The 52,217-nt window shown below is 46.2% G+C and carries 55 protein-coding genes, 1 other RNA gene, 1 pseudogene and 1 other annotated feature (1 of these 58 only partly in view); of the genes and pseudogenes, 28 read left to right on the top strand and 29 right to left on the bottom strand.

Annotated elements, in window-relative coordinates; all coding sequences use genetic code 11:
- Positions 1-345 (top strand): lysozyme inhibitor LprI family protein (locus MKR94_RS03290; RefSeq protein ID WP_241645444.1); only part of this gene is annotated, 345 nt, incomplete at its 5' end.
- A 1,318-nt stretch (positions 346-1,663) separates the two neighbouring features.
- Here the strand turns inward: MKR94_RS03290 and MKR94_RS03285 are convergent.
- The gene (locus MKR94_RS03285) at positions 1,664-2,098 is read right to left on the bottom strand and encodes a hypothetical protein (protein ID WP_241645612.1); all 435 of its coding nucleotides are present in this window, start codon (positions 2,096-2,098) and stop codon (positions 1,664-1,666) included.
- A 651-nt stretch (positions 2,099-2,749) separates the two neighbouring features.
- Here MKR94_RS03285 and MKR94_RS03280 point away from each other — a divergent pair.
- Both MKR94_RS03280 and MKR94_RS03275 read left to right on the top strand, forming a co-directional pair.
- Complete coding sequence (locus MKR94_RS03280; protein ID WP_241645443.1) at positions 2,750-2,971, top strand: hypothetical protein; 222 nt, start codon at positions 2,750-2,752, stop codon at positions 2,969-2,971.
- 12 nt (positions 2,972-2,983) lie between these two features.
- A pseudogene (locus MKR94_RS03275) lies at positions 2,984-3,160 on the top strand (PH domain-containing protein); the annotation flags it as partial.
- A 123-nt stretch (positions 3,161-3,283) separates the two neighbouring features.
- On the opposite strand, the gene MKR94_RS03270 reads toward MKR94_RS03275, so the two are convergent.
- Positions 3,284-3,544: a hypothetical protein gene (locus MKR94_RS03270; RefSeq protein ID WP_241596542.1), complete on the bottom strand. Its 261-nt coding sequence runs from the start codon at positions 3,542-3,544 to the stop codon at positions 3,284-3,286.
- A complete protein-coding gene (locus MKR94_RS03265) occupies positions 3,525-4,034 on the bottom strand; it encodes a DUF2778 domain-containing protein (protein ID WP_241645442.1) in 510 nt (169 codons plus the stop codon). Before MKR94_RS03265 ends, MKR94_RS03270 begins: the two co-directional genes overlap by 20 nt.
- A gap of 503 nt (positions 4,035-4,537) precedes the next feature.
- Between MKR94_RS03265 and MKR94_RS03260 the strand changes: the two genes are divergently transcribed.
- A complete protein-coding gene (locus tag MKR94_RS03260; protein ID WP_241645441.1) occupies positions 4,538-4,933 on the top strand; it encodes a DUF1203 domain-containing protein in 396 nt (131 codons plus the stop codon).
- Between the two features lie 170 nt (positions 4,934-5,103).
- On the opposite strand, the gene clcA is transcribed toward MKR94_RS03260, so the two are convergent.
- Entirely contained in the window at positions 5,104-6,513 is a 1,410-nt protein-coding gene (gene clcA, locus MKR94_RS03255; protein WP_241645440.1) for a H(+)/Cl(-) exchange transporter ClcA, read from the bottom strand.
- A gap of 358 nt (positions 6,514-6,871) precedes the next feature.
- On the opposite strand from clcA, the gene MKR94_RS03250 reads away from it, so the two are divergent.
- Both MKR94_RS03250 and MKR94_RS03245 read left to right on the top strand, forming a co-directional pair.
- On the top strand, positions 6,872-7,339 hold the full coding sequence (locus MKR94_RS03250) for a cupin domain-containing protein (protein WP_241645439.1): 468 nt from the start codon (positions 6,872-6,874) through the stop codon (positions 7,337-7,339).
- 176 nt (positions 7,340-7,515) lie between these two features.
- Entirely contained in the window at positions 7,516-7,803 is a 288-nt protein-coding gene (locus tag MKR94_RS03245; RefSeq protein WP_241645438.1) for a hypothetical protein, read from the top strand.
- A 43-nt stretch (positions 7,804-7,846) separates the two neighbouring features.
- On the opposite strand, the gene nhaA is transcribed toward MKR94_RS03245, so the two are convergent.
- Complete coding sequence (gene nhaA, locus MKR94_RS03240) at positions 7,847-8,992, bottom strand: Na+/H+ antiporter NhaA (RefSeq protein WP_241645437.1); 1,146 nt, start codon at positions 8,990-8,992, stop codon at positions 7,847-7,849.
- Between the two features lie 184 nt (positions 8,993-9,176).
- Here nhaA and MKR94_RS03235 point away from each other — a divergent pair, with 184 nt between their 5' ends.
- Together MKR94_RS03235 and MKR94_RS03230 are read left to right on the top strand one after the other, a co-directional pair.
- Positions 9,177-10,199: a S66 family peptidase gene (locus MKR94_RS03235; protein ID WP_241645436.1), complete on the top strand. Its 1,023-nt coding sequence runs from the start codon at positions 9,177-9,179 to the stop codon at positions 10,197-10,199.
- Between the two features lie 146 nt (positions 10,200-10,345).
- A complete protein-coding gene (locus MKR94_RS03230; protein WP_241645435.1) occupies positions 10,346-10,549 on the top strand; it encodes a lysozyme family protein in 204 nt (67 codons plus the stop codon).
- 886 nt (positions 10,550-11,435) lie between these two features.
- Here MKR94_RS03230 and MKR94_RS03225 read toward each other — a convergent pair.
- The 3 genes from MKR94_RS03225 to cysS form a co-directional block, all read right to left on the bottom strand.
- Positions 11,436-12,038 carry a YrbL family protein gene (locus MKR94_RS03225; RefSeq protein ID WP_241645434.1) on the bottom strand — a complete coding sequence of 201 codons (603 nt, stop codon included), beginning with the start codon at positions 12,036-12,038 and terminating at the stop codon, positions 11,436-11,438.
- A gap of 152 nt (positions 12,039-12,190) precedes the next feature.
- Entirely contained in the window at positions 12,191-13,921 is a 1,731-nt protein-coding gene (locus MKR94_RS03220) for a phosphoethanolamine transferase CptA (RefSeq protein ID WP_241645433.1), read from the bottom strand.
- A 278-nt stretch (positions 13,922-14,199) separates the two neighbouring features.
- Positions 14,200-15,579, bottom strand: a complete 1,380-nt coding sequence (cysS, locus tag MKR94_RS03215; RefSeq protein ID WP_241645432.1) for a cysteine--tRNA ligase — start codon at positions 15,577-15,579, stop codon at positions 14,200-14,202.
- Between the two features lie 207 nt (positions 15,580-15,786).
- Here cysS and ppiB point away from each other — a divergent pair, with 207 nt between their 5' ends.
- From ppiB to MKR94_RS03185, 6 genes are all read left to right on the top strand, one after another.
- On the top strand, positions 15,787-16,281 hold the full coding sequence (gene ppiB / locus MKR94_RS03210; protein WP_048911738.1) for a peptidylprolyl isomerase B: 495 nt from the start codon (positions 15,787-15,789) through the stop codon (positions 16,279-16,281).
- Positions 16,281-16,997 carry a UDP-2,3-diacylglucosamine diphosphatase gene (locus MKR94_RS03205; RefSeq protein WP_241645431.1) on the top strand — a complete coding sequence of 239 codons (717 nt, stop codon included), beginning with the start codon at positions 16,281-16,283 and terminating at the stop codon, positions 16,995-16,997. Before ppiB ends, MKR94_RS03205 begins: the two co-directional genes overlap by 1 nt.
- Positions 16,998-17,105: 108 nt before the next feature.
- A complete protein-coding gene (gene purE, locus MKR94_RS03200; RefSeq protein ID WP_241645430.1) occupies positions 17,106-17,615 on the top strand; it encodes a 5-(carboxyamino)imidazole ribonucleotide mutase in 510 nt (169 codons plus the stop codon).
- Positions 17,612-18,673, top strand: a complete 1,062-nt coding sequence (purK, locus tag MKR94_RS03195) for a 5-(carboxyamino)imidazole ribonucleotide synthase (RefSeq protein ID WP_241645429.1) — start codon at positions 17,612-17,614, stop codon at positions 18,671-18,673. Before purE ends, purK begins: the two co-directional genes overlap by 4 nt.
- Positions 18,674-18,768: 95 nt before the next feature.
- Positions 18,769-19,554: an SDR family oxidoreductase gene (locus tag MKR94_RS03190; protein ID WP_241645428.1), complete on the top strand. Its 786-nt coding sequence runs from the start codon at positions 18,769-18,771 to the stop codon at positions 19,552-19,554.
- Between the two features lie 75 nt (positions 19,555-19,629).
- Positions 19,630-20,487, top strand: coding sequence for a co-chaperone YbbN (locus MKR94_RS03185; protein WP_241645610.1), 858 nt, complete (start codon positions 19,630-19,632; stop codon positions 20,485-20,487).
- A gap of 4 nt (positions 20,488-20,491) precedes the next feature.
- Here MKR94_RS03185 and cueR read toward each other — a convergent pair whose 3' ends face one another.
- Positions 20,492-20,905 carry a Cu(I)-responsive transcriptional regulator gene (cueR, locus tag MKR94_RS03180; RefSeq protein ID WP_241645427.1) on the bottom strand — a complete coding sequence of 138 codons (414 nt, stop codon included), beginning with the start codon at positions 20,903-20,905 and terminating at the stop codon, positions 20,492-20,494.
- A gap of 91 nt (positions 20,906-20,996) precedes the next feature.
- On the opposite strand from cueR, the gene MKR94_RS03175 reads away from it, so the two are divergent.
- Genes MKR94_RS03175 through ybaK form a run of 3 tightly spaced genes read left to right on the top strand, consistent with a single transcriptional unit; the run spans position 20,997 to position 22,490 of the window.
- Complete coding sequence (locus MKR94_RS03175; RefSeq protein ID WP_241645426.1) at positions 20,997-21,200, top strand: cation transporter; 204 nt, start codon at positions 20,997-20,999, stop codon at positions 21,198-21,200.
- Positions 21,193-22,014: a TraB/GumN family protein gene (locus MKR94_RS03170; protein ID WP_241645425.1), complete on the top strand. Its 822-nt coding sequence runs from the start codon at positions 21,193-21,195 to the stop codon at positions 22,012-22,014. Before MKR94_RS03175 ends, MKR94_RS03170 begins: the two co-directional genes overlap by 8 nt.
- Complete coding sequence (ybaK, locus tag MKR94_RS03165; RefSeq protein ID WP_241645424.1) at positions 22,011-22,490, top strand: Cys-tRNA(Pro)/Cys-tRNA(Cys) deacylase YbaK; 480 nt, start codon at positions 22,011-22,013, stop codon at positions 22,488-22,490. The genes MKR94_RS03170 and ybaK overlap by 4 nt, the downstream gene beginning before the upstream one ends.
- Here ybaK and MKR94_RS03160 read toward each other — a convergent pair.
- Complete coding sequence (locus MKR94_RS03160; RefSeq protein ID WP_241645423.1) at positions 22,487-23,353, bottom strand: LysR family transcriptional regulator; 867 nt, start codon at positions 23,351-23,353, stop codon at positions 22,487-22,489. The genes ybaK and MKR94_RS03160 overlap by 4 nt on opposite strands.
- Positions 23,354-23,441: 88 nt before the next feature.
- Here MKR94_RS03160 and MKR94_RS03155 point away from each other — a divergent pair, with 88 nt between their 5' ends.
- Positions 23,442-23,876, top strand: a complete 435-nt coding sequence (locus MKR94_RS03155; RefSeq protein WP_241645422.1) for a PACE efflux transporter — start codon at positions 23,442-23,444, stop codon at positions 23,874-23,876.
- A gap of 128 nt (positions 23,877-24,004) precedes the next feature.
- Positions 24,005-25,696 carry a YbaL family putative K(+) efflux transporter gene (gene ybaL / locus MKR94_RS03150; RefSeq protein ID WP_241645421.1) on the top strand — a complete coding sequence of 564 codons (1,692 nt, stop codon included), beginning with the start codon at positions 24,005-24,007 and terminating at the stop codon, positions 25,694-25,696.
- A gap of 31 nt (positions 25,697-25,727) precedes the next feature.
- Here the strand turns inward: ybaL and MKR94_RS03145 are convergent, their stop codons facing one another.
- The 8 genes from MKR94_RS03145 to apt form a co-directional block, all read right to left on the bottom strand.
- Positions 25,728-27,029 (bottom strand): inosine/guanosine kinase, encoded by a 1,302-nt coding sequence (locus tag MKR94_RS03145; RefSeq protein WP_241645420.1) that lies wholly within the window; start codon positions 27,027-27,029, stop codon positions 25,728-25,730.
- An 84-nt stretch (positions 27,030-27,113) separates the two neighbouring features.
- The gene (gene hemH, locus MKR94_RS03140; RefSeq protein WP_241645419.1) at positions 27,114-28,073 is read right to left on the bottom strand and encodes a ferrochelatase; all 960 of its coding nucleotides are present in this window, start codon (positions 28,071-28,073) and stop codon (positions 27,114-27,116) included.
- Between the two features lie 87 nt (positions 28,074-28,160).
- On the bottom strand, positions 28,161-28,805 hold the full coding sequence (gene adk / locus MKR94_RS03135; RefSeq protein WP_241645418.1) for an adenylate kinase: 645 nt from the start codon (positions 28,803-28,805) through the stop codon (positions 28,161-28,163).
- Between the two features lie 108 nt (positions 28,806-28,913).
- A complete protein-coding gene (gene htpG / locus MKR94_RS03130; RefSeq protein WP_241645417.1) occupies positions 28,914-30,782 on the bottom strand; it encodes a molecular chaperone HtpG in 1,869 nt (622 codons plus the stop codon).
- A gap of 106 nt (positions 30,783-30,888) precedes the next feature.
- Positions 30,889-31,494, bottom strand: coding sequence for a recombination mediator RecR (gene recR, locus MKR94_RS03125; protein ID WP_241645416.1), 606 nt, complete (start codon positions 31,492-31,494; stop codon positions 30,889-30,891).
- Positions 31,494-31,823, bottom strand: a complete 330-nt coding sequence (locus MKR94_RS03120; RefSeq protein ID WP_048911719.1) for a YbaB/EbfC family nucleoid-associated protein — start codon at positions 31,821-31,823, stop codon at positions 31,494-31,496. The genes recR and MKR94_RS03120 overlap by 1 nt, the downstream gene beginning before the upstream one ends.
- Before the next feature lie 53 nt (positions 31,824-31,876).
- Complete coding sequence (gene dnaX, locus MKR94_RS03115) at positions 31,877-33,781, bottom strand: DNA polymerase III subunit gamma/tau (protein WP_241645415.1); 1,905 nt, start codon at positions 33,779-33,781, stop codon at positions 31,877-31,879.
- Positions 32,477-32,538: a sequence feature (DnaX frameshifting element), on the bottom strand. Its footprint overlaps the gene before it by 62 nt.
- Before the next feature lie 150 nt (positions 33,782-33,931).
- Positions 33,932-34,486 (bottom strand): adenine phosphoribosyltransferase, encoded by a 555-nt coding sequence (gene apt / locus MKR94_RS03110; RefSeq protein ID WP_241645414.1) that lies wholly within the window; start codon positions 34,484-34,486, stop codon positions 33,932-33,934.
- A 127-nt stretch (positions 34,487-34,613) separates the two neighbouring features.
- On the opposite strand from apt, the gene priC reads away from it, so the two are divergent.
- Both priC and MKR94_RS03100 read left to right on the top strand, forming a co-directional pair.
- Positions 34,614-35,105, top strand: a complete 492-nt coding sequence (gene priC, locus MKR94_RS03105; protein ID WP_241645413.1) for a primosomal replication protein PriC — start codon at positions 34,614-34,616, stop codon at positions 35,103-35,105.
- Between the two features lie 61 nt (positions 35,106-35,166).
- The gene (locus tag MKR94_RS03100; protein WP_241645412.1) at positions 35,167-35,334 is read left to right on the top strand and encodes a DUF2496 domain-containing protein; all 168 of its coding nucleotides are present in this window, start codon (positions 35,167-35,169) and stop codon (positions 35,332-35,334) included.
- Here the strand turns inward: MKR94_RS03100 and acrR are convergent.
- Positions 35,325-35,969 carry a multidrug efflux transporter transcriptional repressor AcrR gene (gene acrR / locus MKR94_RS03095; RefSeq protein ID WP_241645411.1) on the bottom strand — a complete coding sequence of 215 codons (645 nt, stop codon included), beginning with the start codon at positions 35,967-35,969 and terminating at the stop codon, positions 35,325-35,327. The two genes, MKR94_RS03100 and acrR, sit on opposite strands and share 10 nt — an antisense overlap.
- A gap of 165 nt (positions 35,970-36,134) precedes the next feature.
- Here acrR and MKR94_RS03090 point away from each other — a divergent pair, with 165 nt between their 5' ends.
- The 4 genes from MKR94_RS03090 to MKR94_RS03075 all read left to right on the top strand — a co-directional run bounded on the left by MKR94_RS03090 (position 36,135) and on the right by MKR94_RS03075 (position 41,376).
- Positions 36,135-37,313: an efflux RND transporter periplasmic adaptor subunit gene (locus MKR94_RS03090; RefSeq protein ID WP_241645410.1), complete on the top strand. Its 1,179-nt coding sequence runs from the start codon at positions 36,135-36,137 to the stop codon at positions 37,311-37,313.
- A 28-nt stretch (positions 37,314-37,341) separates the two neighbouring features.
- Positions 37,342-40,458, top strand: coding sequence for an efflux RND transporter permease subunit (locus MKR94_RS03085; protein WP_241645409.1), 3,117 nt, complete (start codon positions 37,342-37,344; stop codon positions 40,456-40,458).
- A 320-nt stretch (positions 40,459-40,778) separates the two neighbouring features.
- A complete protein-coding gene (tomB, locus tag MKR94_RS03080; RefSeq protein WP_241645408.1) occupies positions 40,779-41,117 on the top strand; it encodes an Hha toxicity modulator TomB in 339 nt (112 codons plus the stop codon).
- Positions 41,118-41,151: 34 nt separating this feature from the next.
- Positions 41,152-41,376: an HHA domain-containing protein gene (locus tag MKR94_RS03075; RefSeq protein ID WP_048911711.1), complete on the top strand. Its 225-nt coding sequence runs from the start codon at positions 41,152-41,154 to the stop codon at positions 41,374-41,376.
- Positions 41,377-41,455: 79 nt separating this feature from the next.
- Here the strand turns inward: MKR94_RS03075 and ffs are convergent.
- Positions 41,456-41,552, bottom strand: an RNA gene (ffs, locus tag MKR94_RS03070) — signal recognition particle sRNA small type.
- A 128-nt stretch (positions 41,553-41,680) separates the two neighbouring features.
- Between ffs and MKR94_RS03065 the strand changes: the two genes are divergently transcribed.
- Complete coding sequence (locus MKR94_RS03065; protein WP_241625156.1) at positions 41,681-41,995, top strand: MGMT family protein; 315 nt, start codon at positions 41,681-41,683, stop codon at positions 41,993-41,995.
- A gap of 24 nt (positions 41,996-42,019) precedes the next feature.
- Here the strand turns inward: MKR94_RS03065 and MKR94_RS03060 are convergent, their stop codons facing one another.
- Positions 42,020-42,490: a YbaY family lipoprotein gene (locus MKR94_RS03060; protein ID WP_241645407.1), complete on the bottom strand. Its 471-nt coding sequence runs from the start codon at positions 42,488-42,490 to the stop codon at positions 42,020-42,022.
- Positions 42,491-42,663: 173 nt separating this feature from the next.
- On the opposite strand from MKR94_RS03060, the gene MKR94_RS03055 reads away from it, so the two are divergent.
- A complete protein-coding gene (locus MKR94_RS03055; RefSeq protein ID WP_241645406.1) occupies positions 42,664-43,536 on the top strand; it encodes an acyl-CoA thioesterase domain-containing protein in 873 nt (290 codons plus the stop codon).
- 52 nt (positions 43,537-43,588) lie between these two features.
- Here MKR94_RS03055 and amtB read toward each other — a convergent pair whose 3' ends face one another.
- The 3 genes from amtB to MKR94_RS03040 form a co-directional block, all read right to left on the bottom strand.
- Positions 43,589-44,878 (bottom strand): ammonium transporter AmtB, encoded by a 1,290-nt coding sequence (amtB, locus tag MKR94_RS03050; protein ID WP_241645405.1) that lies wholly within the window; start codon positions 44,876-44,878, stop codon positions 43,589-43,591.
- A gap of 25 nt (positions 44,879-44,903) precedes the next feature.
- Positions 44,904-45,242 (bottom strand): P-II family nitrogen regulator, encoded by a 339-nt coding sequence (gene glnK, locus MKR94_RS03045; protein ID WP_092675984.1) that lies wholly within the window; start codon positions 45,240-45,242, stop codon positions 44,904-44,906.
- A gap of 178 nt (positions 45,243-45,420) precedes the next feature.
- Positions 45,421-45,876, bottom strand: a complete 456-nt coding sequence (locus MKR94_RS03040; protein ID WP_099825917.1) for an Lrp/AsnC family transcriptional regulator — start codon at positions 45,874-45,876, stop codon at positions 45,421-45,423.
- A gap of 107 nt (positions 45,877-45,983) precedes the next feature.
- Between MKR94_RS03040 and queC the strand changes: the two genes are divergently transcribed.
- The gene (gene queC / locus MKR94_RS03035) at positions 45,984-46,679 is read left to right on the top strand and encodes a 7-cyano-7-deazaguanine synthase QueC (protein ID WP_241645404.1); all 696 of its coding nucleotides are present in this window, start codon (positions 45,984-45,986) and stop codon (positions 46,677-46,679) included.
- A gap of 32 nt (positions 46,680-46,711) precedes the next feature.
- Here queC and MKR94_RS03030 read toward each other — a convergent pair whose 3' ends face one another.
- From MKR94_RS03030 to clpX, 5 genes are all read right to left on the bottom strand, one after another.
- A complete protein-coding gene (locus tag MKR94_RS03030) occupies positions 46,712-47,026 on the bottom strand; it encodes a ComEA family DNA-binding protein (protein ID WP_241645403.1) in 315 nt (104 codons plus the stop codon).
- Between the two features lie 133 nt (positions 47,027-47,159).
- Positions 47,160-49,028, bottom strand: a complete 1,869-nt coding sequence (gene ppiD, locus MKR94_RS03025; RefSeq protein ID WP_241645402.1) for a peptidylprolyl isomerase — start codon at positions 49,026-49,028, stop codon at positions 47,160-47,162.
- Positions 49,029-49,200: 172 nt separating this feature from the next.
- Positions 49,201-49,473, bottom strand: a complete 273-nt coding sequence (hupB, locus tag MKR94_RS03020) for a nucleoid-associated protein HU-beta (RefSeq protein ID WP_241645401.1) — start codon at positions 49,471-49,473, stop codon at positions 49,201-49,203.
- Between the two features lie 172 nt (positions 49,474-49,645).
- Positions 49,646-52,003 (bottom strand): endopeptidase La, encoded by a 2,358-nt coding sequence (lon, locus tag MKR94_RS03015; protein ID WP_241645400.1) that lies wholly within the window; start codon positions 52,001-52,003, stop codon positions 49,646-49,648.
- 179 nt (positions 52,004-52,182) lie between these two features.
- Positions 52,183-52,217: the 3' end of an ATP-dependent protease ATP-binding subunit ClpX gene (gene clpX, locus MKR94_RS03010; protein WP_241645399.1), read on the bottom strand. 1,237 nt of this gene lie beyond the right edge of the window; 35 of the gene's 1,272 nt are visible here — the last part of the coding sequence; its start codon lies off the right edge, out of view; the stop codon is at positions 52,183-52,185.

Genomic DNA, 52,217 nt, shown 5'->3' with positions numbered 1-52,217 from the left:
GCAGAGGATATTATGGACAAATGCTCTTCTAAATCCTTGACTAATGATACTTATTCATGCTTTTCTGAAGAATCAGCCATTTTAAAAAAGCAATATGAAAAAAGTTTTAAAAACCTATTGAAAAAAATAAAGAGTGAAAAAAAATTCGTAACTAACTTCACCGTTCTTAATAACGATCTCTTTTCATCGAAAAAAAAATGGGAATTATGGATTGATTCAGAATGTATTACAGAAGCTGATGTTTATGAAAAAGATACGGGGTTTTATGGAAGCATATATGATATGTGCATCATAAAAAAATATGCATCAAGAATAAATTATTATAATAATTTCAAGTTTAACTAAAAATTTTTATGGTGTTTATACTTAACGATCTTATCTATGATTTTTTTGAAGAATAATTTCCATTATAAATCCACTCTAAAGCCCCAATATCATTTTGGGGCATAATCCCCCCCTTCGGATAACAGCTAAAAGTCGACCGTTAAAACTTGGATAGGCCACCGCCACACAGCACTGCATGGGGATAGCCAAACCCAACGGGAAAGTATTCAGAATCAAGCCATAAACCTACGCAAGCCGCAGCCTAGCGGCTTATTAACTTGATCTACTAATTCGATCCTTACCATTAAACAATCGTTTCATAAATCGGCATAAATATATTAATCATTTCAATAATTAAAATTATAATGGCTGTATAAATAACCAATGTAGAGAATAATCACCATGACTAAATCATAACTAAAGCCTGTTTTACTGAGTCGTGAGCAAATCGAAGCACTGCAAGCGATTCAGCGCGAAGAACGCAGCAAATCACCTCTTAATGTCGCCCCAATAATCCACGTTATCGCCCGGCACATGGCTAAGGCATTGCAGGACATGGCTAAGTAATGGAGAACAAAGAGCAGCAACAACAACCTAAATGGGAAAGGTTTAGATCCATACATGAGGCGGGTCATGCGCTCCTAGCCTATTTATGGGGGGGCATCTTTTATTGAGATCGGGCTTGCTGACGAAAATAGAGTAATTACATCTAGTAATGGCAAGGAATACACCGACTGTACAGCCGCGTGTCTGCATAGCTTGTGGCATGAAGATGGACTCACACCAGACCAAAAGCAATGCTATCAGTAATGATAGCGGGGGCGGCAGCGGAATCTGTTTACACAGGGCAAGCATCGAACACTTAATGACTAAGACGGCTAAGTCAGACAGTAAGGAAATATCCAAGGCACTAGAATTGGTTCAAAAAAAGGCATATTGGCAATCTGACTACAGCGAAAGATATATCTCAGATCATTGAATTTATGCAAGAGCATCATAAGCATTTACTGGAGAGATATTGAGGCATTGGCTGACCTTGTAGAGCAAAAACGAATGACACCACACCCTGAGATATTCAATTTCTTTGAATATAGGGAATCGCTTAAAGAAGCAAGGATTTATCAAGTCATCGCTACGATAGACCGAGGTGAAGCAGCATGAAGTTAAAAACAAAGCCAATCGCACTACTCATACTAGCACCACTTACCGCCAGTGCCTTTCTATGTGGGAGTTTTAGCGTTCATCTCGACCGCTATCAATCAAGCATCAACGGCGACCGAGTAAAGGTACTAGGCCAGCAGTTCATTAGATCAAATAAAGCTATGCGGGAAGATTCTCACTAATTACCCCCTAAGACCGCCGCTATTTTCGTAGCGGTGTCCTTTTGTCGCTTCCACGCGCTGTAGATGTCCTTATCCCATGCCTTGCCTGCCCTAGTCTGATAACCGGCCTCGTTAATCCTTTGAGCAATCACACGCCCATTATCAAGCCCCTGCTTTATGGTATCTGACACCACTTGAAGTACAGCCGCCTCATTGTATGGATGCGGGGGAATACCTTGCTTACCACCAATCAACGCCGCAGCCGCCGTTTCCATGCGCTCTACTAGGGCAATCATTCGGTGATCGGGATTACTATCTGGTTGGCTGAGTTTGTGGCGTATAGCGTCAATGAGCCACGCAGTTTTATCAGTGCCGGACTCACTCACAGCATTAGTAAATGATTCGACCAGCTTAGCAGGAACGCGAAAAGTAACGGACAGTGATTTACTCATAATGACCGCCAGCAAAGGGAGATAGTGAGTAACCTTACCACTGTAAGACAATGTAAGACAGAAAATAAGCCGTGATAATGTTGGTTCACTCATATTCAATGTTGGTTCAAAACGCATTTTGGTTGGTTCACTTTTTGTGAAAAATACTAATTAAAACAATCGTCATTACAAATTGAACCAACTGAACCAACTGAACTAACGTATTTTTCTATATTTATAATAAAGTGTGAGTGAGCAGCGATGATTTCAAATCCGGCCTAAAGAGAGTTGAAGCTATTTCCGTAGCTTCGGTGATGGCCTACGAAACTATCGTAAGTACATATGAAAGACCTACCGACAAATCAGGCGGCAGCTTTACCTTTAATGGGTATTTACATTTACTTGTTCACCCTTTCGCATTTTACTTGATCAGGAATTGGCAAATTATTTGGACACCTCCAACAGAAGTTACGATGGAGATTGCAGAAGTCTGACACTACGCCCATACAATCAAACCTTTTGCAGGGTAAGACAAACAAGAAAAAAGCTAGACGAAGGTCGCTACGCTCCCCGTAATTTTTTATATACCCACCACGGGGGTATTAGGTTTTTATTATCGTTTTGTTAATAATTGGTAACATCCTGATTTTAAAATCAATGGATGAATTGTAGATGGCAAGCTATGTAAACCAATCACTAACCAAAAATGAAAATATAATCAATCGAGCGCAAGTATCATGGATACCAACAATTCTCGCCATTTTGCTCGGTGTAATATTATTGGCATTCTATGGTTTAGGATTATTAATTATCATCCCTGTAGTTTTAAGAGTCTGGTCAACAGAACTGGCTTTAACAAACCAAAGGATTATCGCTAAGGTCGGATTAATATAGCGTAACACCGTAGAACTTAGGCTTGAAAAGGTTGAAAACCTAGGGATACATCAGAGCGTATTAGGTCTTATATTTAACTACGGCTCTATCATCGTTAAAGGTACCGGCGGCACTCTTACACCAATCCCTAATATAAAAAACCCAATACAATTTAGATCCATTTTTAATAATCACTTTGAAGATATGTAATATCTTATGGATTTAACATAAGGCGCTCTGATATGCATGATAAAATAGCTATCATGCGCATTAGAAGGCGTGAGTACTCTTAAAGTTAAAAGATTCGGGAAAGAGTATTTTACTAAGTAAACTTCATCTAAATCGCTGGATAATCCGCATGATTAATGCATAGAGGATAGTTGTGATAACTATTAAAAAAATGAAGCTTATGAAGAAAAAAACGTTCTCAACATTCTCGACCCCAGCATCATTACCTCCATATAGTTTTTGAACAACCCAATAACCAAAATCATGATTAACCCAGCCATACGGATCACCTAAAAACCTACCAATAACCGCCATAATCAGTAGAAAAAAAATAATTTTTCCAATTTTACGGGCTAGTGTTGCCATAAGTAATAACCTCTATAGTACCGTATGCTTTCAAATTAGTGCCTGGAACTGGAATTTTTGACGTTCGCAACAATGCGATTCTTAAACGATTGAATTCTGGTTGCCTAGCTAGGGTTATACACCCATCAGAAACTTGACCTGGATGGAGTCTAAAACCACCTCTAGACACACCATTAAAAAATATTGTGTCGTTAATTTTTCCATCGGAACGGTATAAAGCAAACCATTCCGAGTGATCTACGTGATACATGAAAGTACTTTTAAATGTATCTATAGCAAGAGCCCTCATACTGTTAAACCAGCTTCCAGAAGGGCGGTCAACGATATAGTATAATCCTGCAGGTAATGGACCTACATTAACTATCATTCCACAACCACCTTTGTTCCGATACTTCCCATTTCCTGAAAAAGCCAAAAAAGAACCAATGCTGGGAAAATTTAAAGATGAATATTCCTCATTGTTTAAAACAAATTTCCCGTACAAAGCCATATTCCCCCCCCTAGCAGTATGTCTAATATTTATTTTAGAAATATCGGCCTTAAAATCGATATTGAATAAATTGAGTAGACTGAATTTAACATAAGCTCCTCTTACGCGCACCGCTCAAACGCCCTCAGAGCCATTCTGGGGCGTAATTCCTAACAATTATCCTACGGCTTACCGACTCAAAACCGCTCAAAATGACTTAGATAAAACCTGACGCTATGAATCGTCATGCACTCAAGTGAGTAGCCGATGATTTAATCGGTTTTTTTGTTGGAGGTCTCCAAGTAATCTGCAAATGGCTGATCAACTAAAAAGCGAAAGGGGATCCAAGTAACGTGCAATTACGCATTTAACACACATTTAGAACCCGCCTCAAAATTGAGGAGGGATAATGTGGCTCAAAATTAAGCCCACTGTCTTTATTAATAAATGACCAACATTCACCCTATCACCTAAAGAGCATAAGAACGTAAAGCGTGATATTGAGAACATGCTAAACGAGCTTAATGAAGATACGCTCAAAAATATTAGCGTTGACGACTCCCCCAAGCTTCCCAGACCGTATCACGTTACGCGATATCCCTATCGGTGAGACTTCGTTATTGTTTAACTACACCTATCTTGATACCCAATCGCCCTATAAAGGCTCACATGCTATTTTTATCTGGGAAGGTCAATGGGAGGCGGGTATTTATCAAAATATCCTGCCCGAAGTCATGAAGAACAGGATACTCTCGCTGCGGGGATTCAACAGTCGAGACACGCTTATCGAAGCCACCCTTGCACAGCCAGGCGAGGCAAAAAAACAGATATTGTCACTGTTAGGTAATGATAAGGTTGCGTTCATCCTGGCGCACAATGCAAAACAAGGGTGTTTTTCGTGTCGTATTGATCGTGGGTAGAAGGTCAAAGGTGAGCTGACTGATACCCCATTAAATGGCCGCACTGCAGCCTTTAAAAAAAATGGCTTTGTTATCTAAAACGATCCCCCTAGCGACATGCTCCTCACTCATCGGCTAAGTTCCCTCTCAGCAGATCGATAGGATCAGATAAATAAAAGCGCTTGTAGCCTCTACCTCACCGATTGGTGACTCACTTTTTCTGCGACGGCTTCCGCATTGGCTAAGGTCCTGGCTAAAATTGCAGAATAGAGCGGTTTGCCGCCTAGCAACTGCGCCATCAGGGTCGCGCCTAAACACGTAATGATCATCGCTAAAATGATTTGATAATTATCGGTCATCTCGAGGACCAAGACGATACCGGTAAGCGGGGCACGGACTGAGGCCGCTAATAGTGCGCCCATTCCTGCAATCGCAAACACTGAGATTTGTAGGTGATAAAATGGAAAAAAATGGTGGGCAACCATGCCGAAAGCGCTGCCTATCAAGGTCCCTAACGCTAACATGGGTGCAAAAATACCGCCGGGTGCACCAGACGAGAAGCAAATAATGGTGGTGAAAATCCTAAGCACAAAAATCAGCAGTAGCGACTGGAGGGAGAATAACCCTAGCGCGGCTTGGGGGATCAACATATGTCCACCTCCCACCACGGCGGGAAAAAAAAGCGCGGTGACTCCGCACAGACCAGCGATCACTGCACCAATCGAAACGCTTAATACGAGTCGCTGCCCACAGAGTGCGCGAAACACGTCCTGGATAATAAAGATCAGCTTATTAAATAAGTAACCTATCCCACCGACTACTAGACCCAGTAGAAGAAATAACCATAAACTCGCCGTACTGGCTTGCCCGAGTTTACCTAAATCGAGAATTGGCTGATCGCTATTAAACAGTCGATACATAATCGTCGCGCAAATCACCCCAATAAAGACGGCTTTGATCGAGATTAAGTTGTAGCGAAACTGCGCCCGCATCTCCTCGATAATAAACAGAATCCCAGCCAACGGAGCATTAAACGCTGCGGTAAGGCCCGCTGCGGCGCCCACAGCAAGTAAACTGTGGCGCGTCTCTTTATCCTTCATCCTAAAGAAATCAAACACCATTTGCCCAAGGTTACCGCCCATTTGAATGGTCGGCCCTTCTCTGCCTAACACCATCCCTGAGCTTAAGGTCATCAAACCGCCAAAAAATTTGACCGGTAAGACTCGCCACCAGCGCACAGGCCTTAATTCTTCAAGTGCGCCCTCAATTTCCGGGATTCCAGAACCCGAAGCTTCTGGAGCAAATTTCTTCACCAAAAAGTAACCCATTCCGCCCATTAAAAAAGAGAGCCCGAAGGCGAACAACACCCACAGCCAAGGTTCGCCACTCTTCCCTGCTAAAAATTGCTCTCGATGAAAGGTGATAAAATCTACTGCCTTGGCAAACCCTACTCCTAACCCCCCCACCAGACTCCCCACTATGGCCGACAAGAGTAAAATTTTAAGGGATGCGGTGTCTCGAGTTAATAGGCGATGCATTATCCGCTGACGTCTTCGTATTCGACGACTTAAGGAAAATTGCTTGTTTTTGACGTTCCGCATGACTCTTCCACATAACTAAGACATTAGTTAAAAGATACGCTTATCAGTTGCAGATACAAAGCGGTAATTAACATAATTCCCGAGCAGAATGGTTCACGAGTTAAGTCGTGATAAAAGGCGAAAGGGATTTCCTGAAGTGCATCACCAGTGAGGTACTCTGGGCCAGCCATATTCTACACATCATTTAACCATTTCTAACTGCTTCCCCATTTTTACACTCAACATTTAGAAGAATATTCGAAGCTGACCCTATTTCTATTTCAATGAAATCGTTAACGATAAATTGTCAATTAACTTCACTCGACTACTTCTCATATTTGCCTATCTTTATTGTTACGTATACCGCATGGAGTTAAACATGAGAAAGTCACTTAACAGCCTACTCGTATTATCGTTATTCTCGCCTTGGGTGGTGAATGCTGCGCAGAATGATAGCCAAAAATATCCCGTCGAATCAGGTGAAAAACAGGTTTTAGTTCAATCCGATCACTCATGGAACGGAACAATATATAAATCCTATCCGCAAGGTACTCCGCAACTCACCGTGATCAAACTGCATATAGAAAAAGGTCATGCACTACCTTGGCATAAACACGTTACTCCTAATGCCGGATACGTTGTACAAGGCCAATTGACGCTTGAAGATCAAAAAACGGGCGAAAAGAAAGTCTATAAACAAGGTGAAGCTTTCGCAGAATCGGTTAATCAGTATCACCGAGGTATTGCCACCGATCCGAAGCAAGATACCGTGTTGGTCCTGACATACGCGGGAACCTTAGCTACACCACTGTCTGTCCCAGCTCCTGGTGAGAAAAACGAGTATTAATTGCACTTATATAAGGCCGTTATTACAGGTTTTGTGTCGCCTTAGACAGCGCCTCTTTCCCTTTTGAAAGGTAGTAAGCACCTCCTCCTTTGAGGATCCGTGCTGACAATCAAATTTAGATTACATAAATCTGGCAATAATTTTTTATTCAACTAAGGTTATCGGCAGGGGTAACTATGATGCAAACATGCCAGCTATGTAAGAGTACAAAAGTCACAGCCTGTGGGGCAAGAAGGTTAAACTCGTTGTTCAAAACCAGTGATTTCACACATTCTCATCACGGTAAACTTTCCAGCGGATTTATTCGTGCTATTTTCCCTATGGCTGACACCATGATGCGAAATATTGAACAGCTGTTGGGGATACCAACGTTAAAGCATGCTATGGTGACGGATATTTCACCTTCTGACGATATTATCTTGCTTTGTCGTGCCTGCGGTTTGTGGTGTAAATCACAGCATTAGAGGCTTGAAAGAAGAGGCCAATCACTATCAGCCCCCCTGCATGTTAAGCCGTTTCTTTACGTCGGTAAGCCATTCTAAGCAGTCCCACACCAACCAGTGCCGATAATAACGACCCACCCAATACCCCGATTTTCACTTCATCCAGTAATAAGGGATCATTCGGGAAGGCAAGGCCGCCAATAAACAAGCTCATCGTAAAACCAATCCCGCATAGTATTGCTACCCCATAGAACTGGAGGTTTGTCGCCCCTTTCGGTAACTGTGCAACACCCAAACGGATCAGCAAGAATGAAATAAGCCCAATACCTAGCTGCTTACCGATAAATAAGCCAAGCATTATGCCTAATGGTACGGCACTAAAGAGTTGATCAGCGGTAGCATGGACGAAACTGACACCGGCATTAACGAAACCAAAAATCGGGATAATTAAGAAACTCACCCAAGGTGCAAGCCGGTGCTCTACTTTCAGCAGCGGTGACGTTTGGCCCAGTTTATGTCCTGAGTGCGGAATACAAAGTGCCAGAATCACGCCTGCAACCGTTGCATGAATACCGGACTGATAGATGAAATACCATAATACGACGCCTAATGCTAAATAGACGGGTAAGGCAATCACCCCACGGCGATTAAGCACTATCAATACGATAGTGGTGATAAGTGCACCGCTCAGCATTTCGATATTTATCCCAGCGGTATAAAACAACGCGATGATGATCACTGCCCCTAAATCATCAATAATGGCGAGTGCAGCTAAGAAGACTTTTAAGGAGGTCGGCACCTTACTGCCCAGTAACGATAATATCCCCAAAGAGAAAGCAATATCAGTCGCCGATGGGATGGCCCACCCGGATAAAGTTTGATGATTTTCGCGGTTAATTAATAAATAAATTGCGGCAGGAACGATCATACCGCCCACTGCCGCAGCCCCCGGCAGGATACGCTGTGACCATTCGGCGAGTTGTCCGGTTAAAAACTCGCGTTTGATCTCTAGGCCCACCATCAAAAAGAATAAGCTCATCAAGACATCGTTAACGAATTTTTCAACCGGTACGCCGGCAACCGAGCTGTGAACGAAGGAAGCATAAATCTCTTCGCCGCCTGTATTACAGAGAATAATGGCGGCAAACGAGGTGATTATCAGTAAAACCCCAGCCGCTAAGGGTGAATGCAAAAGCTTATTCAAAGACATACAAAATCCTAGGGTGAAAAATCCATGCTGAAGGCTAGTGTATAATAAACTGAAGAGTAGCACGATCATTGTCGAATCATTACCCACCTCGGGAAAACCTCCTCTTACCAAAAATCAGATATTTACAGCCATCGCGGCCTGCTATAGGGTTAACCAATCATTAGATGGCGTCGAGGAGTTAACTGTGTCTGTTCCCTCTCCATTACTCGCACCGCGATTATCGTTAGGCGAGACTATCGGTTTTTTTTCACCCTCTTCTCCCGTGACCGTAACCGCGCCGGAGCGTTTTAAACGCGCTAAACGGTTTTTGCAGCAGAAAGGCTTTGTGTTACAGGCAGGCAGGCTTACGGAACAAGCAGATTTTTATCGTTCCGGAACCATTCAAGATCGTGCCGACGAGTTAAATCAGCTTATTCGTGATCCCAACGTACGTTGTATCATGTCTACCATCGGCGGTAATAATAGCAACGCCCTGCTCCCCTATATTGACTACGATGCATTGCGCCAAGATCCCAAAATTATTATCGGCTATTCAGATGTCACCGCCCTCTTGGCGGGCATCTATGCTAAGACTGGCCTAATCACTTTTTATGGCCCGGCGCTAGTGGCTTCCTTCGGCGAGCTAGCGCCACTGGTGGAGCATACTTACCAAAGTTTCCATACGGTTTGCCTTAATCAGCCCAGCCTGCCCTATCGCTATGCGCTACCAGAATACTGGACTGACGAGCGGTTAAATTGGGATCATATCGACGCAGAGCGAGGTAAGGCGGTTTATAAAAATCAGTGCGCATTTATGGGCAGTGGCGTTGTGCAAGGACGTGTCATCGGAGGAAACTTAAATACCTTATCGGGGATATTTGGCACACCTTGGATGCCGGATATTGTTCAGGGCGATATTCTGTTTATTGAGGATAGTCTAAAAAATATTGCTACCGTCGAACGTTCGTTCTCCCACCTCAAGCTCAGCGGTATCTTCGATAAAGTCAGTGCAATTATCTTAGGAAAGCATGAACGCTTTGATCCAGCAGGCAGCGGTCGACAGCCTATCGATGTACTTAGAGAAGTCCTTGGCGATCAAAAACTGCCAGTCGTAAACGGCTTCGATTGTTGCCATACCCACCCCATGCTCACCTTGCCGCTAGGCACCAGAATAAAGATTGATTTTGGTCAAGGCTCAGTCAGTCTGCTCGATCGATATTTACGCTAATATTATTCTTGATGTGAGTTATTCCCTCAATATCACGTTAACCCAATGTGCCATAGGGTAGCGCGATAAAATAACCTATATAGGTAAAAAAAATTCCACTCGAAAAATGGAACGAGAGGATGAATCATTTTTACTAAGGAAGACCGTTGCGATTAAAAAAAAATAAAGGAATGCTTACCTACATGGCTGAGGGAGATAATATCCCCCACAGCCAGTATTATTTTAGAAAAATTCACTGGCCTGGTAACGCCGCACAATATTCGAAGTTTGGTTCTAAGGTCACCCTAGGCAGAGGCTATGACTTAAAATATCGTACTGAGCTTGAAGTGATAAGTGACTTAACCTCTTAAGATATTAGTGTAAAGAAAGAAAAAAATAGCAAAAGGAGTTAAAAAAAAGTCATTGCTCAGCACAAGAATGTGTCGAGAAAAATAGAGATATTATTGGAGCGATTACAGAAATTCAATAAATACAGCTTTTCGAAAAAACTCACCTTCATTACAGCAATGATTCACAAAGATTTTATCATCAATATAAAATCCCTTGTTGCACGACCTGGACAAATTAAAACCTCCACTTAAAGAAGTATTAACTGATATGAAATATCAAGGCCGGTTAGCAATCTCAATGATACTCATTTTTAGAAAAAATGAGATTGATAAAGTGATAAACCTGATACTTCATAGCGCCAAGCTTTCTTCTGACAAAGGTGAATGGCAAAGAGTCCATTTTTTAGAGAATTCCAGGAGATGAAAAATATATTACTGTTACTCACCCTGGTTTTTTCCTTAAACACTTACGCTGCAAAAAAGGATGGCGATTATTTCAAAGAATAAACATTAGAGAGTTGCTATCAGAAGAAGATGTCAGCTGCTGTGCAAAATTGCATGATTTACCTTTCTCATAAAAAAAGAGCAAGAAAAACAATATCATCTCCTATCAGAGAATGCTTGGAAACGAAAAGAACAGTTCCACACCTACACTCTTTTTATAAACGCTATGGCGGCATCAGAAAGGCATTGTCAAAATTTTATCGATCAAGCTTGCTTGGCCTAAGCTTATTTAGATGAAATAGCAAGCTTGCCCTCTACACTGATAAAAATACATACTTAATAAAAGCATATATTGAAAGAACGAAATCTCTCAATAATTATCAATTTTAGTATCACGCCATGAATTAGGCCGATTAATCTCCACGATGAATCGTGCAGAGATAGGGAGCTTGCTCCCTAAGCATCATGAATTAATTGAAAAATGATAGCGCTCTTGAACCAAAGATTCAAAACGTATAAATTTCCTCTGGAGCATACGCGTCGCGATCGATTTAAAAAAATAACTGAGCGGTAGTAAATTAGCTGAGCCTAAATTATCAATCAGATAGAAATGGCCATAATGTTCACTTTCACGTTTATAAACAATGTTATAGGCCTTTAAATTCATCATCGAAATATAATGACGTTGAAAGGTTTGCTTAAACTCTTGATAAGCCGAAGTCAGTGCATTAATCCTCGGTTCAGTCAGCTCAAAGTTTTTTAAATAGTATTCTAAGGTTTTCGAAACTTGACCGTCGTAGTCGCGTACTAACTCGTAAACATACCCCATCCCCAAGGTCGTTGGGGAGTTCCCACGATAGTCAGCAATCCCCTTCAAATTGATTTTACGTCTATGTAACCACTTGAAATAGCGAACCTCTCTGATCGTCTCTAAATCGTCATAAGGGTCTAGATGGACCTTTACACAGAGTTCAGGGTGCTCGGGATGTTGGTAACAGGCGCGATGGCGGCCTTTAGCGATTAATAACGCGTCAGTAAGGGCCAATGGCGATTCAATTAGTTTCATAATCAACACCATAGTAGACAGATTTATCTTATAAACGACAGTGTAAAAAATGAAACAATGTGAGTTACACATTAAGTGCGAAGTCGAAGACGTCGGGGAACTTACTGCATTTTTTGTGAAAGATCCCCCCCGTATGGGGGGGAAGAAGAGGATTATTGGTTACCAACTTGATCTGCAAAAGGCAAAGCGTCGTAATCTTTTGGCCCATTCTTTTTATAAGGGTTACCAATCCAACGTGTTACTCTCACAAACTCAGGGCTGACAATAGAACGCGTAGCATCATAACCTTGATAGCTAAGCCCCGCGAGGTCAGACCAAGTGTGAATCAGCTGTGAGCTGCTGTACTGACGATGGATATCTGCGGAAAAGTCACGAGGGTGCGCAGCTTGCCAAGACGTCGATGTCCACACGAGGAAAGGAATTGTATACATATGCCGGGTCGGGGTTTCTTCATTACGACCTTGGGTCTGGTGCGGAGGGGTATCGTAAACCTCTTCACCGTGATCAGAAAAGTACAACAAGAAACCGTTCGGATCGGTCGCACGATAATCTTTAATTATCTGTGTCACAACCTTATCGTTGAAGTGTTGAGCACTGTCATAATCATTATAGGTTGCCACCTGTTCCGGCGTTAAGCCTGCAGGAAGATGCTGAGTATTCCCGTCAAAGACACCCTCGTTCTCTGGATAACGGAACTTATATTTAATGTGAGTACCGAGCAAATGAATAATAATAAATTTTTTCGGTGCCGGATCGTTCAGTACTTTTTGGAAAGGACCCAGTACATTCGTGTCGTATTCCCGTGCACTCTGCGTCCGTTGCTGATTCATATAATATTGCTGATCGGTTTGTTTTGAAAATACCGTCAGCATAGTATTACGTTCTGTCATCGTTTGCTGATTGGTTATCCAAAAGGTCTTATACCCCGCCTGCTTCATCATATTCATTAATGACGGCTGAGTCAGATAGAGATCAGGATGTTGTTCATCGGCAAAGGTCAGCGCTTGTTGTAATATTTCAATGGTATAAGGACGAGAAGTCACGACATTATCAAAGACAGTCAAACGAGGATCTGTCTTATGTAATTCGTCTAAACCCGGTGTGGTCTCACGCGGATAACCATACAAGCTCATTCTTCCACGTTGCGTGGATTCACCGATTACCAGGACTAATGTACGCGGTGCCTGACCAGAACTGTCTGTTAAGTTAGCTAATGGAGGCAGCTGGTTATTTTTACTAAGTAGCTTGTCCATCTCCGTTAACTGTTGACGATACTGATAGTATCCCGTCACAAACTGCCACGGCGCGGCCGGTTCCATGCGTGAGGCTAAGTTATTCAAGGTGCTATCAAGCGGTTTATGATGGATGCCGGTATCGACAACGATAGGATTGATAATTAGGCCATAAAGCAAACCAAAGCTTACTCCCCAGCGCCAAATTTTCGGCAGATAGACTGGGCGTAAACGACTCCATAATAACAGGGCGATAAGGGTATAGACCACTACGACGGCGATCATTTTCAGGCTGAAATATTGGCTTAGGTATTCACTGGCTTCGTTAGCATTAGTTTCGAACATGACGAAAAGAACGCTTTGTGAAAATTCTTGCCCATAGATAACATAATAGCCAAGCGCTGCAACGGATGCCGTCCACAGCACAACACCGATAAGTCCCGCCAAAACTCTAGTTAATCGAGGAAAAAGTAAAATTGGAATCAGCCATAACGAGCTGAATAAGAGAGAATCCCGTAATCCATTTGTTCCACTATAGCCACTCGCGACAATCACAACCTGCAAAAACGTTGAGAAAAACCAAAAATAGAGCAGTGCTATCCCCAGTGCTTTCCAGCTAAATTTGGGAGAGGTAGACTGATTCATATCCATAGAAAATCCTGTAAAAAGCAGCATAACCTTAAAGGGTATACCGACAGAAAAATAACGAAATAAGAGATAAAACCTCTGCTGAGTATAAGATCATTCCGATCATTAATATATTCGAAATGGTCTAGGACATAAATTAACATCATCTATAACAATTTGTATTGATGGGCATACATCATTGATCGAAAAGTACGGGCGGAATAACGAATGCGTTGCTATGGAGAAGTGCGGAATGAAACAGAAGCCATTCAAGTACACTTTCTCTTGAATGGCTTCTACGATTATTTACGACGCCAAGTCGTGCCTTGTGGGCCGTCTTCGAGAACGATACCTAACGCATTTAATCTATCGCGCGCAATATCAGCTTGAGCCCAGTCTTTCGTTTGGCGCGCATGATTGCGCATCGTAATCAGTCCCTCGATCTCCGCAACCTCTTCATCCTGCGCTCCATGCTGTAAAAAGGCTTCAGGTGATTGTTGTAAAATCCCGAGGACGCTTCCCAATTCCCTGAGTTTCGCCGCCGCCGCATGGGCTAGGGCCATATCCTCATTTTTTAAACGGTTCACTTCCCGCGCTAAATCGAACAGCACAGAATAGGCTTCAGGCGTGTTGAAATCGTCATCCATCGCTTCACGGAAACGCTGCTCATAGCCTGCATCGGCCATGGATGTGGCATGCGGATCCGTTCCACGTAAGGCGGTATAGAGGCGCTCTAAACTTGCTCGCGCTTGTTCCAGATTCTCCTGACCATAGTTTAACTGGCTACGGTAATGCCCTGACATCAGGAAGTAACGCACTGTCTCGGCATCGAAATGGCGCAGTACATCGCGAACGGTGAAGAAGTTACCCAGGGATTTGGACATCTTTTCTCGGTCAACCATCACCATGCCAGAGTGCATCCAGTAATTAACATAAGGACCATCGTGGGCACAGGTGGATTGCGCGATCTCGTTTTCATGATGGGGGAACATGAGATCAGACCCTCCGCCATGAATATCAAAGTGTGTACCCAGTTGCTGGCAATTCATCGCAGAACATTCAATATGCCAACCTGGACGCCCAACGCCCCATGGAGAATCCCAACCCGGTTCGTTCGGCTTAGCCATTTTCCACAGCACGAAATCCATCGGGTTCTTTTTGACTTCAGCGACCTCGACTCGAGCCCCAGCTTGTAACTGCTCCAGATCTTGACGAGAGAGGATGCCATACTGTTTATTGGTCATCACATCAAACATCACATCGCCGTTATCTGCCACATAGGCGTGGCCGCGCGCCAAGAGTTTTTCGGTTAGGCTGATAATGTCGCCGATATGTTTTGTAGCACGAGGCTCGCTATCGGGCGGCAGAATATTCAGTGCGGCGAAATCTTTGTGCATCTCCGCAATCATCCGGTCAGTCAGCTGTTCAATCGTTTCATTATTCTCATTGGCACGTTTGATAATCTTGTCATCAACGTCAGTGATGTTGCGTACATAATTAAGCTGGTAGCCGCTATAACGCAAATAACGTGAAATTACATCAAACGCCACAAAAGTCCGACCATGCCCAATATGACAGAGGTCATACACCGTAATGCCACAGACATACATTCCAACTTTTCCCGCATCAATTGGCGTAAAAGTTTCTTTTTGTCGACTTAGCGTGTTAAAAATTTTCAGCATGTAACTCTTCCGTAATGATATGTCGCGACTCTTTTGGGTAGTGTGCCGTATTTTTATTCCTCAAGCGAATGAATGCAAGCCCTCTCACCGTCTCTTGGACAATACTGACGTAATGCATCAATTTATGTTATAAAATAGAGCCTCCGGCGGTACAAACTGCCGGTGAAAACCAGCGAATAGTTATTTTAACCCTGACAGGAAATCATTATGGTCACCTTCCAAACGAATTTTGGCGATATCGTCATCAAAACTTTTGATGAGCAAGCACCAGAGACAGTAAAAAACTTTTTAAGCTACTGTAGCGAAGGTTTTTACGACAACACTATTTTCCACCGTGTGATCAATGGTTTTATGATCCAAGGCGGCGGATTTGAACCTGGTATGCAGCAAAAAAATACCAAAGCAGAAATTCGTAATGAAGCTAACAATGGCCTAAAAAACACCCGTGGTACGCTAGCGATGGCCCGTACTTCCGCGCCTCACTCTGCAACGGCACAATTCTTTATCAACGTTGCTGATAACGACTTCCTGAACTTCCGTGACGAGAGCGTTCAAGGCTGGGGCTACTGTGTCTTTGCTGAAGTGGTTGAAGGCATGGACGTAGTTGAAAAAATCAAGGCAGTGTCAACGGGCCGCAGTGGTATGCACCAAGATGTGCCTAAAGAAGATGTTGTGATTCAAAAAGCGATCGTGACCGAGTAATGTCACGAATCCTGTTTATCGCAGATCTTCATCTGTGTCAGGAAGAACCGGCAATTACTGCCGGTTTTCTGCATTTTCTCGCCAACCAAGCGTTAACCTGTAGCGAACTCTATATTTTAGGCGACCTATTTGAAGCGTGGATTGGCGACGATGACCCCTCCCCACTCCATCAGCAAATCGCACAAGCTCTCGCGGCGCTGCCTATCCCAGTCTATTTTATTCATGGCAACCGAGATTTCTTAGTGGGTAAACGCTTTGCTCAACAAGCCGGTATGCAACGACTTCCTGAAGAGGTTGTCCTTGAACGCTTTGGTCAACGCCTGGTCATTATGCATGGCGACACACTCTGTACCGATGATGTCGGCTACCTAGCCTTTCGTAAGAAGGTCCACACTCCTTGGGTCCAATGGCTTTTCTTACGTCTACCGCTCGCATTGCGTCTTAAGATCGCCCGTAAAATGCGACAAAGCAGTCAACAGGCCAATCAGCATAAACCCATGACCGTGATGGACGTCAACCCACACGCCGTTATTGAAGTACTCCAACGCCATCAGGCGACCTTACTGGTGCATGGCCATACCCACCAACCGGCGATCCATCCAGTCCCTGAGATTTCGCCCTCAGCTCAACGAGCCGTGCTAGGCGCGTGGCACCATGAAGGGTGGATGATCGAATGGACCGAACAAGGCTTAACCCTTAACCATTTTCCTTGGTAATAATACTACGCAACCGTTTTCCTAACAGCATTGACATGCTATTCTTGCGGCCTAATTATCGCGAGTCAGAGAAGCTTGTGTACGTTTTAGGAACGAGGAGTTGAGTTCATGTCGTTAAGTTCTGCCCCCGCTAAAGTCGCCATAGTCATGGGTTCAAAAAGTGACTGGGCTACGATGCAGTCTGCCGCTGACGTATTAACCGAGTTAGGCATTGCCCATCATGTGGAAGTCGTTTCCGCCCACCGTACCCCCGATAAACTCTTTAGCTTCGCCGAAAACGCTCAACAGCAGGGTTTCGATGTCATCATCGCGGGCGCGGGCGGTGCAGCACACCTTCCCGGAATGCTCGCAGCGAAAACCCTGGTCCCAGTGCTAGGCGTACCGGTGCAAAGCGCAGCTTTAAGTGGTGTTGACAGCCTTTACTCTATAGTACAAATGCCTAAGGGAATTCCGGTCGGCACCCTTGCGATCGGCAAAGCAGGTGCGGCCAATGCAGCGTTATTAGCGGCACAAATCCTTGCCCTGCATGACTCGCTGATTGCTTCGCGTTTGGCTGAATGGCGTGTTAAGCAGACCGATGCCGTCCTGCAACACCCCGATCCGCGGGAGGATGCATGAAGTCAGTCTGCGTGCTCGGGAATGGTCAATTAGGTAGGATGTTGCGCCAAGCGGGCGAACCCTTAGGCATAGCGGTGCATCCGGTAGGAATTGATGCGGATCCTGATGAACTACCGATTAAGCAAAGTATCATTACCGCTGAAATCGAACGTTGGCCAGAGACCCCCCTTACCCGCCAATTAGCTTCTCATGACGCGTTTATCAATCGGGATATTTTCCCTCAATTAGCCGACCGATTGCCTCAGAAACAATTACTGGACCAACTGGGTCTTGCCACCGCCCCGTGGCAATTACTCCGTTCTGCGGAGCAATGGCCGACTATTTTTGCAACCTACGGTGAGCTGGCGATTATTAAGCGCCGCACCGGTGGCTATGATGGTCGGGGGCAATGGCGACTCACCTCCCAGACCACCGAAGAATTACCGAATGAATGCTATGGCGAATGCATCGTTGAACAAGCAATAAATTTCTCTGGCGAACTCTCGCTGGTCGGGGCCAGAAATGCCGCCGGAGAAATTGTGTTTTACCCCGTAACTCATAATCTGCATCAGCAGGGGATTCTGTTTGCCAGTGTCGCGCACCCACAGCCTAGCCCTGCGCATCAACAGCAAGCAGAAGCCATGTTGACCGCCATTCTGACGGAATTAAACTATGTCGGTGTGATGGCAATGGAGTGCTTTGTCACACCCGAGGGTTTGTTAATCAACGAGTTAGCCCCTCGAGTTCACAACAGCGGACACTGGACACAAAACGGCGCATCAATCAGCCAATTTGCACTGCACCTTCGCGCCCTTTGCGGTTTACCGCTACCGCGTCCCGTTGTTGAATCAACCTCGGTGATGATTAACCTGATTGGTTGTGAGCTCGATTACCGTTGGCTAGCCGATCCGCTTATCCATCTACACTGGTACGATAAAGCCGTGCGACCCGGCCGAAAAGTGGGCCACTTGACTCTCTGTAGCACAGAGTCGACCGCCTTGCAGCAAAGCTTATCTCAGCTCTCTCACTTACTGCCTGCCGAATATGCCCCCGCGCTCGCCTGGGCGAAAAACCAATAGTTACCCTTGCTGGGGCATCCCCCCCAGCATGACTGGCACTTAGCCCTCTCTCTGTGCTAGCGTAGAAGTATTCTCACTATTCTGAGCCTTAACCTGTGCAAAAAAATGTCCTTATTACTGGCTGCTCAAGTGGCATCGGCCTGATTAGCGCCCTCGACCTTCACCAGCGTGGATACCGTGTGATTGCAGGCTGTCGCAAACCCGACGATTTGACCCGATTGAATGCGTTAGGGTTGACGGCCATACTGATCGATATGGATGATCCTACTTCGGTTGAACAAGCCATCGAGAGCGTTAAATCCCTGACTAGCGGAAAGCTCTTTGCCCTGTTCAATAATGCAGGTTACGGTCAGTATGGTCCCTTAACGACCATTAGCCGGCAACAAATGGAACATCAGTTCTCAACCAATTTCTTTGGCGTACATCAGCTAACCTTAGGATTGTTGCCGCTGCTACGAGCAAATGGCCACGCGCGAATTCTTAATACCAGTTCGGTAATGGGTTTTATTGCCACCCCTGGGCGCGGTGCCTATGCTGCCAGTAAATATGCCTTAGAGGCTTGGACCGATACGCTACGAATGGAGCTTTCCAAAGAGTCTATTTCGGTGAGCTTGCTTGAGCCTGGCCCGATCACCACGGCATTTTCGACTAACGTTCAACAAGGGGATCACGCTAATCCTATCGAGAACCCAGGGATAGCCGCTCGCTTCGCCCTGCCCCCTGAAGCGCTACTCCCGAAAATACGTCATGCGCTAGAAAGCCGTTACCCTCTCCGTCGCTATCCTGTCACCCTTGTCACTTACGCGATGGCTATCGCAAAGCGCCTGCTACCAAGCTGGCTGATGGATAGTATTCTCAATAATCCCAGTAAGAAATCGTGAATACCGCTTGAAGCTGAGCGAAAAGATCCCCATGTTTAGCGTTAAGCGAAGAGTTAATAGATGAGGAATATTATGATGTCACCCCAGGCGTCGATTATTGAGATCGACGAGAGTAACCTTCAACAGGTATTACAACAGTCGGCTCAGATCCCCGTGGTTTTTTACTTCTGGTCAGAGCGTAGTCAGCATTGTCTTGAGCTTAACCCAGTATTAGAAAAGTTGGCGAATGAGTACGCCGGACAGTTTATCCTCGCCCGCCTTGATTGTGACCAACAGCAGCATATCGCGAGTCAATTTGGTCTGCGCGCTATTCCGACTGTCTATCTCTTTCAAAATGGTCAACCCGTCGATGGTTTCCAAGGGCCACAACCTGAAGCGGCTATTCGCGAATTGCTGGCCAAAGTGTTGCCCCGCGAAGAGGATCTAAAGGTCCAACAGGCGCAAGCCTTGCTGGCCGAAGATAAACCGCTAGAGGCCCTCCCTCTGCTGCGTGATGCTTGGCAACTGAGTGAAAAGAGTAGTGAAATAGGCTTTCTCTATGCACAAACCCTGCTCGACCTAAACCGCAGTGAAGAAGCCGAAGACGTACTGAAAGCCGTGCCCTTACAGGATCAAGATAGTCGTTATCAGGGATTATTGGCGCAGATCGATTTACTCAAGCAAGCGGCGGACTCACCACAAATCCAACAGTTACAAGCAGATCTCGCCGCCGATCCGAGCAATGCAAGCGTTGCAAACCACCTTGCGATCCAATTACAGCAAGTGGGTCGTCATGAAGAAGCGTTGGAGCTACTCTTCACCTTGCTGCGTAAAGACCTCAGTTGTGGTGAAGGGCAAGTGAGAAAAACGTTCCAAGAAATTCTTGCGGCCTTAGGGACTGGGGATGCACTGGCTACTCGTTACCGTCGCCAGCTCTACTCCCTGCTCTACTAAGACCTTAGGACTCTGGGCTGTTTTGATGACAGCCCTGAGCCCATCCCGCAATTATCGGACACTCTGCATTATCATCGCCGGGGCAATTGGCCGCCAGACTTATTAATCGCTGCCGTATTTGGGTAATTTCATCCAGTTGACGCGTTAACTGCTCAATTTTCTCTAGGGTTCGCGCTTTTATATCTGCGCTTCGGCGCTGCGGGTCACGATACAGTTCGACGAATTCACGACACTCATCCAAAGAAAATCCTGCGGCTTTCGCTTGCTTAATGAGGGTCAATTCCTCGATATGCTGCTCATGATAGTCTCGATAGCCATTAAGGGATCGAGGCGGTGGGGTAAATAGCCCTCTGTCTTCGTAAAAACGAATCGCTTTACTGGTGAGTCCTGTCCGCTGTGCGGCTTGGCTAATATTCATCTTTTACTCCTCGATTCGTGCGCAAGGCTTGACCTCCCCCTAAGGGTAAGGACTACACTACTACTTTACACCCTCTGAATTAGGAGCGACTATGTCTAGAACATTACAATTCACTCTCAGCGGTCTATCTTGTAATCATTGTGTCTCACAAGTTAAAAAGATACTCGAACAACGCTCTGATGTCACCTCAGCGCAAGTGACGATTGACCATGCCACCGTCGTCAGTACGGCATCACCAGAGGTGTTAATCGATGTGATCAGTGACGAAGGCTATCACGCTCATCTCGATGACTAAAACTTCGTTTCTAACAAAAATTCGCCAGTGGCTTAGGCCGAACCAAGAATGGCTCTCGTATACTTGTTCAAGAGGTGAGCGAGAGTTTATTCTTGTTGGCAGTATTCATATGGGCGTGCCTGCGATGGCTCCGCTACCGAGCGAGCTACGTAACATACAGCGTGACTGTCACGCTTTAGTTGTTGAAGCCGATATTACACAAAGCCCAGTCCCAGAAATTGAATCTTCAGCACAGATCCCTACGCTACAGCAACGATTAACCACAGAACAGTGGCTACAGTTTGAAGCGGCTTGCCAGGAGTGCCACCTCGATCCCTTAATGCTAGCTCAATTTCCTGCATGGCAAATTGGCCTGACGTTACAACAGAAACAAGCCCATATGCTGGGACTACGCCCTGAATTTGGAGTGGACCATCAACTATTGAACCTTGCCCACCAGGCGGATCAACCGGTAATTACCCTAGAAAGCCCACAACAACAACTCCAGCTACTGACAAACTTACCCCATCAAGGCCTAGATTTATTACTTGATAGCTTGGTGCATTGGCGCAGTAATGCGCGACAGCTACAAAAGATGATTGATTGGTGGTTATCCAAAAACCACTCCTCCCCTTCTCCATTGCCTGCGCTATCGCGCAGTTTCGGTGATAATCTACAGCAGACTTTTATCACCGAGCGTAATAGACAATGGGCGAGACAATTACTCGCTCTGCCACCAGGACGATATTTAGTGGCGGTAGGCGCCCTACACTTAAGTGGTCGCGATAATGTGATCGATCTTATTACTTCACCTGCACAGGAAAAGTCACGATGACCCCTGCCATTTTACAACTTGAAAAAGCGCAGATCGCTTATCAACAGCATTCCTACGATCACGATCCTACTAATACTCATTTTGGTGAAGAGGCCGTTGAGAAGTTAGGTCTGGTCGCCTCAAGCGTATTCAAAACCTTACTGGTCGCGATCAACGGGGATAATAAGCAGTTAGCGGTAGCCGTGACCCCGGTGTCGACACAACTTGACCTAAAGAAAGTGGCTAAAGCACTAAAGTGTAAAAAAGTGGATATGGCTGATCCCACCATCGCGGAAAGGACAACGGGCTACAAAGTCGGTGGGATAAGCCCTCTCGGCCAAAAGAAGCGATTACCGACAGTAATAGATCGCAGTGCTGAACATCAATCCGAAATCTATATTTCCGGTGGCAAACGCGGACTCGATATCAGTCTCTCACCACAAGACCTCGCCACTCAACTGGGTGCGCAGTTTGTCGAGATAGCGCGCGACCACTAATCCTTAGCGGCCGTCAGTTGATCAATCATCCATAAGCAGGCTGGGCCAACGCTGTGACGCACAGACCAGATAACCTCTAAGTTAATTTGTTGCGGCCAGCCAGCTAACGGAAGTTGAGCTAGACTCTCGTTACCAAAATAGTCCACCATCCAACAGGGTAACTTTGCCCAGCCAAACCCTTGTTGCGCCATATCCAGCAAAAGAATGTAAGAAGAGGCTGACCATACCAGTCCTTCGCTGCGTTGAATCCCCGCGCGACTCCAAGTGTTAAGCTGCAGTTGGCGGATACCTTTTAGATCATCAAGCGTCAGCGTTGCCTGTTGGCACAGCGGATGGTCTTTCGCCAGATAGATACCGGTATGGCCAGAAATCGCTAAGCTTCGACTAACCAGTTCAGTTGGAAGGTGGGGTTGTTTGGTGATTAAGCCAAGTTGCGCACGGCCACTTTTCAATAATTCAATAACATCTTCGTTTTCAGCGATGAGGCATTCAAACTCAACTTCCGAAAACTTTTCCGCAAATTGGCTTAATAATCGATCATGGTGGCCTGCAGGCCAGTGGTCGGAGATCGCCAAGGTGACACGCGGTTCGATGCCTTGAGCCAAACGCAAAGCCACATCGTCGAGGCGTTGGTTTGCCGCTAAGATCTCTCTGGCTTGGGCCAACACACGCCGTCCCTCCTCCGTCAGCATCAAGTGCCTTGAGGTGCGTTCAAACACTGCAAAACCTAGATGATCTTCAAGACTCGAGACCGCCACGCTGATGGTCGACTGACTTTTACCTAATGCGCGTGCAGCAGCTGAAAAGGATCCGCTTGCCACAGATTGTACAAAGGCTTCGAGAGATTCTGGTGAGTAATACATGTTTACCTATCGTTTTTTACGATACTAGCTAGTTTGTACTATACACCCTCGCCGTTGAAAATATAGCGCTAATCATCTTGGAGGAACAATGAGTCACAAATCGCTTAAAGAGAGAGTTTTCCACGCCGTGGGGTATGAAGTTACCGCGCTACTCATCACTATCCCGGGTGCTGCCCTCCTTTTACAACGCCCTATCGGGCATATTGGCGTAACGGTTATCGCCATTGCTTTGCTGGCAATGGCTTGGAATATGCTGTTCAACAGCTTATTCGATCGCGTCTATCCGCCCCGTGCGCCACGCAACTTTTATGTGCGTTCGCTGCAAGCGATTGGTTTCGAAGGTGGCTTATTGAGCATGGCCTTACCCCTGACGGCTTGGTGCATGAATATGTCTCTTCAAGAGGCCTTTACCATGGATATTGGGCTACTATTTTTTTATCTCCCTTACACGTATCTTTATAACTGGGTATGGGATAGCCTAGTAAATTATTATTTAAAACGTAAGGTTGCTACGAGCCGCTAACTCACTGATCGATAAGTTCATATAAGAGTCATACTTTGTAACCTTTACTTATACTTACTTACGGATTCACCTGCACAATTCTTTTTTTTGCTAAAGTAAGACATTATCCCTGCAAAATGGAGAGGCGGATGCATTCGACCACCCCCTTAATTACGACACTCGTAGGCGGATTGGTACTTGCCTTTCTATTAGGAATGCTTGCTAACCGCCTACGCATCTCGCCGTTAGTCGGATATCTTTTAGCAGGTGTGTTAGCTGGCCCCTTCACTCCCGGCTTTGTGGCCGACACAAACCTCGCCCCAGAACTCGCCGAGTTAGGCGTTATTTTGCTGATGTTTGGCGTTGGCTTACACTTCTCATTGAAAGATTTGATGTCGGTAAAATCGATAGCAATTCCAGGGGCCATTGCCCAGATTATTGTTGCCACCTTGCTCGGAATGGGACTCTCTTCATTGCTTGGTTGGCCCTTAATCAGCGGACTTGTCTTTGGCCTCTGCTTATCCACCGCAAGTACCGTGGTATTGTTACGGGCGTTAGAAGAACGTCAGCTGTTAGATAGTCAACGCGGACGCATCGCCATCGGTTGGTTAATCGTTGAAGATTTAGTCATGGTTTTAGCCTTAGTTCTGCTGCCTGCGATGGCGGGTGTATTAGAAAAAGGCGAAGCCAATTTTTCCCTCCTCGCTTGGGACCTATTACTCACCTTAGGTAAAGTTGTCGCCTTTATGCTGTTAATGATGATCATTGGCCGGCGGCTTATCCCTTGGATCTTGTCTCGCAGCGCGGCAACAGGTTCACGTGAACTCTTCACTCTTTCTGTCCTCGCCCTCGCATTAGGTATCGCCTTTGGTGCTGTAGAGCTTTTTGATGTTTCTTTCGCGCTTGGCGCTTTTTTTGCAGGAATGGTATTAAACGAATCAGAACTCAGTCATCGCGCCGCACATGATACCCTCCCTTTGCGCGATGCCTTCGCGGTACTGTTTTTCGTCTCTGTCGGTATGCTGTTCGACCCGCATATTCTGTTGGAGCGCCCGTTCGCCATCATTGGTGCGCTGGTGATTATTCTGCTAGGCAAGTCGCTCGCAGCGTGGCTGCTAGTAAAAGTATTAGGGCACTCTACCCGTACCGCCATGACTATCGCTGTCAGCCTTGCACAGATTGGCGAGTTCTCTTTTATCCTCGCGGGCCTCGGGATCACGCTCAATCTGCTGAGTAAAGAGGGCCAAAACCTGGTCTTAGCCGCCGCCATTCTCTCCATCATGCTTAATCCAATTCTCTTTACCCTGGCAGAGCGCTGGATGAAGCGAGAAAAGCACGAAACTAAGGAAAAGAAAGAAGTAGAACTAGTGGAAGAGCTCCCCCAAGTCCCACTCACGCTCTGTCACCATGCCTTAATTGTGGGCTACGGCCGTGTTGGGCGGCTGCTTTATGAACAACTCATCGCTGAAGGACTCACCGTAGTGGTGGTCGAAAATAGTCGTAGCCGAATTGATGAAATGCGAGAAAAAGGTATTTTGACAATTTACGGGAATGCCGCGAGACCCGAAGTGATGGCCTTGATGCGGCTCGACTGCGCGCAATGGTTATTGCTCACTATACCTAATAGCTATGAGTCGGGAGAGATCGCCGCTACCGCTCGTGAGCAACGTCCTGACCTAGCTATTTTTGCTCGAGCTCACCATGATGATGAGGTCGACTATCTACACGCCCACGGCTGTGATCATATCGTGATGGGAGAAAGGGAAATTGCTTATGGACTCCAACAAGCGGTACAACGCACGCTGCCTCAACAACAGAGCGCCTTTTGCCCGCTCAACTAGTTATAGCCCCCTAGCACGCGGGGGCTATGGTTCAGCGATCCCAATAAGCCTCTTCGAGGCTATCTTCACGCTCCGGTAAGCCACGACTTAATCGCGGTGAATGTTGATTGAGCACTTGATAACTCACGCGATTGGCATACTTACATACTTGCGATAACGACGAATAGGTGAGGTAATGGTGCTGATGTTTATTCGAGTTAGGCACTTTCCGGCGATGATAAAGATTTGCCGACAGGTCATGCAGTAAAGCCGCCAGTGCCCCGTCACCTGCGCCATTGGTATTCATGATCTTTTCAGGTCCCCCCATATAGGGTGCGATATGTGAATAGACCTTTAGCGGCTGTTCGCAATCGCTCGCCCGCATTGCCCGGCTAAATTCATACTGATTAAATTCAGCAATCGCTCCCGGTAGCAGTGGCAGATTTGTTTTACGCTTACAGGCTTCCTCAATAAAGCCGCCCATATACAAGCCGGCAGGTCCTGCCGTACACAGCACAAGATCTACCCATTCAAGTGCTTTATCTGTGGCTAACAGCGGATCGTTTTCCCCCGTCAGCTCTAGCGCCTCTTCTTCATTCATCGCTAAGATGGAAACATGATCCCGTAAAAAGTCACGCCAGAATTGCGGATCGTCGGCAATGATATGACGTGTACCCAGGGTCAATACGACCGGAACCTGGTGTTTTTTCGCATACTCAATAGCCTGCATGGCCGCATCAGGCATTGGTTCGCCGGGCTTAGCGCGAAGGAGGTAGGAGGTAAGCAGTAAGGCTGAAGCGCCTGCGATGACCTCTTCGGGAATACTTTCAGGCCGTAGTTGATTAATATCACCAGGGTTTATGGCAAAGGTTCGTTCCCCTGCCGAATTAATCAAGGTGTAACAGCGACCAATTGCCCCATCTACCCCTTGCATATGGTTAAGATCCATCCGACTGGAGGTGTTGCAGAGATACCGATAAGCATAGTCACCAATATGGATATTATTACAAATTACGCCGAGAAGAATCGATCGGTCATCTGCCAACACGGAGTAATTATGCAAAGTATTACCCACTGTCCCGCCAGCAAATTGGTGAGATAAAAGATTACGTTGGCGAAGTTCTTGGTAAAGCGCCTCGGAGACGTCATCCTCAAGAATAAAAGAATAGCCTCCGGTTAAGCCATAACGGCTAAGAAAGTCATCATCGACCTCTGCCTCGATATCCACCATGGTTTGATCGATACCGACCAACCATCCCATCGAGTCGACCTCAACGGGCACTGAGATCAATAATGGGTCGCGAGCGTTAACAGGGAAATAGTGCTTTGATTTGCGTTTACCGGGAAATTTCATAGTACAGAGTAATCAGGGGAAAATAGGCACAGAATAGTAGCATAATTCCCCTGTTCATTACTCAGTTATCTCGTTAGGTTGAGATTATTTGAATTGATTCACCAAGTCCAACATCATATCAATATGCAAAGGGTCTGCATTAAGTGCGGGAATATAGTGGAAACTCTTGCCGCCCGCATGCATGAAAAATTCCCGGTTTTGCTCATTAATCTCTTCAAGCGTTTCTAAACAATCCGCTGAGAAGCCCGGAGACATCACTTGAATATGATGAATACCTCTGTCAGGTAGCGTCTTAATCGTTTCATCAGTATAAGGCATCAACCATGGCTCACGACCAAAGCGAGATTGATAAGTCATCATAATCTGTTCCGACGATAACCCTAGGGCATCTGCTAAGGCATGGTAAGTCTGTTCACAGCGTTTCGGGTAATCATCGCCTTGATCGGCAAAGCGTTGAGGGATACCGTGAAATGACAGTAGTAACAGATCAGGTTTACCGTGCTCAGCGAAGCTACGCTCTACGGAATCTTTCAGTGCCTCAATATAGAGAGGGTGAGTTGCATAGTCTCGGATAAACTTAATCGCTGGCATGGTGCGACGTTTACGAAACGTGTTGTACAGACCATCCCATACTGCGGAAACTGTCGACGACGAAAACTGTGGATAGAGGGGTAATACAATCAGCCGCGTTACGCCCTGATCAAGCAGCGAATCTACCGCGTGTTGTAATGATGGATTACCATAACTCATGCCCAGCGCCACCGGCATATCCGTTTTTTTCGCTAAGGCGTCACGTTGTTGCTGGCTAAAAACTAGCAGTGGAGAACCGCCTTCCATCCAGACCGAAGCATAGAGCTTGGCGACCCTTGGTGAACGGAACGGTAAAATTGCACCTCTCAAAATAGGTTGCCAAAACAGATCAGGCACATCGACAACCCGTTTATCACTTAAAAACTGTTTTAAATAACGCTTTACCGCGGCAGTCGTCGGGGCATCAGGCGTGCCAAGATTAACTAATAACACGCCCGGTTTATCTACGGTCATATACTTTTCCTGGTTTAAAAAAAGCGAATCAGTTAAGGCAAACAGTGGTGAGATGCCGAACGGTTACTGACGGTCCGGCATAGATGATTAGCCGAGTAATGACTTAAGTTGGGCACTGACTTGCGCGACGGGTTGCGTACCGTCGATTTTTTCATAGCGCGTCTCACCGTTTGCCGCAGCTTGAGTATAGTAGTTAATTAACGGTGCGGTCATTTGATGATATTCGACGAGACGATTACGAACCGTTGCTTCTTCATCATCTTTACGAATAGTCAGCGGCTCACCTGTCACATCATCTTTGTCCGCTTCTTTAGGCGGGTTATAGGCAACGTGATAGACACGTCCAGATGGGGCGTGGACACGGCGCCCTGCGATACGACCAATGATAACCTCATCAGGCACCGCAAATTCCAAAACAATATCAATCCCGATATCAGCTTCTTTCATTGCATCCGCTTGCGGAATTGTGCGAGGAAAACCATCCAGTAAGAACCCTTTGTGGCAATCTGCTTGGGCAATGCGTTCTTTAACTAAGGCGATAACCAGTTCATCGGTCACTAACTTACCAGCGTCCATCAGCGCTTTAGCTTGCTGGCCCAGTGGAGACCCTGCTTTTACTGCTGCACGCAGCATATCACCTGTTGAAATTTGTGGAATGCCGTAGTTCTCCATGATGAACTGCGCCTGAGTACCTTTACCTGCGCCCGGAGCTCCGAGCAAAATAATACGCATTGCGTAATACCTCTTGCGAATTGCTTTAAACTTATGAAGTGGGAAAATAACACTATGTTGCATTGACCACAAGATAAGGCGTCGCTTTCACGACGCCTTGGAGGGGGACTACGCGAGGAGTAACTGATTCATTCTACGAATAAATTGGTTTGGATCTTCTAAGGTTCCACGCTCAGCGAACAGCGCTTGGTCGAGGAGCAGTTCAATCCAGTCGGCAAAGTGCGCATCGTCTTGCGTTTGCGCAGCCTGTTTGACTAAACGGTGCTCAGGGTTGATCTCGAAGATATACTTCACCTCAGGGGCTTCTTGACCTGCTGCCGCAAAGAGTTTTGCCATTTGCGTACTAATTTCATCTGCACCAGTGACAACGATTGCAGGCGTATCAGTAAGACGGTGTGTTAAGCGCACTTCTTTAACGCGATCACCCAGTAGGGTTTTTACGCGCTCAACGAATGGCTCTAACGCTTTTTCATTCTCTTTTTGTTCGTCAGTCTCTTCATCTGCCAACTTTTCTAATGAATCATCCGCTTTACTGACCGATTGGAACACCTTGCCGTCGAATTCAGTCAGGTAGGACATCATCCACTCGTCGATACGATCGGAAAGCAGTAATACCTCAATCCCTTTCTTACGGAATAGCTCTAAATGTGGGCTATTTTTCGCCGCGGCGTAGCTGTCTGCGGTGATAAAGTAGATTTTCTCTTGGCCTTCAGCCATACGCGCGACGTAGTCTTCCAGCGTAACCGTTTGCTCTGCACTATCGTTTTTGGTCGAGGCAAAGCGCAGTAACTTAGCAATCGTCGGCAAGTTAGCAGGGTCTTCAGCAGGACCTTCTTTCAGTGCCATACCGAATGCTTTCCAGAACGTCAGGTATTTCTCGCTATCGTCCTTCGCCAGCTTTTCAAGCATTTGCAACGTACGCTTAGTCAGCGCTGTACGCAGGCTTTGCGTGACACGGCTATCTTGTAAGATCTCACGGGAAACGTTAAGCGGTAGATCGTTGGAATCGATCAGTCCGCGTACAAAACGGAGGTAAGTCGGCATAAACTGCTCGGCGTCGTCCATAATAAATACGCGTTGGACGTAGAGTTTTAGGCCATGCTTATGATCGCGATTCCACATGTCCCACGGAGCTTGAGCCGGGATGTACAGCAGACTGGTATATTCCTGCTTCCCTTCAACACGGTTATGACTCCAGGTCAGTGGGTCGGTAAAGTCATGCGAGACATGCTTATAAAATTCTTTATATTCATCTTCGCTGATTTCTGATTTATTGCGGGTCCACAGCGCTTGGGCTTTATTGATTTTTTCCCATGTTGTGGTATCCGCTTCTTCGTCTTTTTCTTCGATTTCTACCGGCAGAGCAATATGGTCGGAATATTTTCCAACGATATTTTTTACCCGCCAGGTATCTAAGAATTCGTCTTCGCCTTCACGGAGATGCAGTGTAATTTCGGTACCGCGATCGGCTTTTTCAATATCGGCCAGCGTATACTCGCCCTCGCCGGCTGATTCCCAGTAAACCGCTTGATCGGCCTCGGCGCCTGCCGCACGTGTGCGAACGGTGACCTTATCGGCGACGATAAACGCAGAGTAGAAGCCGACACCAAATTGACCAATTAACTGGCTATCTTTAACTTGATCCGAGCCCATTGATTCAAGGAAGGCTTTTGTCCCTGATTTTGCGATAGTCCCTAGATTCTCAATCACTTCATCGCGGGTCATACCTATGCCGTTGTCGCTTAAGGTTAGCGTACGGGCTTCTTTATCGACGGATAGGCGGACACGTAAATCGCCATCACCTTGGTAGAGGTTGGCATCAGAAAGTGCTTTAAAACGCAGTTTGTCTGCGGCATCTGACGCGTTGGAGATCAGTTCACGGAGGAAAATTTCTTTATTTGAGTAGAGAGAATGGATCATCAGGTGCAGAAGTTGTTTCACTTCTGACTGGAAGCCACGGGTTTCTTGTCCTTTCATTTTTTATTCATCCTCAACAAAATGACGGGTTAATTATTGTTGTTTAAGGAGATGGGGACAGTTTTGGGCTTTTCAAGCTGATGTCATGAATAACATCAGCAAGTGATTAATATTTAAACTTTTGACGACCTGCAAGCGAGTGGGAAAGCGTTGTACCATCCACTAACTCTAATTCTCCTCCGACAGGGACACCGTGCGCGATACGCGTGGCTTCCACCCCATATTGGCGACAGAGGGAGGCAATAAAGTTTGCGGTAGCCTCACCTTCGACGGTGGGATTGGTCGCAAGGATCACTTCCGTTAACGTTTCGGTTTGTAGCCGTTGCTCAAGAATATCTAAGCCGATATCGTCAGGACCAATACCGTCTAAGGGCGAGAGATGCCCCATCAATACAAAATAGCGTCCAGCAAATTGCCCTGTCTGTTCAACCGCTTGAATATCGGCAGGACTCTCTACAATACAAATAATCCCGTTTTCTTGACGACGACTATTGGTACAGATCGCGCAGATTTCTTTTTCGGTGAAGGTCCTGCACTGCTGGCAGTGACCGATTTCCGACATCGCAATGGTTAATGCTTGTGCGAGGCGCATACCACCACTGCGATCACGCTGTAGGAGATGAAACGCCATTCGCTGTGCAGATTTAGGCCCTACGCCCGGTAAGCAGCGTAGGGACTCCATCAATGTTTCCAGTAATGGGCTGGATTGCATTAGAATGGCATCTTAAAGCCAGGAGGTAATTGCATCCCGCTAGAGACAGAAGCCATTTTCTCTTTTTGGGTTTCCTCAATACGACGAGCTGCATCGTTAAATGCCGCGGCCACTAAGTCTTCCAGCATATCTTTATCATCTTCTAATAAGCTAGGATCTATCTCAACGCGACGACAGTTATGCGCACCATTGATGGTGACTTTTACTAAGCCAGCCCCGGATTCACCCGTCACTTCTAGCGCAGCGATCTCTTCCTGAACTTGTGACATTTTGTCTTGCATTTGCTGGGCTTGTTTCATCAAGTTACCCAGACCACCTTTACCAAACATATCGCTCTCTCTCTGCTAAGGCCACAGCCATCCTATGATGACCTGTAGCGGTATTAAACGGGACGTATACTTTCTTCATCCAGCTCTGCATCAAACATTTTACGCAGAGTTTGGATATGTGAATCATTTATCACAGCCTCTTTTGCTTGTAATAAACGTTCTTCATAAATGACCTGACGCCACTCAAGTGGCGTTAAGTGTTCAGGATTATCATCGGACTCAATCGTGAGTTCAACCGTTTCTCCCAATAACTGCTGGAAGGCGTTGGTTAATACCTGCTGCGCCGAACTAGAATTTAAATGTTTCTGATGACTGCGTAACTTGATCACGACCTGTTGCTCAACCTGCTGTTTCCAGCTATTCAGGGCTAATTGCTGCACCAGTTTGGGCAGTGACATTCTCGCAATTTGCGCGGCCCAGGGATCCCGTTGGCAAGTTTCAGTAATCAATTGCTGCATCAGTTCCGGATTTTTCTCGTGTTCTAATGCTGTACGCAGCGCCTTGGGCGTGGCAACCGGCAGAACTGTCGCCTCTTCAGCACGTTGCGAGGTCCAACGGTAGCTTTCTTTTTTCTCAATAACCTTAGCGCGAGCGGACTGGCCTGCTGCAGGCGCTTTACGCTCAGTAAGCGTCGCTAATCGCTCGAGCGCCGATTGTGCCGGTCGCGGATTCGACGCAACCGGCTCACTCTTTTTTGCTTGGGAAGCTCCTTGCCGCATTAATGCTGTTCTGGCTTGCAATAATTGGCTGGTCGCATCATTGCCCACTGTCGGCGTTGACGCGGGCACCTCGGTACGTTCAGCCACAACCGGTTTTTCCGGCATAGCAGCTTGCTGTGGCGGTGTGGAAGAGACTTTCGGCGCTTCAACCTTTAGTGGATGAAAAGCTAAGGCTCTCAGCAGCGTCATTTCAATTCCCATACGCGGTTCTGGCGCAAGGGGTAACTCTTTACGACCGGTTAAGACTATTTGGTAATAGAGCTGAAGATCTTCCGGTGGGACCCGACGCGCGAGTTCACGTAGTTGGGTCTCATGCTGGCGATAAGCGTCGTTCAATGAATCGGGAAGGAGTTGTAACATCGCGATAGTATGGAAAATTCTGAGTATTTCCGCCAGTAAGGTATCCCATTCTGTCGCGCGACTCGCGGCTTCAGCCACCAGCGAGAGAGCAGATTCTCCATTCCCTTTAATTATCGCATCCACCAATCTGAGTGGTTGTTCATCATCAAGCGTACCCAGCATCTGCATCACATCTTGATCAGTAACCTGTCCATCTCCGGCGGCAATGGCTTGATCAAGTAAGCTTAGGGCGTCACGTAGGCTACCTTGTGCCGAGCGGGCGAGATATTGCAGCGCACGCGGCTCAAAAGAAATCTGGTCGCTATTCAGGATATGCGACAGTTGCTGCTGAATCTGGTCGGTGTCTAACGCTTTCAAGTGGAACTGCAGACAACGCGACAGAATAGTCACAGGCAGTTTTTGTGGATCGGTGGTGGCGAGTAGAAATTTAACATGCTCAGGCGGCTCTTCAAGCGTTTTGAGCAACGCGTTGAAGCTATGCCGAGAGAGCATATGCACTTCATCAATAAGGTAGACTTTGAAACGACCGCGCACGGGGGCGTATTGCACGTTATCTAATAACTCACGAGTGTCTTCTACACGTGTCCGCGACGCGGCATCAATTTCAATTAAATCGATAAAACGCCCCTGCTCAATCTCAACACAGTTATCGCATTTTCCACAAGGAGTGGCCGTGATGCCCGTTTCGCAATTTAGCCCTTTGGCAAAGAGGCGAGCAATACTGGTTTTCCCCACACCGCGAGTACCCGAAAAAAGGTAAGCGTGATGCAGTCTGCCAAGGTTTAGACCGTTAGCTAACGCGGTTAATACATGTTCCTGACCCACAACATCAGAAAAAATTTGTGGTCGCCATTTTCGTGCGAGAACCTGATAACTCATGGAGATCGTATCACTTGATAGGAGTTAAATATCGACAACCGCGCGACTTGGCGCGGCCGTCACATAACGACGCTTACCGTTGCGTAATGCACTCAGTTTAGCAGTCTGATCGCGCCTTGCCCATCTATTTTAGGACCCGCGCCAGGGGGATTAGTGACCAGGGAAGTCAACAACACTAAAGCAGTTGAGGCCGAGCTTATTCAATCTGTGTTCACCTTCGAGATCAAAAAGATTGATCACAAAAGCAGCATCTTCTACTTGAGCCCCAGCACGACGAATCAGTTTCACTGTTGCTTCAATCGTCCCGCCCGTGGCCAGTAAATCGTCGACCACTAAGACTTTGTCATTTTCGGTCAGCGCATCTTGATGAATTTCTAGGGCGTCTGTACCGTACTCAAGGACATAACTTTCTTGCCACACTGCACGGGGCAGCTTGCCCGGTTTACGAACAGGAACAAACCCGACGCCTAACGCTAGAGCGACCGGTGCGCCAAAGAGAAATCCTCGCGCTTCAGTGCCAATGACTTTCGTGATCCCTACAGTACGGTAACGTTCAGCAATCAATGAAATCGTGGCGGCATAAGCCTGTGGATTCTCCAATAAGCTGGTGACATCGCGAAAGAGTATGCCTGGCTTTGGGTAGTCGGGTACACTGCAAATACTGTCTTTGATCAGTGCGAGTTGAGCGTGGTCTGTAGTGGTCATGATAGTGTGCCTGGTGACAAGTGAAGTGTGAGGCGCCCTGTAATAACAGGATAAATGCGATGTAAAGATTGCCGCCTACGCATCAAAACCGTCAAATTTAAGCAAAGTAAAGGATAAATGCAACTCTATGAACCATAAAGTCGTCATTAACCAGTTGCGGAGACTGCTAAAACATCTTACCAGTCAAGTTAAGGAGCGAGGCAACCCTCGCTTAAAAACTATCGGCTTTGAACGAAAACTCTTTAAAAATCATTATTCGACGCTTGGCGAATATCTCGGTGAGTGTGCCGATACGCTTAATACACTTGAACTGAACTCACTGAACATGCCTTCTACCCCATGGCAATTAGAACATTTACTTGAGCAATGTCAGGCGATTCAGAAAGTCATTTACACCTTACCAACCCATAAAAACCAGGCCGTCACGCCTCAAGATGAGCTTGCGGGCTATGAGCGTAGATTATTGCAAATGGTTGCCGATCTTGAGCATCAAGTGGCGACAGCGACCGGTTTTCAACAACAACAACAATTACTTTCACGTCTAGAGATCACTCAACAACGTCTCGAGCGTTGTCAAACGGCACAAAAAGACTATTCTTGGAAGAAAACTGTGACGTAGTAAGCCGGACGATATCGGCAGCTATGTACTTCCCCTTTTCTTTATTGCAGGCAATTTGCTTATGTCGTTACAGTCCGCTCCGCTGGAAACTCAACTCGCCATCGATCTGATTATGCTTTTGGAAAACCATAATCTTCCTACGCAACTTGTGTTGAACGCGCTGAAAATCGTCGAGAGAGACTTTCAGCAAAAATTAGCTCAAGAAAAACCCGCTGACGATCAACAATGAGACGCAGTCCGTAAAGACGGGCTGTATTGCAATAGATCAATCATTGTCTGCACCAAGGTGGGAGCTAGCGCCTGCATATCGAAACTGGCGGGAGAAAATAGCCAGTTTTCAATAACCCCGGTAATATAGGCTCTACACACTACGGCTGAACGCTGCGTATCCAGTGTCAGCGGCAACTGATTGGCTTGAATACAAAGCGACAGCTTCTCGGCAATCTTTGGGTAATCTTCTAAAATTAATTTTTGATCGAGTTGGTTCATAGATTGCATCTCTCCGACGAACTCACACTTGTGATAAATAATTTCCATAATTTTGCGTCGACGCTCATCTACGACTAAAGATTGCAAAAAGGAGATTAAAAAGTGCTTTAATTGACCAAGCGGATCGTTAGGATAGAGGGAGGCGAACTCGAGATGTAAAAGGTCGATTTCTTGATCGCTGTTCACCCAGATTTCTTTAAAGAGTTCTATCTTGTTTTTGAAATGCCAGTAAATAGCACCACGCGTCATACCCGCATGTTCGGCGATTTCCGACAGCGACGTCGCAGAAACGCCTCGACTTGCAAAGCAATCGATCGCCGCTTCAATGAGTAATGATTTAGTTTCTTGCGCTTGAGCTTTGGTTTTTCGTGCCATAGTGAATAATTTAGCTTTAAATTCTACGTTATTGTTAGAATAATTGTTGCACTACTGCTTACATACATTCATGTATATATGTACTATAACACGCTTTATCTTTACACACATTTCTCGACACCATTTATTGTCGGGCCCTAATACCGGACGAGTAGAGGTTTTATTATGAAAATGAACAGAGGATTGACACCTCTGGCAGCAATTCTGATGTTATCAGGAGCAGTAGTGTTGGGGGGCTGTGATGATAAGTCACAGCAGTCTGCACAAAAATCTGTGCCTGAAGTCGGTGTTGTCACATTGAAAGCCGCTCCTGTAAACATGACGACTGAACTACCGGGAAGAACCTCTGCTTATCGTGTAGCCGAAGTCCGTCCCCAAGTTTCAGGCATCATCTTGAAGCGCAATTTTGTAGAGGGAACCGATATCAAAGCGGGTGAATCCCTCTACCAAATTGATCCCGCACCTTATCAAGCCACTTACAATAGCGCTGTAGGGGATCTTGCTAAAGCCCAAGCAAACGCCCGTATCGCACAAGTGACCCTGAACCGTTATAAACCTCTGCTAGGCACAAAATATATTAGCCAACAAGACTACGATACGGCGGCGGCGACCTTAGCGCAGAATAATGCAGCGGTTCGCTCAGCCCAAGCGGCGGTGGAAAATGCGCGCATTAACCTCGCTTACACCAAGGTCTCGTCACCGATTTCAGGCCGTATTGGTAAGACAGCTGTCACTGAAGGTGCTTTGGTTCAGAATGGTCAAACCACCGCCCTTGCCACCGTACAGCAACTTGACCCGCTCTATGTCGATCTGACGCAATCGAGCGACGACTTTATGCGTTTACGCAACCAGTTATCGTCCGGTGAACTGACTCAAGGTAAAGGTAAAGCTCCTGTCACTATCGTCTTAAACGATGGCACCACCTTGAAACAAAAAGGGACGCTGGAGTTTTCTGACGTAACAGTCGATCAAACTACGGGATCGATCACTCTACGCGCCATCGTGCCGAATCCTGATCATAGCTTACTGCCAGGTATGTTTGTACGTGCGCGGGTAGAAGAAGGCGTTAACCAAAACGCGCTACTGGTGCCCCAACAAGCCATTGCTCGTTCACCGACAGGTCAAGCAACTGCCATGGTCGTCAATGACGAAGATAAAGTTGATGTTCGCCAAGTCAACGCTCAAGAAGCAATTGGTGATAAGTGGCTGGTGACGTCTGGCCTTAAAGCGGGCGACCGTGTGATTTCTGTAGGGGTGCAACGTGCCGCTCAAGGTGCGAAAGTTTCGCCGAAAGAAGTCAGCGCCGACCAGAAAGATGATGCTGCATCGACGCAGTCTGAATAATTTATGCGTTAACAGGAGCCACTGACATATGGCTAAGTTCTTTATAGATCGCCCCATATTTGCCTGGGTACTCGCCATCGTGGTTATGATGGTCGGGGCGCTCTCGATCATGAAACTTCCGATCGAGCAGTATCCCGAAGTTGCCCCCCCAGCGGTGCAAATCCGTGCAGCCTACCCAGGAGCGGATGCAAAAACATTGCAAGACTCTGTGACTCAGGTTATTGAACAGAATATGAACGGCTTAGATGGACTGCTTTACATGTCCTCTAACAGTGACTCTTCTGGTAACTTGCAGTTGACCCTGACCTTCGCGTCAGGCACCGATGCGGATATTGCGCAGGTTCAGGTTCAGAACAAACTGCAGTTGGCAATGCCATTGCTGCCACAAGAGGTTCAACAACAGGGGATTAACGTTCAAAAGTCCTCTAGTAGCTTCTTGATGGTTGCAGGGTTTGTCAGCGAAGACGGCAGTATGGATATGAACGATCTTGCCGACTATATCTCGTCTAATATCAAAGATCCCATCAGTCGGACAACCGGCGTTGGTGATACACAGCTGTTCGGTGCGCAGTATGCGATGCGGATTTGGATGGATCCTGCAAAGCTGGTGAATTATAACCTCACTCCAGGTGATATCATTACCGCTATTACTGCCCAAAATGCCCAAGTTTCGGCTGGACAATTAGGGGGAGCACCGGCGGTTGCGGATCAACAGTTAAACGCATCGATCATCGCGCAGACTCGTCTGACGAGTCCTGAAGAGTTTGGGAAAATTCTATTAAAGACCAATACAGATGGTTCGACTGTCCGCCTTCGTGATGTAGCAAATATCAAGTTGGGTGGAGAAAACTACGAGGTTATTGCCCGCTATAACGGTCACGCAGCCTCAGGTTTAGGGATTAAACTCGCAACTGGTGCCAATGCATTAGATACTGCCAATGCGGTCAAAGCTCGCTTGAAAGAAATGGAGCCTTTCTTCCCGCATGGTATGAAGTTAGTTTACCCGTACGATACGACTCCCTTCGTAAAAATCTCAATTTTTGAAGTTGTTAAAACACTCTTCGAAGCCATCGTGTTGGTTTTCTTAGTGATGTATATGTTCCTGCAAAGCTTCCGCGCCACGCTTATTCCTACCATCGCGGTGCCGGTCGTCCTTTTAGGGACATTTGGAATAATCAGCGCCTTTGGGTATTCGATAAATACCCTCACCATGTTCGGGCTGGTCCTCGCGATAGGACTCTTAGTCGATGATGCTATCGTAGTCGTCGAAAACGTCGAGCGGGTGATGGAAGAGGAAGGTTTGGATCCTAAAGAGGCGACTAAGCGCTCGATGGAACAAATCCAAGGTGCGCTAGTCGGTATTGCCCTGGTATTGTCAGCGGTCTTTATTCCAATGGCATTCTTCGGTGGCTCTACCGGGGTTATCTACCGTCAGTTCTCGATTACCATTGTGTCTGCAATGGTGCTATCGGTACTGGTTGCGATGATCTTGACCCCTGCCCTTTGTGCAACCTTGCTTAAAAAACATGATAATAACGACCACAAAGAAAAAGGTTTCTTTGGTTGGTTTAATAGAATGTTCGATAAGAGCACCAACCACTATGTCAACAGTGTCAGTCATATTATCCGCCGTACTGGTCGCTACCTGATCATCTACGTGGTGATTTTTGCTGGCATGGTGTGGTTGTTTATGAAGCTCCCCACCTCCTTCTTACCCGAAGAAGACCAAGGGTTATTAGTGGTTCAAGCGCAGCTCCCCGCAGGTGCGACACAACAACGCACTGAGAAGGTTCTTGATCAGGTAACGGATTACTTCCTGACTCATGAGAAAGACACAGTGAAATCTGTCTTTACCGTGAACGGATTTGGTTTTGCTGGACGTGGCCAGAATACCGGTATCGCCTTCTTAAGCTTAAAACCTTGGGAAGAGCGGACGGCAGCGGCCGATAAAGTCGATGCCATCGCCAGCCGCGCAATGGTCGCTTTAGGTAAAATCAAAGATGCCATCGTCATTCCGTTCAACTTACCCGCCATTATCGAGTTAGGTAACGCAACAGGTTTTGACTTTGAACTGGTGGATAATGCCAACTTAGGTCACGACAAGCTGATGCAAGCCCGTAACCAATTGCTGGGTATGGCTGCGCAACATCCTGATGTATTAGTGGGTATGCGTCCGAATGGTTTGGAAGATACACCGCAGTACAAGCTGATTATTGATCAAGAAAAAGCTCGTGCGCTTGGCGTATCAATTTCGGATATCAATACCACGCTCAGTGCGAGTTGGGGCGGTAACTACGTTAACGACTTTATTGACCGTGGACGGGTGAAAAAAGTTTACGTGATGGGTGAAGCGAATTCCCGTATGTTACCTAGCGATATCAACAAGTGGTACGTCCGTAACAGTGACGGTGAAATGGTGCCTTTCTCAGCCTTTACCAGTGCGAAATGGCAATATGGTTCACCCCGTTTGGAGCGTTATAACGGATTGCCTTCATTGGAAATCTTGGGGCAAGCTGCTCCGGGTAAAAGCTCCGGTGAAGCCATGAACCTTATGGAACAATTGGCTTCCAAGCTACCACAGGGGGTCGGTTACCAGTGGACCGGCATGTCATACCAAGAGCGTATGTCAGGAAACCAAGCACCCGCATTATATGCGATCTCCTTAATCGTGGTATTCCTCTGTCTTGCCGCATTATATGAAAGCTGGTCGATACCTTTCGCAGTTATGTTAGTGGTACCACTTGGGGTTATCGGTGCGCTCGCGTTCACAACGATGCGCGGAATGAGTAACGACGTCTACTTTGTTGTTGGACTGTTAACCACCGTCGGGATATCCGCGAAGAATGCCATCTTGATTGTTGAGTTCGCCGTGGACTTGATGAAGGAAGGTAAAGGGCTAATGGAGGCTACTCTGGATGCGGTACGTATGCGTTTGCGTCCTATCTTGATGACCTCAATGGCCTTTATGTTGGGTGTACTTCCCTTAGCCATTAGCTCTGGTGCCGGTTCCGGTGCACAGAATGCTGTCGGGACAGGGGTTATCGGGGGGATGGTGACAGCTACCTGTTTAGCTATCTTCTTGGTTCCTGTCTTCTTTGTTGTCGTTCGCCGTCGCTTCGGTGGACAAAAAGAGAAGAAGCAGTAATCCCCTTCCCTTACAATAAAGGGCTGCACTGGCAGCCCTTTTTTATTATTCTTGTAATGTAATGATATACTTACATTTTTAATCGGTATTTACGACCGACGCTTTTTGATTTTGGCTAAGTGGTTTATAATAAAGCTGTTATCGTTGATAGCTAAAAGCTATCTATTATTGGGTTAATTACTATTATTATAGTAATCATCTTATCATCAGTAAGGATAGGACCTGTTCGAGCGTTATCCTGCAATGACGGAAAACTAAACGACTGACTCAATTTGGTGTCGACTAAGCGATCACTTTTCAATCTGAAGATGAAGAGGTGAATGATGGATGAATATACGCCAAAGTATTTCGATATTGCGCAACTAAAATATCTTTGTGAAAAGCTCTACAGCGAATGTGAATTGTTATTAAACGAAACGAATCAATTTTCTGTGAATGACCCTACCGCTACCGAATCTCTGTTATTGAACGACTTTATTGAACATATCGCTAACGTAGGAATCAATTACAGGATCAAATACTCACAAGATACGGCTCTGATTGAAGCGCTTGACCAATTTTTAGACCATTCTTCCCAATTATTAGGGAACTATGGCGTCACACCGAAAGAAATCAAAGATTGGAAACAACTGTCCGATACGCTTTTTCACAATTTTTAATAAAACAATAAATCAGTATGAGTAACCAATAATAATGAACACCAACACCTTACCCCTCACTAAGAATGACTATTTAATGCGTCTTAGACGTTGCCGTTCTATTGAAACGCTAGAAAGAGTGATTGAGAAAAATAAATATGAGTTATCAGATGATGAGTTGGTGGTTTTCTATTCAGCTGCTGACCATCGTCTCGCTGAGTTAACCATGAACAAGCTATACGATAAGGTTCCTGCAACAGTCTGGAAATACGTTCGATAGGGAAAATTTTTATTTAGGAAGGTGAGGCAAGGATGCCCAGGGTGCGAGTAAATAAAGGTTGCTACGAATTGGGTGGGGCCCTTGCCAGCGACATCCCGGCACATGTGTTACCTGCTGCGGCTGCTTCCTTCCGGACCTGACCGGGTTAACAGGTTAACATTGCGGGAGAACCAACAAGGTCCCCATTGAGTTGCTCCTAAGAGCGAGTGAGATTATGGTAGATGGGCGTTAGAAATGCAAGCTCGATAGCGCCAACCGTTGCTTTATTAAGCACTCCGAGTCACTCAAGGAATCAATTGTCTTTATGTCTACTCAAGAACCTTCATTCGAACAACGCGTTTGGTTAGTGATTGATGCCATCCCCAACGGGAGTGTTAGCAGCTATGGCGATGTCGCTTTATTAGCAGGTCATCCTCGTGCCGCCCGACAAGTGGGCAGAATTCTTAAGCATCTCCCTCAACACTCTCAGTTACCCTGGCATAGGGTTATTTCTCAGCAAGGGAAAATATCCCTATCTGGGCAAAGGGGCATCCTGCAGAGGGATATTTTACGTCAGGAAGGGATTGAGGTCAGTGACGCGGGAAGTGTTAATATGAAGAGATATCGTTGGCAGCCGTAGCGCACCAACGATAATTAGTGAAAATTATTGCGCGGCAACAGGAAGTGCAACTTGTGGAACAGCCACTAAGTTGATGTCTTTTTTCTGGCTCGCCACGCTAGTGATCGATTGCAATTGGTCAGAGGCAAAGATCACCTTACCGTTCAGCGTGATTGCAGCGGTTAACAAGGCTTGGCTATGAGCGCCAAGTTGTACACCTTGTAATGGCAATACGTAATTGAAGGGTGATTGTTTACCCGATAGCGTCTGTACTTGCTGAGCAAGCACTTTAGTCTGTCCTGGACCGCCTGATGCATCCGATAAGGTCACAGTCAGTGCAGCATTGGCTGGGATTGCTATACGTTGAGGCACAAAGACTGAACCGCTGAGTGAAAACGGTGCGACCGCTTTAGTTGTTGGATCGTTAGCAATTGGCACAGGTGAACCGCTATGGCTCGCGCAGGATGTGACTGCTAATGAGATAAGTAATCCGCCCAATACGTGTTTTGTTTTCATTGATGTCTTCTCCTTGTGAACCAATCTAACAACAATATTGTTTTAATTTTGCCAATAGGGTAGCTATCGTAACAAAATAATTGTGGCACATAATCGAAAATATGCCTGTTAAATCTGCTATTTTTTGATTTTAATTAATATAAAGTCAGATGATTCATCATGAGGATAGATCAATGAGTCAAGCACTTAACGCGTTAACCGAATTACTAAGCCTCACGAAAATCGGCGCCCTGCACTTTGTGGGTCATTGTGAAAACTTAGGGCTTCGCCAAGTATTTGGCGGCCAAGTTATTGCTCAAGCCATCAGTGCGGCGCAACAAACAACGCTTGCTGATCGACTCATCCACTCTTGCCACAGTTACTTCTTGCGTCCAGGTGATAGTGCTTTACCAATCCATTACGACGTTGAGATATTGCGCGATGGAAGAAGCCTAAGCGCGCGACGCATAGTGGCTTCGCAAAATGAACAACTCATATTCACCATGACAGCCTCATTTCATTCGAATGAGCCAGGCTTCTCGCATCAAACCGACATGCCTCAGGCCCCAGCCCCGCTCTCCTTAGCCACTGAACAAGAGCTGGTTCGCCAACTCTCACCGACCGCCATAAACGAACGTTTTGTAAATGCCTTCAGTGCCGAGCGTGCGCTAGAGATCCGTCCCGTTCAACCTTATAACCCTTTAAAAGGTCATGTCAGTGCGGGGAAACGCCAATTATGGTTGAAAGCGAACGGCCAGCTCGACGAGCACTCTTTCATCCACAGTGCGCTGTTAGGTTATGCAGCCGATCTCAATTTTCTTCCTGTCGCTTTACAACCCCATGGGAAAGGTTTTTTAGAAGAAGATATGCAAGTGGCTACGGTGGACCACTCCATGTGGTTCCATCGCCCCATCAACATGAATGATTGGCTGCTCTATGATATTGAAAGCCCTTCAGCACAAAACAGTCGTGGGTTCGTACGAGGTGCGTTTTACGATAGGCAAGGCACACTAATTGCCTCGACGGCTCAGGAAGGGGTTATTCGACAACGTCTTGATAGGGTCTAAATTATATAGCCTGGCCTTGAGCCAGGCTGTATTGAGATTTTCTTAGTGAGCATTATTGGTTGTAAGCATTTTCACCATGACTATTCACATCAAGGCCTTCACGCTCTAAGTCTTCGCTTACTCTGAGTCCGACCGTCATATCCGCAATCTTGAAACTTATGAACGCGACAACGCCAGACCATACAATGGTGACAAGACAACTGAGTAATTGAATCCACACTTGATGTCCCATCGTCACACCTTCGGCGTAGCCTACGCCACCTAAAGAAGAGGATGCAAAGACACCTGTTAATAGGCAGCCAACAATACCACAGACGCCGTGCACGCCAAAGACATCACAAGGATCGTCCACGCGAAGGAAACGTTTTAACCCCGTCACGCCCCAGATACCTGCTAACCCACCGACAACCCCGATAACCAGCGCCCCACCTACGCCTACATAGCCACAAGCTGGGGTGATAGCCACTAATCCGGCGATGAAACCCGAACATGCACCAAGGAGTGAAGGTTTACCGCGGATCGCCCATTCGCCGAACGTCCAGGATAAAATCGCACCCGCCGTGGCAACAATGGTATTTACAAAAGCGAGCGCCGCAATTTCATTGGCTGATGCTGCCGATCCGGCATTAAATCCAAACCAACCGATATAGAGAATCGCAGTACCGGTGAAAACCATTGGCAGGTTATGTGGCTTGAAGGCTTCTTTGCCAAATCCACTCCGTTTACCCAGCACCCACGCTCCGACTAGGCCGCCGATGGCTGCGTTGATATGCACAACCGTCCCACCAGCAAAGTCCAGAGCACCATCTTTCGCTAACAGGCCATTGGCCCAAACCATGTGGGCAATAGGGAAGTAAGAGAACGTGACCCATAGCAGTGAAAAGATTAATACCGCAGAAAAACGAACGCGTTCAGCAAGTGCGCCGACAACTAAGGCAACCGTGATGCACGCAAAGGAGGCTTGATAAGCAACATGAATATATTGGTAAATACTGCCCATGACGGCTTTCAATTCAATCCCTTTTAGCAGCGTCCATTGGAAACCGCCAAAAAAGTTGTTGCCCTCACCGAAGGTCAGGGAGTAGCCATAGACAACCCATACCACACAGACTAAGGCAAAGGTGACTGAGACTTGGGTCATCAACGATAAAACGTTTTTACCACGAATTAAACCACCGTAAAACAGCGCCACTCCAGGAACGGTCATAAACAATACGAGCGCTGTACAAATCATCATAAAGCCATTATCTGCGCCGCTCGCAGTAGGCTCCGGTGCGGCAAAGGCTAAACTCGGCAGCCCTAACGCAGCAAATAAACTTAGCAGTGAGACTATTTTTTTCATATTATTCCCCAATCGCTGCATAAAATTACAGTGCCGACTCATCGATTTCGCCAGTGCGAATACGAATAACCCGCTCCAGATTAGAGACGAAGATTTTACCGTCTCCAATTTTACCGGTATAAGCTGCTTTAGTAATGACCTCGATAACTTCTTCTAATTGGTCCTCAGCAATCGCAATATCAATTTTGACTTTCGGCAGGAAGTTGACGCTATATTCTGCACCGCGATAGAGCTCTGCATGCCCTTTTTGACGACCAAAACCTTTCACTTCCGTAACTGTTAGACCTTGAATCCCGATTGATGATAACGCTTCACGCACATCTTCGAGTTTGAAAGGTTTAATCACTACCGTTACTAGTTTCATTTACATTCCCCAGACAGCCTGTCAATATTTCTTTTGAGGAAGCAATAAACGTGCCACATCGTGAATCTTCTCGAGCATTCAGAATGGGACGATTAAAGATGAGTGAGTTATCATGCAGATAAAGCATTGCACTGTATTAGTGCGTAGTGCATTGGGTTAGCGCCATTTTAGTGCAAACCTATAACGGTAGGGCTGTTGTATATTTTATTTCTTCCATCGAAAAGCTAGATGTCACGACGCTTAAACCGTCTATACTATTGACCAGCGTTTTATAAAAGTTGTCGTAACATTTCATATCTTTAACTTGAACGCGTAATAAATAATCATATTCACCGGTGAGTCGATGACACGCCAAGACCTCTGGCATCGTTTTGATCTGTTGAACAAAATCGATGTACCATTCACGATTATGATGCAAAGTTTTCAGGAACATGAATGCCGTGAGGGTAAGCCCTAACTTTTCTGGATTTAACAACGCAACTTGGGCGCGAATAATTCCCTCTTCTTCTAGCTTTTTTAAACGCTTCCAACAAGGCGTGGCCGTGAGGTTTACTGCATCAGCTAACGCCTGTAAAGAGAGACTGCAATCTTCTTGGAGTAAGGCGAGTAGCTTGCGATCAATTTTATCTATCATAAACATGCCCATCGTTGAACCGAAATCAGCACTATCATACTGCTAATTTTGCGGCAACTCCCCTTCTCGAGGTAAAATAGCCAAAATTTTCCTTAGAGACCCTAAAGATGAAAAAAGCAGTTGTCGTATTTAGTGGTGGTCAAGACTCAACCACCTGTTTAGTGCAGGCCATCCAGCACTATGATGAGGTGCACTGTATTACATTTGATTATGGGCAACGCCACCAACAAGAGATCGCCATTGCTAAGCAACTGACTCAGCGATTAGGTGTAGCAGCGCATAAAGTGATGGACGTGACCTTACTCAATGAATTAGCCATAAGTAGTCTGACACGTGACAATATCCCCGTACCCGGCTACCAACCTGATGCCACAGCACTCCCCAGTACGTTTGTTCCCGGCCGAAATATTCTCTTTCTTACTTTAGCGTCGATTTATGCCTACCAAGTTGAAGCAGAAGCAGTGATCACCGGTGTCTGTGAGACCGATTTTTCAGGCTATCCCGACTGTCGTGACGAATTTGTTAAAGCCTTGAATCAGGCAGTCGTACTCGGAATGGCTAAAGACGTTCGTTTTGAAACGCCTTTGATGTGGCTGAACAAAGCAGAAACTTGGGCACTTGCAGATTATTGGGGGCAGTTATCTCTAATCAAAGACCATACCCTAACCTGTTATAACGGTATCGCCGGTTCAGGCTGCGAAGAGTGTGCCGCCTGTCACCTGCGGGCTAAAGGTCTTGAGCAGTACCTTAACGCGCCAGACGAAACGATGAAGAAATTGAAGTCGAAAAATCATCTTAGCTAACCACAGGGGTTACCTCGGTAACCCCTCACTCCCTATAGCGTTAATTTTGCGATGACACGGCTAACCAGGCTCTCGCCAAAGCCAGGGACTTCTATCAGCTGCTTCACATCCGTAAATAAACCATATTTTTCTCTGTACTCAATAATCGCTTGAGCTTTTTTTAGTCCGACACCATTAAGCTTAGCGGCCAAGGTTGCGGCATCAGCAGTATTAAGATTTACCTTATCAACGACCTGTTGTTGTACTACTTCGCTTTTTTTATCACCGTTTTTCGGCGTGGCAGCTTGCGTGAGGGGACTCAGTGTAGCGAATAAGAAGATTAAGAGGGTAAATTGTTGTCGGGTCATAGATGTTCTCCTATTAAATGAAACTATAGGCTATGTCGATGGCAGAAGCTTGCCAATTGAGAGAGTTGATAAATGGAAAAGGCCGCATAAGCGGCCTTTTTATTATCATTACAGCAATGATTATTTGTGAGCGTTATTGCAGTTGTACTGCATCGCCGTACTTAATTTTCGCTTCCTGACGTAGTTGCTCAAGCAGTGCAGTAAAGGCCAATTGGGCATTATTATCCGCAATCCCTTTCACCATTTGCGCTTTCTGATCAGCCGGCATTTCACCTGTAATCACTTTATCTAACGCGATAATGACGACATTGCCGTTATTATCTTGGGTAAAGCCATAGCTAGGCGTTTGGCCTTGCGGTGGCGTTAACCCAAATACCGTCTCAGATAAAGAAGATTGTTGGTTACGTTGCAAGGTTTGTGCTGCCCCAAACTGCAGTCCAGCTTGTGCAAAGCGTGTTTGCTTACCTTGGCGTAATTCGGTGACTATAGACTCAGCTTGAGCTTTAGCCGCAGCAACCGCCTTATCATGCTTAATGTCAGCAGCAATGTCTGCCGACATTTCAGACAGAGGTTTAACTTTAGCCGGTTCATGTGCCGAGATACGGACGACAAATGCGCGATCACCGTCGACCGTGATGATACTGGAGTTACTGCCAGGAGTACCTTGCTCGCCAAGTAAGCTACCGTTGAAGATAACGTCTTTCACTTGGTCAAAATTCAGCACATCCGGCACTGACTGTTGGCTAAACCATGAAGTTTCAACCGCTTTTGTCCCCGCAACTTGTTCAGCCGCAGCCAAAGAGTCATTATCGTTACTCGCTGCGTCATTGACTTTTTGCTGCAGTGCGTAGAACTGACTAATGGCGGTCTCTTGTTGCACTTTATCCGCAACAGTTTGATGGACCTCAGCAAGTGACTGCTGCTTTTCGGGTTGGACATCATCTAAACGGACAATCAGGTAGCCTACAGAACTTTTGATAACACCAGACAGTGTCCCTTTCTCCGTCAGTTTAGCCGAAGTAATTTCATCGGGAACAGAATCCTGTTCCATCCAGCCTAAATCCCCACCCTGCTTGGCGGATACGGAGTCTTCAGAATGTTGACGCGCAATCTCGGCGAAGTTAGCGCCTTGCTGTAGTTGCTTAAGTAAATCGTCTGCTTGTTGCTGAGTCTTCACCTGAATAACGCTATAGCGCTGGCGAGCCTGCTGAGTGTAGTCCGCTTTATGGCTATCGTACCATTCCTGGATTGCTTGCTCGGTCGGCGCCTTTTGCATCGCCTTAGCATCCAGTTTGATATAACTGACTTTGAATTGCTCAGGTAATTTGAATGCGTCTTGATGTGCGTCGTAATAACCCTTAATTTCATCATCCGTCACTTTTTGCTGGGCAGCTAAGCTAGCGATATTTAAAGTTGCTTGTCGAATTTGACGTTGTTGAGAAACGAGGTCGGCAATACGGTTTGCTTCGCTATTAAGCACGAAATCGGTATTACCCACTGCTTGGGCTAATTGCTGATTTGCTAGGCTTTTACGTAAAGATGCTGCGTAGCTATCTGGCGTGTAGTTCACGCTGCTTAACACAGAGTTATAAAGCGCGTTATCGAAATGTCCATTGGTTTGAAATTGCGGGACGGCAAAAATAGCCTGCTTAATTTGTTCATCTGTCACCGCAAGGTGGAGTGAATGAACATATTGTTGTAGAAGTGTTTGGTCCACAAGTTGGGAAAGAGCTTGTTGGCGAAGCTGCTGCATAAATTGCTCATTGCCCGCTAACTGTGCATATTGGTCACCCAGTTGTTGTTGCTGGCGTGCGCGCTCGTTGTTATACGCATTTTCAAATTGAGCTCGACTTATTGTTTCACCGTTAATTTTTGCAGCATAATCATGATTTCCGCCGATCAAATAGTTACTGACACCGGTCAGTACGAAAGAAATAATGATTATTCCCAGTATGATTTTAAGCACAACGTGGTTAGACGCTGAGCGTAAATTGTCCATCATGATTTGGCAACACTCCACTGTGGTAGAAATTTAACGCTGGCCGATGTGGCCTTAGGCAACCCGTATGACTTACCAGAAAAAAAGGCACATCGATTGATGTGCCTCTATGTTACATGAGAAGCGTTATCGCGTCCTCATTCCATGAAAGAAATTGTTTCACGGTGAGTAAGACTTAGTTAACAGAGTCTTTTAACCCTTTGCCTGCACGGAAGCCAGGGACTTTACCTGCAGGGATAGTAATCTCTTTACCTGTTTGCGGGTTGCGGCCAGTACGCTCAGCACGCTCTTTTACCGCGAAAGTTCCAAAACCGACCAGAGCAACGTCATCACCAGCTTTTAATGATTCGGTTACCGCACTAATAAATGCGTCTAAAACACGTCCTGCAGCTGCTTTGGAAATATCTGCATCAGCAGCAATTTTATCAACCAATTGTGATTTATTCACGTTAACATCCCCTTTATTATTTCATGTCGCAGAGAGTATCCCCTCTCACTTATGAGCTGCTTGTTATAGCAGGCATCGACGCTCGAAACAACGTAAATGCTCCGAATGGTCCACAAAAATCAACTTAATGATGTCGAATACCCAATTATAGGTATTCGACAAGTTCGCCATGTTATGCCGATGGGGTAATTACTTCAATCCCTTCTGGCGCACGTTCAAGGGCTAATTTTAAAACTTCTTCAATGTTTTTCACCGGATGGATACTGAGATCAGCGATAACATTTTGAGGGATTTCCTCTAAATCGCGCTTATTCTCGAAAGGAATCAACACGGTTTTTATGCCACCGCGGTGAGCGGCTAACAACTTCTCTTTTAAGCCACCGATAGGTAACACTTGTCCGCGTAAAGTGATTTCTCCCGTCATCGCAACTTCAGCTTTAACCGGGTTGCCAGTAAGGCTTGAGACTAAAGCCGTACACATTGCAATCCCTGCGCTTGGGCCATCTTTCGGTGTCGCGCCTTCAGGAACGTGAACGTGAATGTCCCGTTTTTCGTAGAAATCATTATTAATACCCAATGATTCTGCACGAGAACGTACCACCGTCATCGCCGCCTGAATAGATTCCTGCATCACTTCGCCCAGAGAACCGGTGTACGAGAGTTTACCTTTACCTGGAACACTCGCGGTTTCAATGGTCAACAGGTCGCCACCTACCTCGGTCCACGCCAGCCCGGTCACTTCGCCGATACGATTTTTCTCGTCTGCACGGCCATAATCAAAGCGTTGCACACCAAGATATTCGCTGAGGTTTTCAGCATTAATAGTGATATGTTTCAACTTCTTATCAAGCAATAGCGTTTTAACGGCTTTACGGCAGAGTTTAGAGAGTTCCCTTTCTAAGCTACGCACGCCCGCTTCACGAGTGTAAAAACGGATGATGCCCATGATTGCGCTATCTTCGACCGATAATTCACCAGATTTAATCGCATTACGTTCCATCTGTTTAGGTAACAGGTGGTCTTTAGCGATATTGAGCTTCTCATCTTCGGTATAACCAGAAAGACGAATCACTTCCATCCGGTCCAGTAGCGGCCCTGGGATGTTCATTGAGTTAGACGTCGCAACGAACATCACATCAGACAGATCATAATCCACTTCTAAATAGTGATCGTTGAACGCATTGTTTTGCTCAGGATCTAACACCTCTAACAGAGCTGAGGCAGGATCACCCCGCATATCTGCGGACATCTTATCGATTTCATCAAGTAGAAATAGCGGGTTACGAACGCCAACTTTCGCCATCTTTTGAATCAATTTCCCCGGCATAGAACCAATATAAGTCCGGCGATGTCCACGAATTTCCGCTTCATCGCGCACGCCACCCAACGCCATACGGACGTACTTACGTCCTGTTGCCTTAGCGATAGATTGACCTAAAGAGGTTTTCCCAACACCGGGAGGCCCCACTAAGCAAAGAATAGGTCCACGGATCTTATTCACACGGCTTTGTACCGCGAGGTATTCAAGAATACGGTCTTTAACGCGATCTAAACCGAAGTGGTCTTTATCAAGCGTTTCTTGTGCTTTACGCAGGTCTTTCTTAACTTTGCTACGCCCCACCCAAGGAACTTGAACCATCCAGTCGATATAGCCGCGCACGACTGTCGCTTCAGCAGACATCGGTGACATCATTTTCAGCTTTTGTAGCTCAGCCTCAGCTTTCTCTTTCGCTTCCGCAGGCATCTTCGCTTCATCGATCTTGCGTTTCAATGCTTCGAATTCATCAGGCACGTCGTCCATTTCGCCGAGTTCTTTCTGAATGGCTTTCATTTGCTCGTTCAGATAATACTCGCGCTGGCTCTTCTCCATCTGCTTCTTAACACGATTGCGAATACGTTTTTCGACCTGTAACAGATCAATTTCTGATTCCATCATTGCCATCAAGTACTCCAGACGTTCATTAACGTCTGACATTTCCAGTACGGATTGCTTGTCTGCCAATTTAAGTGGCATATGCGCGGCGATGGTATCTGCTAGGCGTGCAGCATCCTCAAGATTGTTCAAAGAGGTCAACACTTCCGGTGGGATCTTTTTGTTAAGTTTGATGTAGCCTTCGAATTGGCTGACCGCCGCGCGGATCAGCACTTCTTGCTCGCTGTCATCAATTTCAGGGCTTTCGATATACTCAATCTGCGCCGTGAAAAACTCTTGGCTATCATCAAGCGAGGTCAATGTTGCTCGCTGTACCCCTTCGACTAATACTTTAACCGTACCGTCAGGCAGTTTTAGCATCTGTAGGACCGAAGCCACCGTTCCGACAGTAAATAAATCGTCAATACTCGGCTCGTCAGTAGTCGCTTCTTTCTGCGCCACCAGCAGAATTTTTTTATCGTTATCCATCGCTGACTCTAAGCAGCGGATAGATTTTTCGCGACCCACGAATAACGGTATCACCATGTGCGGATAAACCACCACATCGCGTAAAGGTAACACGGGAATATCAATGTGTTCGGAACGCTCAGAAGTCATAGAGCTCTCTCTTAGTTTAATTTCCGCTGGGTGTGATAGGTCTAACTCTGTGACTTACCACGTCTAGATGATTAACATATGGGGATGATATTATGATATTCAACGGTCTATACGTAAGAAAAATAAAGGGGAAATTTAATTTCCCCTTTATTAGCGTATTACTCTAACGACTCGGTTATTTACTCACCAGAGGCTTGCGCTTCTTGCTTACCAT

The organism is Rosenbergiella metrosideri (assembly GCF_022602565.1).
GTDB classification, from domain to species: domain Bacteria; phylum Pseudomonadota; class Gammaproteobacteria; order Enterobacterales; family Enterobacteriaceae; genus Rosenbergiella; species Rosenbergiella metrosideri.
The sequence above is the reverse complement of the archived record's forward strand: the minus strand, read 5'-3'. Positions and strand labels throughout refer to the sequence as shown.

What these genes read in the sequence shown, in the direction of transcription:
- MKR94_RS03285 (WP_241645612.1), bottom strand. Translation starts at nt 2,098, where the DNA reads ATGAGTAAATCACTGTCCGTTACTTTTCGCGTTCCTGCTAAGCTGGTC.
- MKR94_RS03280 (WP_241645443.1), top strand. Translation starts at nt 2,750, where the DNA reads ATGGCAAGCTATGTAAACCAATCACTAACCAAAAATGAAAATATAATC.
- MKR94_RS03270 (WP_241596542.1), bottom strand. Translation starts at nt 3,544, where the DNA reads ATGGCAACACTAGCCCGTAAAATTGGAAAAATTATTTTTTTTCTACTG.
- MKR94_RS03265 (WP_241645442.1), bottom strand. Translation starts at nt 4,034, where the DNA reads ATGGCTTTGTACGGGAAATTTGTTTTAAACAATGAGGAATATTCATCT.
- MKR94_RS03260 (WP_241645441.1), top strand. Translation starts at nt 4,538, where the DNA reads ATGAAGATACGCTCAAAAATATTAGCGTTGACGACTCCCCCAAGCTTC.
- clcA (WP_241645440.1), bottom strand. Translation starts at nt 6,513, where the DNA reads ATGCGGAACGTCAAAAACAAGCAATTTTCCTTAAGTCGTCGAATACGA.
- MKR94_RS03250 (WP_241645439.1), top strand. Translation starts at nt 6,872, where the DNA reads ATGAGAAAGTCACTTAACAGCCTACTCGTATTATCGTTATTCTCGCCT.
- MKR94_RS03245 (WP_241645438.1), top strand. Translation starts at nt 7,516, where the DNA reads ATGATGCAAACATGCCAGCTATGTAAGAGTACAAAAGTCACAGCCTGT.
- nhaA (WP_241645437.1), bottom strand. Translation starts at nt 8,992, where the DNA reads ATGTCTTTGAATAAGCTTTTGCATTCACCCTTAGCGGCTGGGGTTTTA.
- MKR94_RS03225 (WP_241645434.1), bottom strand. Translation starts at nt 12,038, where the DNA reads ATGAAACTAATTGAATCGCCATTGGCCCTTACTGACGCGTTATTAATC.
- MKR94_RS03220 (WP_241645433.1), bottom strand. Translation starts at nt 13,921, where the DNA reads ATGGATATGAATCAGTCTACCTCTCCCAAATTTAGCTGGAAAGCACTG.
- cysS (WP_241645432.1), bottom strand. Translation starts at nt 15,579, where the DNA reads ATGCTGAAAATTTTTAACACGCTAAGTCGACAAAAAGAAACTTTTACG.
- ppiB (WP_048911738.1), top strand. Translation starts at nt 15,787, where the DNA reads ATGGTCACCTTCCAAACGAATTTTGGCGATATCGTCATCAAAACTTTT.
- MKR94_RS03205 (WP_241645431.1), top strand. Translation starts at nt 16,281, where the DNA reads ATGTCACGAATCCTGTTTATCGCAGATCTTCATCTGTGTCAGGAAGAA.
- purE (WP_241645430.1), top strand. Translation starts at nt 17,106, where the DNA reads ATGTCGTTAAGTTCTGCCCCCGCTAAAGTCGCCATAGTCATGGGTTCA.
- purK (WP_241645429.1), top strand. Translation starts at nt 17,612, where the DNA reads ATGAAGTCAGTCTGCGTGCTCGGGAATGGTCAATTAGGTAGGATGTTG.
- MKR94_RS03185 (WP_241645610.1), top strand. Translation starts at nt 19,630, where the DNA reads ATGTCACCCCAGGCGTCGATTATTGAGATCGACGAGAGTAACCTTCAA.
- cueR (WP_241645427.1), bottom strand. Translation starts at nt 20,905, where the DNA reads ATGAATATTAGCCAAGCCGCACAGCGGACAGGACTCACCAGTAAAGCG.
- MKR94_RS03175 (WP_241645426.1), top strand. Translation starts at nt 20,997, where the DNA reads ATGTCTAGAACATTACAATTCACTCTCAGCGGTCTATCTTGTAATCAT.
- MKR94_RS03170 (WP_241645425.1), top strand. Translation starts at nt 21,193, where the DNA reads ATGACTAAAACTTCGTTTCTAACAAAAATTCGCCAGTGGCTTAGGCCG.
- ybaK (WP_241645424.1), top strand. Translation starts at nt 22,011, where the DNA reads ATGACCCCTGCCATTTTACAACTTGAAAAAGCGCAGATCGCTTATCAA.
- MKR94_RS03160 (WP_241645423.1), bottom strand. Translation starts at nt 23,353, where the DNA reads ATGTATTACTCACCAGAATCTCTCGAAGCCTTTGTACAATCTGTGGCA.
- MKR94_RS03155 (WP_241645422.1), top strand. Translation starts at nt 23,442, where the DNA reads ATGAGTCACAAATCGCTTAAAGAGAGAGTTTTCCACGCCGTGGGGTAT.
- ybaL (WP_241645421.1), top strand. Translation starts at nt 24,005, where the DNA reads ATGCATTCGACCACCCCCTTAATTACGACACTCGTAGGCGGATTGGTA.
- MKR94_RS03145 (WP_241645420.1), bottom strand. Translation starts at nt 27,029, where the DNA reads ATGAAATTTCCCGGTAAACGCAAATCAAAGCACTATTTCCCTGTTAAC.
- hemH (WP_241645419.1), bottom strand. Translation starts at nt 28,073, where the DNA reads ATGACCGTAGATAAACCGGGCGTGTTATTAGTTAATCTTGGCACGCCT.
- adk (WP_241645418.1), bottom strand. Translation starts at nt 28,805, where the DNA reads ATGCGTATTATTTTGCTCGGAGCTCCGGGCGCAGGTAAAGGTACTCAG.
- htpG (WP_241645417.1), bottom strand. Translation starts at nt 30,782, where the DNA reads ATGAAAGGACAAGAAACCCGTGGCTTCCAGTCAGAAGTGAAACAACTT.
- recR (WP_241645416.1), bottom strand. Translation starts at nt 31,494, where the DNA reads ATGCAATCCAGCCCATTACTGGAAACATTGATGGAGTCCCTACGCTGC.
- MKR94_RS03120 (WP_048911719.1), bottom strand. Translation starts at nt 31,823, where the DNA reads ATGTTTGGTAAAGGTGGTCTGGGTAACTTGATGAAACAAGCCCAGCAA.
- dnaX (WP_241645415.1), bottom strand. Translation starts at nt 33,781, where the DNA reads ATGAGTTATCAGGTTCTCGCACGAAAATGGCGACCACAAATTTTTTCT.
- apt (WP_241645414.1), bottom strand. Translation starts at nt 34,486, where the DNA reads ATGACCACTACAGACCACGCTCAACTCGCACTGATCAAAGACAGTATT.
- priC (WP_241645413.1), top strand. Translation starts at nt 34,614, where the DNA reads ATGAACCATAAAGTCGTCATTAACCAGTTGCGGAGACTGCTAAAACAT.
- MKR94_RS03100 (WP_241645412.1), top strand. Translation starts at nt 35,167, where the DNA reads ATGTCGTTACAGTCCGCTCCGCTGGAAACTCAACTCGCCATCGATCTG.
- acrR (WP_241645411.1), bottom strand. Translation starts at nt 35,969, where the DNA reads ATGGCACGAAAAACCAAAGCTCAAGCGCAAGAAACTAAATCATTACTC.
- MKR94_RS03090 (WP_241645410.1), top strand. Translation starts at nt 36,135, where the DNA reads ATGAAAATGAACAGAGGATTGACACCTCTGGCAGCAATTCTGATGTTA.
- MKR94_RS03085 (WP_241645409.1), top strand. Translation starts at nt 37,342, where the DNA reads ATGGCTAAGTTCTTTATAGATCGCCCCATATTTGCCTGGGTACTCGCC.
- tomB (WP_241645408.1), top strand. Translation starts at nt 40,779, where the DNA reads ATGATGGATGAATATACGCCAAAGTATTTCGATATTGCGCAACTAAAA.
- MKR94_RS03075 (WP_048911711.1), top strand. Translation starts at nt 41,152, where the DNA reads ATGAACACCAACACCTTACCCCTCACTAAGAATGACTATTTAATGCGT.
- MKR94_RS03065 (WP_241625156.1), top strand. Translation starts at nt 41,681, where the DNA reads ATGTCTACTCAAGAACCTTCATTCGAACAACGCGTTTGGTTAGTGATT.
- MKR94_RS03060 (WP_241645407.1), bottom strand. Translation starts at nt 42,490, where the DNA reads ATGAAAACAAAACACGTATTGGGCGGATTACTTATCTCATTAGCAGTC.
- MKR94_RS03055 (WP_241645406.1), top strand. Translation starts at nt 42,664, where the DNA reads ATGAGTCAAGCACTTAACGCGTTAACCGAATTACTAAGCCTCACGAAA.
- amtB (WP_241645405.1), bottom strand. Translation starts at nt 44,878, where the DNA reads ATGAAAAAAATAGTCTCACTGCTAAGTTTATTTGCTGCGTTAGGGCTG.
- glnK (WP_092675984.1), bottom strand. Translation starts at nt 45,242, where the DNA reads ATGAAACTAGTAACGGTAGTGATTAAACCTTTCAAACTCGAAGATGTG.
- MKR94_RS03040 (WP_099825917.1), bottom strand. Translation starts at nt 45,876, where the DNA reads ATGATAGATAAAATTGATCGCAAGCTACTCGCCTTACTCCAAGAAGAT.
- queC (WP_241645404.1), top strand. Translation starts at nt 45,984, where the DNA reads ATGAAAAAAGCAGTTGTCGTATTTAGTGGTGGTCAAGACTCAACCACC.
- MKR94_RS03030 (WP_241645403.1), bottom strand. Translation starts at nt 47,026, where the DNA reads ATGACCCGACAACAATTTACCCTCTTAATCTTCTTATTCGCTACACTG.
- ppiD (WP_241645402.1), bottom strand. Translation starts at nt 49,028, where the DNA reads ATGATGGACAATTTACGCTCAGCGTCTAACCACGTTGTGCTTAAAATC.
- lon (WP_241645400.1), bottom strand. Translation starts at nt 52,003, where the DNA reads ATGACTTCTGAGCGTTCCGAACACATTGATATTCCCGTGTTACCTTTA.